Source organism: Streptomyces sp. MRC013 (assembly GCF_023614235.1).
Taxonomy (GTDB): Bacteria; Actinomycetota; Actinomycetes; order Streptomycetales; family Streptomycetaceae; genus Streptomyces.
Window position 1 is genome coordinate 1,258,780 of the sequence record NZ_CP094264.1, and the last position, 57,671, is coordinate 1,316,450.

36 protein-coding genes and 5 pseudogenes (2 of these 41 only partly in view) are annotated in these 57,671 nt (G+C 74.3%); 24 read left to right on the plus strand and 17 right to left on the minus strand.

Annotated features, from left to right (window positions below):
* Nucleotides 1-169, minus strand: the 5' portion of a protein-coding gene (locus tag LUW75_RS05550; protein WP_250334620.1) for a L,D-transpeptidase. The gene continues 1,088 nt to the left of window position 1, outside the view; only the first 169 of its 1,257 coding nucleotides appear in the window; its start codon is at nucleotides 167-169; the stop codon falls past the left edge of the window.
* A 462-nt stretch (nucleotides 170-631) separates the two neighbouring features.
* Between LUW75_RS05550 and glgX the strand changes: the two genes are divergently transcribed.
* The 4 genes from glgX (at nucleotide 632) to LUW75_RS05570 (ending at nucleotide 9,690) form a co-directional block, all read left to right on the plus strand.
* Complete coding sequence (gene glgX / locus LUW75_RS05555) at nucleotides 632-2,956, plus strand: glycogen debranching protein GlgX (protein ID WP_284453804.1); 2,325 nt, start codon at nucleotides 632-634, stop codon at nucleotides 2,954-2,956.
* A 141-nt stretch (nucleotides 2,957-3,097) separates the two neighbouring features.
* A complete protein-coding gene (locus LUW75_RS05560; RefSeq protein WP_250334621.1) occupies nucleotides 3,098-4,945 on the plus strand; it encodes an ABC transporter ATP-binding protein in 1,848 nt (615 codons plus the stop codon).
* Nucleotides 4,942-6,813 (plus strand): ABC transporter ATP-binding protein, encoded by a 1,872-nt coding sequence (locus LUW75_RS05565; RefSeq protein WP_250334622.1) that lies wholly within the window; start codon nucleotides 4,942-4,944, stop codon nucleotides 6,811-6,813. Before LUW75_RS05560 ends, LUW75_RS05565 begins: the two co-directional genes overlap by 4 nt.
* Before the next feature lie 837 nt (nucleotides 6,814-7,650).
* Nucleotides 7,651-9,690: a M4 family metallopeptidase gene (locus LUW75_RS05570; protein WP_250334623.1), complete on the plus strand. Its 2,040-nt coding sequence runs from the start codon at nucleotides 7,651-7,653 to the stop codon at nucleotides 9,688-9,690.
* A 250-nt stretch (nucleotides 9,691-9,940) separates the two neighbouring features.
* Here the strand turns inward: LUW75_RS05570 and glgP are convergent, their stop codons facing one another.
* Nucleotides 9,941-12,586: an alpha-glucan family phosphorylase gene (gene glgP, locus LUW75_RS05575; RefSeq protein WP_250334624.1), complete on the minus strand. Its 2,646-nt coding sequence runs from the start codon at nucleotides 12,584-12,586 to the stop codon at nucleotides 9,941-9,943.
* 785 nt (nucleotides 12,587-13,371) lie between these two features.
* Here glgP and LUW75_RS05580 point away from each other — a divergent pair.
* The 4 genes and pseudogenes from LUW75_RS05580 (at nucleotide 13,372) to glgB (ending at nucleotide 21,256) form a co-directional block, all read left to right on the plus strand.
* On the plus strand, nucleotides 13,372-15,408 hold the full coding sequence (locus LUW75_RS05580; protein WP_250337560.1) for an alpha-1,4-glucan--maltose-1-phosphate maltosyltransferase: 2,037 nt from the start codon (nucleotides 13,372-13,374) through the stop codon (nucleotides 15,406-15,408).
* A complete protein-coding gene (gene treS, locus LUW75_RS05585; protein WP_250334625.1) occupies nucleotides 15,405-17,198 on the plus strand; it encodes a maltose alpha-D-glucosyltransferase in 1,794 nt (597 codons plus the stop codon). The genes LUW75_RS05580 and treS overlap by 4 nt, the downstream gene beginning before the upstream one ends.
* A gap of 207 nt (nucleotides 17,199-17,405) precedes the next feature.
* On the plus strand, nucleotides 17,406-18,854 hold the full coding sequence (locus LUW75_RS05590) for a maltokinase N-terminal cap-like domain-containing protein (protein ID WP_250334626.1): 1,449 nt from the start codon (nucleotides 17,406-17,408) through the stop codon (nucleotides 18,852-18,854).
* 69 nt (nucleotides 18,855-18,923) lie between these two features.
* A pseudogene (gene glgB / locus LUW75_RS05595) lies at nucleotides 18,924-21,256 on the plus strand (1,4-alpha-glucan branching enzyme).
* On the opposite strand, the pseudogene LUW75_RS05600 reads toward glgB, so the two are convergent.
* Together LUW75_RS05600 and LUW75_RS05605 are read right to left on the minus strand one after the other, a co-directional pair.
* Nucleotides 21,243-23,457, minus strand: a pseudogene (locus LUW75_RS05600) (HelD family protein). The pseudogenes glgB and LUW75_RS05600 overlap by 14 nt on opposite strands.
* Nucleotides 23,458-23,729: 272 nt before the next feature.
* Nucleotides 23,730-25,109, minus strand: coding sequence for a cation:dicarboxylate symporter family transporter (locus tag LUW75_RS05605; protein WP_250334627.1), 1,380 nt, complete (start codon nucleotides 25,107-25,109; stop codon nucleotides 23,730-23,732).
* A gap of 140 nt (nucleotides 25,110-25,249) precedes the next feature.
* Between LUW75_RS05605 and LUW75_RS05610 the strand changes: the two genes are divergently transcribed.
* Both LUW75_RS05610 and LUW75_RS05615 read left to right on the plus strand, forming a co-directional pair.
* Entirely contained in the window at nucleotides 25,250-26,911 is a 1,662-nt protein-coding gene (locus tag LUW75_RS05610) for a sensor histidine kinase (protein ID WP_250334628.1), read from the plus strand.
* A 59-nt stretch (nucleotides 26,912-26,970) separates the two neighbouring features.
* Nucleotides 26,971-27,687, plus strand: coding sequence for a response regulator (locus tag LUW75_RS05615; RefSeq protein WP_250337561.1), 717 nt, complete (start codon nucleotides 26,971-26,973; stop codon nucleotides 27,685-27,687).
* Between the two features lie 129 nt (nucleotides 27,688-27,816).
* Here the strand turns inward: LUW75_RS05615 and LUW75_RS05620 are convergent, their stop codons facing one another.
* Nucleotides 27,817-28,842: an ATP-dependent 6-phosphofructokinase gene (locus tag LUW75_RS05620; protein WP_250334629.1), complete on the minus strand. Its 1,026-nt coding sequence runs from the start codon at nucleotides 28,840-28,842 to the stop codon at nucleotides 27,817-27,819.
* A 291-nt stretch (nucleotides 28,843-29,133) separates the two neighbouring features.
* Here LUW75_RS05620 and pta point away from each other — a divergent pair, with 291 nt between their 5' ends.
* The 3 genes from pta to pyk all read left to right on the plus strand — a co-directional run bounded on the left by pta (nucleotide 29,134) and on the right by pyk (nucleotide 34,019).
* On the plus strand, nucleotides 29,134-31,218 hold the full coding sequence (pta, locus tag LUW75_RS05625; protein WP_250334630.1) for a phosphate acetyltransferase: 2,085 nt from the start codon (nucleotides 29,134-29,136) through the stop codon (nucleotides 31,216-31,218).
* Between the two features lie 56 nt (nucleotides 31,219-31,274).
* Nucleotides 31,275-32,477, plus strand: coding sequence for an acetate kinase (locus LUW75_RS05630; RefSeq protein ID WP_250334631.1), 1,203 nt, complete (start codon nucleotides 31,275-31,277; stop codon nucleotides 32,475-32,477).
* A 111-nt stretch (nucleotides 32,478-32,588) separates the two neighbouring features.
* A complete protein-coding gene (pyk, locus tag LUW75_RS05635; protein WP_250334632.1) occupies nucleotides 32,589-34,019 on the plus strand; it encodes a pyruvate kinase in 1,431 nt (476 codons plus the stop codon).
* 66 nt (nucleotides 34,020-34,085) lie between these two features.
* On the opposite strand, the gene LUW75_RS05640 is transcribed toward pyk, so the two are convergent.
* The 3 genes from LUW75_RS05640 to LUW75_RS05655 form a co-directional block, all read right to left on the minus strand.
* Nucleotides 34,086-35,879, minus strand: coding sequence for a DUF6114 domain-containing protein (locus tag LUW75_RS05640; protein ID WP_462933694.1), 1,794 nt, complete (start codon nucleotides 35,877-35,879; stop codon nucleotides 34,086-34,088).
* 94 nt (nucleotides 35,880-35,973) lie between these two features.
* Nucleotides 35,974-36,648 carry a DUF6230 family protein gene (locus tag LUW75_RS05650; RefSeq protein WP_250334633.1) on the minus strand — a complete coding sequence of 225 codons (675 nt, stop codon included), beginning with the start codon at nucleotides 36,646-36,648 and terminating at the stop codon, nucleotides 35,974-35,976.
* A gap of 600 nt (nucleotides 36,649-37,248) precedes the next feature.
* A complete protein-coding gene (locus LUW75_RS05655) occupies nucleotides 37,249-38,220 on the minus strand; it encodes a tetratricopeptide repeat protein (protein ID WP_250334634.1) in 972 nt (323 codons plus the stop codon).
* A gap of 229 nt (nucleotides 38,221-38,449) precedes the next feature.
* Between LUW75_RS05655 and LUW75_RS05660 the strand changes: the two genes are divergently transcribed.
* Entirely contained in the window at nucleotides 38,450-39,091 is a 642-nt protein-coding gene (locus tag LUW75_RS05660) for a TetR/AcrR family transcriptional regulator (protein ID WP_250334635.1), read from the plus strand.
* Nucleotides 39,092-39,324: 233 nt separating this feature from the next.
* On the opposite strand, the gene LUW75_RS05665 is transcribed toward LUW75_RS05660, so the two are convergent.
* From LUW75_RS05665 to LUW75_RS05695, 7 genes and pseudogenes are all read right to left on the minus strand, one after another.
* Nucleotides 39,325-39,819 (minus strand): GNAT family N-acetyltransferase, encoded by a 495-nt coding sequence (locus LUW75_RS05665; protein ID WP_250334636.1) that lies wholly within the window; start codon nucleotides 39,817-39,819, stop codon nucleotides 39,325-39,327.
* Between the two features lie 58 nt (nucleotides 39,820-39,877).
* Entirely contained in the window at nucleotides 39,878-41,578 is a 1,701-nt protein-coding gene (locus tag LUW75_RS05670; RefSeq protein ID WP_250334637.1) for an acyl-CoA mutase large subunit family protein, read from the minus strand.
* A 105-nt stretch (nucleotides 41,579-41,683) separates the two neighbouring features.
* Complete coding sequence (locus tag LUW75_RS05675) at nucleotides 41,684-42,016, minus strand: DUF3817 domain-containing protein (RefSeq protein WP_250334638.1); 333 nt, start codon at nucleotides 42,014-42,016, stop codon at nucleotides 41,684-41,686.
* Nucleotides 42,017-42,048: 32 nt separating this feature from the next.
* On the minus strand, nucleotides 42,049-42,570 hold the full coding sequence (locus tag LUW75_RS05680; RefSeq protein ID WP_250334639.1) for a MarR family winged helix-turn-helix transcriptional regulator: 522 nt from the start codon (nucleotides 42,568-42,570) through the stop codon (nucleotides 42,049-42,051).
* A gap of 527 nt (nucleotides 42,571-43,097) precedes the next feature.
* A pseudogene (locus LUW75_RS05685) lies at nucleotides 43,098-43,334 on the minus strand (glycosyl transferase); the annotation flags it as partial.
* Nucleotides 43,335-43,479: 145 nt separating this feature from the next.
* On the minus strand, nucleotides 43,480-43,770 hold the full coding sequence (locus LUW75_RS05690) for an MTH1187 family thiamine-binding protein (RefSeq protein WP_250334640.1): 291 nt from the start codon (nucleotides 43,768-43,770) through the stop codon (nucleotides 43,480-43,482).
* Nucleotides 43,767-44,111, minus strand: coding sequence for a DUF3817 domain-containing protein (locus LUW75_RS05695; protein WP_250334641.1), 345 nt, complete (start codon nucleotides 44,109-44,111; stop codon nucleotides 43,767-43,769). Before LUW75_RS05695 ends, LUW75_RS05690 begins: the two co-directional genes overlap by 4 nt.
* A gap of 152 nt (nucleotides 44,112-44,263) precedes the next feature.
* Between LUW75_RS05695 and LUW75_RS05700 the strand changes: the two are divergent.
* The 4 genes and pseudogenes from LUW75_RS05700 (at nucleotide 44,264) to LUW75_RS05715 (ending at nucleotide 46,954) form a co-directional block, all read left to right on the plus strand.
* A pseudogene (locus LUW75_RS05700) lies at nucleotides 44,264-44,903 on the plus strand (AIM24 family protein).
* Nucleotides 44,904-45,553: pseudogene (locus tag LUW75_RS05705) on the plus strand (AIM24 family protein).
* Nucleotides 45,550-46,344, plus strand: a complete 795-nt coding sequence (locus LUW75_RS05710; RefSeq protein ID WP_250334642.1) for an AIM24 family protein — start codon at nucleotides 45,550-45,552, stop codon at nucleotides 46,342-46,344. The pseudogene LUW75_RS05705 and the gene LUW75_RS05710 overlap by 4 nt, the downstream one beginning before the upstream one ends.
* Nucleotides 46,345-46,477: 133 nt before the next feature.
* On the plus strand, nucleotides 46,478-46,954 hold the full coding sequence (locus tag LUW75_RS05715) for a MarR family winged helix-turn-helix transcriptional regulator (RefSeq protein WP_250334643.1): 477 nt from the start codon (nucleotides 46,478-46,480) through the stop codon (nucleotides 46,952-46,954).
* Nucleotides 46,955-47,089: 135 nt separating this feature from the next.
* Here LUW75_RS05715 and meaB read toward each other — a convergent pair whose 3' ends face one another.
* Nucleotides 47,090-48,046 carry a methylmalonyl Co-A mutase-associated GTPase MeaB gene (gene meaB / locus LUW75_RS05720; protein WP_250337563.1) on the minus strand — a complete coding sequence of 319 codons (957 nt, stop codon included), beginning with the start codon at nucleotides 48,044-48,046 and terminating at the stop codon, nucleotides 47,090-47,092.
* Nucleotides 48,047-48,061: 15 nt separating this feature from the next.
* Nucleotides 48,062-49,273 carry an acetyl-CoA C-acetyltransferase gene (locus tag LUW75_RS05725; RefSeq protein ID WP_250334644.1) on the minus strand — a complete coding sequence of 404 codons (1,212 nt, stop codon included), beginning with the start codon at nucleotides 49,271-49,273 and terminating at the stop codon, nucleotides 48,062-48,064.
* 149 nt (nucleotides 49,274-49,422) lie between these two features.
* Here LUW75_RS05725 and mce point away from each other — a divergent pair, with 149 nt between their 5' ends.
* The 6 genes from mce to LUW75_RS05755 form a co-directional block, all read left to right on the plus strand.
* The gene (mce, locus tag LUW75_RS05730) at nucleotides 49,423-49,863 is read left to right on the plus strand and encodes a methylmalonyl-CoA epimerase (RefSeq protein WP_250334645.1); all 441 of its coding nucleotides are present in this window, start codon (nucleotides 49,423-49,425) and stop codon (nucleotides 49,861-49,863) included.
* Nucleotides 49,864-50,039: 176 nt separating this feature from the next.
* Nucleotides 50,040-54,005, plus strand: a complete 3,966-nt coding sequence (gene scy / locus LUW75_RS05735; RefSeq protein ID WP_250334646.1) for a polarized growth protein Scy — start codon at nucleotides 50,040-50,042, stop codon at nucleotides 54,003-54,005.
* A gap of 115 nt (nucleotides 54,006-54,120) precedes the next feature.
* Entirely contained in the window at nucleotides 54,121-55,056 is a 936-nt protein-coding gene (locus LUW75_RS05740; protein ID WP_250334647.1) for a coiled-coil domain-containing protein, read from the plus strand.
* 146 nt (nucleotides 55,057-55,202) lie between these two features.
* Nucleotides 55,203-56,147, plus strand: coding sequence for an ATP-binding cassette domain-containing protein (locus LUW75_RS05745; protein WP_250334648.1), 945 nt, complete (start codon nucleotides 55,203-55,205; stop codon nucleotides 56,145-56,147).
* 3 nt (nucleotides 56,148-56,150) lie between these two features.
* A complete protein-coding gene (locus LUW75_RS05750) occupies nucleotides 56,151-56,930 on the plus strand; it encodes an ABC transporter permease (RefSeq protein ID WP_250334649.1) in 780 nt (259 codons plus the stop codon).
* Nucleotides 56,931-57,048: 118 nt separating this feature from the next.
* Nucleotides 57,049-57,671, plus strand: the 5' portion of a protein-coding gene (locus tag LUW75_RS05755; protein WP_250334650.1) for an ABC transporter ATP-binding protein. The gene runs 583 nt beyond the window's last position; only the first 623 of its 1,206 coding nucleotides appear in the window; the start codon lies at nucleotides 57,049-57,051; its stop codon lies off the right edge, out of view.

A 57,671-nucleotide genomic window follows, 5' to 3' on the forward strand; every position in this document is an offset into this window, starting at 1 on the left:
CGTTCCCGCCCGGCGCGCCGCCCTTCCCCCCGTCGGCGGATCCCCCGCCGCACGCGGTGGCGAGCAGCAACAGCGTTCCGGCGACGGCGGCCAGCGGCCCCCTGCCCCGACCGCTGCGGCCCCGCGGCGCGACTCCCGCCGACGCCCCCGATATCGGCTGCCCCTTCACGATGACTCTCCCCTCGCACGGCCCGGCACCGCCGCGACCTGCACCCCCGCGTGCTGTATGCGCACGCACCGCGTTAGATAATCACACCGCTCATATGGGCGAGCACATCGGATTGTCACCGTTCGGTTCCAAGTCCTTCGTGCGGCGGTCCCTCCGGTCGAGGCGGTCCCGGCGCGGCGCGGGGCCGGCGCGGGTCTCGCCGGGGGCGGTGCGGGACCCCCACGGCCCGCTCCCCCGCCCTCCCTCTTCGCGGACTCCCCCGCCTCCTCCACCTCCTTCGCCTCCCCCGCCGCGCGCCCCCGGCGCCCGGCCGCCCGGAGTGCCCCCGGAGTGCCCCCGTGCGGGGCGTGCCCGGGACGGCCGATGTTGGGACCGGGGCGGTACGGGCAGAACACCGGGAGGACCGAGCGGGGCCGTCGGGAGCCCCGGCCCGGTCGCCGGACGAGCCGCGGGAGGCCGGCAGTGTCGAGCGCAGCCGAACAGGGTCCAGTCCAGGACGCGGTCCCGCGGGCGCCGGACGCGTCCCCCGGGCCGCGCCGCGCGGGATCGGGCGGGTCGCGCCGCGGCACGCGGGCGGTCACCCACACCGGACCCGGGGCCGGCGCGGTCCCCGCCGCACCGGCCCCGCCACCGCCCGTCTGGCCGGGCTCACCGACACCGCTGGGCGCCCGCTTCCGGGTCGGCCCCGACGGGGTGGCCGGCACCAACTTCGCCCTGTGGGCGGGCGGTGCCGAGGCCGTCGAGGTGTGCCTGTTCGCGCCGGACGGCACGGAGACGCGGGTGCCGCTCACGGAGCTGACGCACGAGATCTGGCACGGCTTCGTGCCGGACGTGCGGCCGGGCCGGCGGTACGGGTACCGGGTGCACGGCCGGTGGGACCCGTGGACCGGCGCCCGCTGGAATCCGGCGAAGCTGCTCCTCGACCCGTACGCGCGGGCGGTGGACGGCGACTTCGGCGCGCTGCCGCCGGAGGTGTACGGGCACGTGCGGGACTGGCCGGACCAGCACGTCGCGGACACCGTGCGCGACGACCGCGACTCGGCGCCGTACGTGCCGAAGGGCGTCGTGGTCCACGACGACGCGCCCGGCGACGAGTGGGCCGAGGACCGCAGGCCCAAGACGCCGTGGGCGGACTCCGTCATCTACGAGCTCCACGTGCGGGGTTTCACCATGCGCCACCCCGGCGTCCCCGAGGAGCTGCGCGGCACCTACGCGGGGCTGGCCCACCCGGCGGCGGTCGAGCACCTCGTGCGCCTCGGGGTGACGGCGGTGGAGCTGCTGCCGGTGCACCAGTTCGCGCACGAGGACCACCTGCTGCGGCGCGGGCTGCGCAACCACTGGGGCTACAACTCCATCGGCTACTTCGCGCCGCACGCCGCCTACGCCGCGACGGGCACGGGCGGGCAGCAGGTCGGGGAGTTCCGGCGGATGGTGCGCGCGCTGCACGAGGCGGGCATCGAGGTGATCCTCGACGTGGTCTACAACCACACGGCGGAGGCCGGCGAGCTGGGCCCCATGCTGTCGCTGCGCGGGATCGACAACCGGGGCTACTACCGGCTCCAGGCGGACCCCCGCCGGTACGCGGACTACACGGGCTGCGGCAACACGCTGCACGTCGTCCGGCCGCAGGTGCTGCGCCTGATCACCGACTCGCTGCGCTACTGGGTCACCGAGATGGGCGTGGACGGCTTCCGCTTCGACCTGGCGGCGGCGCTGGCCCGGTCGATGCACGACGTGGACATGCTGTCGCCGTTCCTGGCGGTGATCGCGCAGGACCCGGTGCTGCGGCGGGTGAAGCTGATCGCCGAGCCGTGGGACGTGGGCAGCGGCGGCTACCAGGTGGGCGCCTTCCCGCCGCTGTGGACGGAGTGGAACGACCGGTACCGGGACGCGGTGCGGGACTTCTGGCGCGGCGCCCTGCCCGACGTGCGGGACCTGGGCTACCGGCTGTCGGGGTCGAGCGACCTGTACGCCTGGGGTGGCCGCCGCCCGTACGCGTCGGTCAACTTCGTCACCGCGCACGACGGGTTCACCCTGCGCGACCTCGTGTCGTACGAGCGGAAGCACAACGGGGCCAACGGCGAGGACGACCGGGACGGCGCCGACGACAACCGGTCGTGGAACTGCGGCGCGGAGGGTGAGACCGGCGACGAGACCGTGAACGCGCTGCGCCGCCGCCAGATCCGCAACCTGCTCACCACGCTGCTGCTGTCCACGGGCGTGCCGATGCTCGTCGCCGGCGACGAGATGGGGCGCACGCAGGGCGGCAACAACAACGCGTACTGCCAGGACAACGCGACCGGCTGGGTGGACTGGTCGCTGCTGGACGAGGGGTGGGCGCGGGAGCTGCTCGCGCTGGCCCGCCGGCTGCTGGCGCTGCGCCACGCGCACCCGGTGCTGCGTCGCCGGGCGTTCTTCTCGGGCCGCCCTCAGGGCGCCGACGGGCTGCGGGACCTGGCGTGGTTCACGGCGGCGGCGACGGAGATGACGGAGGGCGACTGGTACGCGCCGGCCCGGACGATCGCCTTCTACCTGTCGGGGCGGGACATCCCGGGGCGCGACGAGCGCGGCCGGGCGGTCGTGGACGACGGCTTCCTGGTGGTCCTCCACGCGGATGACGGGCCGATCGAGCACCGGCTGCCGGGGCCGCCGTGGGCGGAGGAGTACGAGCTGGTCGTCGACACCTCGCGGGAGGAGCAGTCGGAGGCGCCCGGGACGGTGTGCCGGGGCGGGGAGGCGGTGACGGTGCCGGCGAGGTCCGCGCTGCTGTGGCGGGTGACCGCGTGAGCGGCGCCCGGTCCGGGGACGGGACGGGCGCCGCCGGGGGCGCACGACCGGCGCGGAGCGGGCGTCCGGAGGGTGAACGGAGGGGCGTTCGGCGGAAAACCCGGTGAGGGATGTCAGCGGTGAACCCTACGCTCGGTCCTGATGTCTCCCTCCACCGCCGCCCCGCGTCCCACCGTCCCCAAGCGCTCCGCCGTGCGCTCGCTCCTCCGGCTGTGGCCGTATCTGCGGCCGGTGCGGGGACGGTTCCTCACGGCGGCGTTCGTCGCGGTCGTGGCGTCCTGCCTGGGCCTGGTCATCCCGCTGGTGCTGAAGTGGATCGTGGACGGCCCCGTGGCCGGGCGCGACCCGGACGGCGTGTGGCTGGGGGCGCTCGCCGTGCTGGGGCTCGGAGTGGCCGAGGCGCTGCTGTTCGGTCTGCGGCGCTGGCTGGTGGCGCGGCCGTCGACGAGGGTGGAGGCGGCCCTGCGCGCCGACCTGTACCGGCGGTTGCAGCGGCTTCCGGTGGCGTTCCACGACCGGTGGGCGTCGGGCCAGCTGCTGTCGCGCGGGACGACGGACCTGTCGCTGCTGCGGATGTTCCTGGTCTTCCCGCTGACGTTCCTGTTCGTCAACGCGGTGACGGTGCTCGCCGGCTTCGTGGTGCTGCTGGGGCAGGACTGGTCGCTGGGGCTGGTGCTGCTGCTGCCGGTGGTGCCGCTGGTGGTGGGCTGCTCCCTGTTCGAGACGCGGTACTCCAAGGCGGCGCGGCGGGCGCAGGACCAGGTGGGCGACCTGACGACGCTGGTCGAGGAGAGCGTGCTCGGCATCCGCGTCGTGAAGGGCTTCGGGCGGCACCGCAGCCAGGCGCGCGCGTTCCGGGAGCTGGCCGGGCGGCTGCGCGGCACCGAGTTGCGCAAGGCGCGGCTGCTGGCGGGGATCTGGGCGTTCATCACGACCGTCCCGGAGCTGGCGATCGGCGCCGCGCTGGTGCTGGGCACGGTGCAGGTGGCGGACGGGGAGCTGTCGGCGGGGACGCTGGTGGCGTTCCTGACCACGGCGCTGGCGCTGCGGTGGCCGGTGGAGTCGATCGGCTTCCTGCTGGCGATGAGCCAGGAGGCGGCGACGGCGACGGAGCGGTACTTCGAGGTGATGGACCAGGCGGAGGAGACCGCGGACCGGGCCCCGGCCGCGGCGGCCCCCGCGCCGGGGCCGGGCGGCCGGAAGCCGGGGCCGGGCGGGGCGCCCGGTGCGGGGGACGGGGCGCCGGGCGGGGTGGTGTTCGAGGACGTGGTGTTCCGCTACCCGGACGCGCCCGGGAGCTCCCCTCCGGTGCTGCGCGGGGTGGACCTGCGGATCCGGCCTGGCGAGACGCTGGCGCTGGTGGGACAGACGGGTTCCGGCAAGACGACGCTGACGGCGCTGGTGCCCCGGCTGTACGAGCTGACCGGGGGACGCATCCTGCTCGACGGCGAGGACGTCGCGGCGATGCCCCGCGAGAGGCTGCGGTCGCTGGTGGCCGTGGCGTTCGAGGAGCCGACGCTCTTCTCGGCGAGCGTCCGGGACAACGTGCTGATGGGCGCCGGCCCGGGGGCGGGCGACGCGGAGCTGCGGCGGGCGCTGGACGTGGCGCAGGCCGGGTTCGTGGCGGACCTGCCGCGGGGCGCGGGGACCGAGGTGGGCGAGCAGGGCCTGAGCCTGTCCGGCGGCCAGCGCCAGCGCCTGGCGCTGGCGCGCGCGGTCGTCGGCAGTCCCCGGTTCCTCGTCCTGGACGACCCGCTGTCCGCGCTGGACGTGCACACCGAGGCGCTGGTGGAGGCCGCTCTGCGGGAGGTGCTGCGGGACACGACGGCGCTCGTGGTGGCGCACCGCCCGTCGACGGTGCTGCTGGCCGACCGGGTGGCGCTGCTGTCGGAGGGCAGGATCGCGGCGGTCGGGACGCACCAGGAGCTGCTGCGGACCAGCGCCGAGTACGCGTGGCTGATGTCGGGTGCGGAGGACGGGGAGCGATGACGGTTCAGGACCGGGAACGGCGGGAGCGCGAGGACGCCGGGCGGGGGCCGGAGGGGGAACCGGAGCCGGGCGGGCGGGACCCGTTCGACCGGGACGCGCTGCCCGTGCCGAAGGGCGCGACGGTCGCGCTGCTGCGGTCGCTGCTGGCGCCGCGGCGGGCACGGGTGGCGCTGGCGGCGCTGCTGCTGCTCCTGCAGCAGGCGGCCGTGCAGGCGGGGCCGCTGCTCGTCGCGTACGCCATCGACCGCGCCGTGCCGGCGCTGCGCCAGGGCGACCACGGGCCGGTGGTCGCGGTGGCCGCCGGGTACGGGCTGTGCGCGCTGGGCGCGGGGCTGCTCCAGTACGGCTTCGTGGAGGCGTCGGCACGGGTCAGCCAGGACGTCCTGCTCGATCTGCGGGGCCGGATCTTCCGGCACGCGCAGGCGCTGAGCGTGGACTTCCACGAGCGGTACACCTCGGGGCGGCTCATCTCCCGGTCGACGACCGACGTGGAGTCGCTGCGGGAGCTGCTGGAGGAAGGGCTCCAGGAACTGGTCAACGTGGTGCTGTCGTTCGCCAGCATCTCGCTGATCCTGCTGTGGCTGGACCGGGGCATCGGCGCGGTCGCGGTCGCGTCGTTCGTGCCGCTGTACCTGCTGGTGCGGATGTACCGGCGGCGGGCGTCGGTGGCGTTCGGCGCCCGGTCCACGGCGATCGCCGCGGTCGTCGTGAAGTTCGCGGAGACGATGAACGGCATCCGGCCGGTGCGGGCGTTCCGCCGGGAGCGGGCCAACGACGAGGTGTTCGCCGCCCTGAACCGCCGCCACGAGCGGCGCAACGGCGACGCGATCCTGGAGATGGCCCGCTACGTGGTGGGCTCCCGGCTGGTGGCGAACACCGCCGTCGCCGGGATGGTGCTGTGGGGCGCCTACCGGGTGGCGGACGGCACGCTGGCGCTGGGCGTGCTGGCGGCGGCCGTGCTCTACGTGCGGCGGCTGTACGACCCGATCGACCGGCTGGGGATGTTCCTCAACGCCTACGAGTCGGCCGCCGCGTCCCTGGAGAAGATCGCCGGCCTGCTGGCGCAGCGGCCGACCGTGCCGGAGCCCGCCGTCTCGCGGGAGCTGCCGCCGCGGCCGGCCGGGGCGCCGGGCCGGGAGGTCGTCTTCGAGGGGGTGCGCTTCGCGTACCGGACCGGCGGCGAGGTGCTGCCGCGGTTCGACCTGGCGATCCCGGCGGGGCAGACGGTGGCGGTGGTCGGTTCGACGGGTGCGGGCAAGTCGACGCTGGCGAAGCTGCTGGCCCGCTTCTACGACCCGTCCGGGGGGCGGGTCCTCCTCGACGGCGTGGACCTGCGGGAGCTGTCCACCGCGGAGCTGCGGCGCGGGGTGGTGATGGTGACGCAGGAGGCCTTCCTGTTCTCGGGGACGGTCGCGCAGAACATCGCGATCGGCCGCCCGGACGCGACGCGTGAGGAGGTCGAGCACGCCGCGAAGGCGATCGGCGCGCACGACTTCATCGCGGCGCTCCCGGACGGGTACGACACGGACGTGCGCAAGCGCGGCGGGCGCATCTCGGCGGGCCAGCGGCAGCTGGTGGCCTTCGCCCGGGCGCTCCTCGCGGACCCCGGGGTGCTGATCCTGGACGAGGCGACCAGTTCGCTGGACGTCCCCGGGGAACGGGCGGTGCAGCGGGCGATGGACACGGTGCTGCACGGCCGTACGGCGGTGGTGATCGCCCACCGGCTGTCCACGGTGGAGATCGCGGACCGGGTGCTGGTGATGGAGCGCGGCCGGATCGTGGAGGACGGGCCGCCCGGGCGGCTCGTCGCCGGGGACGGCCGCTTCGCCGGCCTGCACCGCGCCTGGCGGGAGAGCCTGGCGGGGTGAGCCGGCGCCGGGCGTTCCGGCACACGGGGCGGTACCGGGGGCTCGCGGGGCGGCGCGGCCGGGGAGGCCCGCGGGGGTGCGGACCCGTCCTCCCCACCGGTACCGCGATCCCCGGGGCCCCGCCCGGCGAGGGGACGGCCGAGGGCCCGTGTTCCCTCCACGCGCGGGGTCCCCGAGGTCCCACCCGTCACAGCGGCGACCGGAACACGGGTGATTTTCGGCCACGCACGGGTGTCGTACCGACGGAAGGGCACCGGTCCGGCCCCGTCGGCGAGGCGCGTCCCGCGGGCGCCCGGCCCCGGCGAGCGCCCGCGGTTCGGGTGCCGGCTCCGCACTCCCCACCCCGTCGCCCCCGCCTCCCGCCGCGCGCGGCGGGAGGCGGGGGCGACGTCCACGGGCACGGCCGTGACGACCACCGGCTCGACCTGCTCGGCGGGGTGCGGACCGAGGCGACGGCACGGGAGGGGCGGGCCCGCGCGGCCCCGCCCGGCGGCGGACCGGCCGGAAGGCTTCGCGCGGCCGGCCGCGGTGCTCCCTCGCGGCCGCTTCCGGGCGACCGCGGGGCACGGAGGAGGGCGAGGGCCGGGTGCGGAACGCCTACGGCCCCGTCCCCTCCCGACGCGGCCGGTCTCACAGCGGGTTGACGCTCGGTCAACGCGTCCGGGACTTCGGGTAACGGGAAGTTTTCAGCCATTTTCTTGACGCGCCCCTGACACGTACACCCGTGCGATGCCAGTCTTCCCCCGTTCTCCCCACGTCCCCACGTCCCCACCCGTTCTACCCGAACCGCCCGAGGGCCCACCCCGCCCCGGTACCCCCCTCGCAAAGGAGTCCCGCGTGAGATCCACGCCATCCCGTCGAGCGACCGCCACCGGCGCCCTGATCGCCGCCGCCGCCATGCTCGCCGTGGGAGTCCAGACCGGCTCCGCCACCGCCGACGACGGACGGAACGTCCCGGCCCCCAAGCGCCAGACCACCGCCCAGGCCGACCCGGGTGCCCTGCCCGCCGACCTCTCCCCCGCCCAGCGCACCGCGCTCATCCGCGCGGCCGACGCGGGCAAGGCCGCCAAGGCGAAGGAGCTCGGTCTCGGCGCCCAGGAGAAGCTCGTCGTCCGCGACGTGGTCCAGGACCGCGACGGCACGACCCACACCCGTTACGAGCGGACCTTCGCCGGGCTGCCGGTCCTCGGTGGCGACCTCCTGGTCACCGAGGACGAGGCCGGCCGCACCGAGAGCGTCGCCAAGGCGTCCCGCGCGGAGCTGAAGAACGTCGACACGACCGCCGACGTGGCCCCGGCCGCCGCCGAGCGGCAGGCGCTCACCGCCGCCCGCGCGGAGGGCTCGAAGGCGTCGGAGGCGGAGCGCGCGCCCCGCAAGGTCGTCTGGCTCGCGGAGGGCAGGCCCGTCCTCGCGTACGAGACCGTCGTCGGCGGCCTCCAGCACGACGGCACGCCCAACGAGCTGCACGTCGTCACCGACGCCACCACCGGCGAGAAGCTCTACGAGTGGCAGGCCGTCCACAACGGCACCGGCAACACGCAGTACAGCGGCCAGGTCACCCTCGGCACCGCCCAGTCGGGCAGCTCCTACACGCTGACCGACACCGCGCGCGGCGGCCACAAGACGTACAACCTCAACCGCGGCACCTCCGGCACCGGCACGCTGTTCTCCGGCGCCGACGACACCTGGGGCAACGGCACCCCGTCCAACCTGGAGACCGCCGGCGCCGACGCCCACTACGGGGCCGCGCTGACCTGGGACTACTACAAGAACGTCCACGGCCGCGCCGGCATCCGGGGCGACGGCAGGGCCGCGTACTCGCGCGTCCACTACGGCAACAACTACGCCAACGCGTTCTGGCAGGACAGCTGCTTCTGCATGACGTACGGCGACGGCGACAACAACGCCAAGCCGCTCACGTCGATCGACGTGGCCGCCCACGAGATGACCCACGGCCTGACCTCCGCCACCGCCGGCCTGGTCTACAGCGGCGAGTCCGGCGGCCTGAACGAGGCGACGTCCGACATCTTCGCCGCCGCCGTCGAGTTCTACGCCAACAACAGCAAGGACGTCGGCGACTACCTCGTCGGCGAGAAGATCGACATCCGGGGCAACGGCACGCCGCTGCGCTACATGGACAAGCCCAGCAAGGACGGCTCGTCCAAGGACTACTGGTACTCGGGCATCGGCAGCATCGACGTGCACCACTCGTCGGGCCCGGCGAACCACTGGTTCTACCTGCTGTCCGAGGGCAGCGGCACCAAGACCGTCAACGGCGTCGCCTACGACTCGCCGACCTCGGACGGGCTGCCCGTCACCGGCATAGGCCGCGACAAGGCCGCGCTCATCTGGTTCAAGGCGCTCACCACCAAGTTCACCAGCACCACCAACTACGCGGCCGCCCGCACCGGCACGATCGCGGTCGCCACCGAGCTCTACGGCGCCGGCAGCCCCGAGGTGGCCGCCGTCCAGAACGCGTGGGCCGGCGTCAACGTCGGCGCCCGCGCCGGCGGCGGCACGCCCGGCGGCAAGGTCTTCGAGAACACCGCCGACGTGAACATCCCCGACGCCGGATCGGCCGTCACCTCGTCCGTCTCCGTGACCGGCATCACCGGCAACGCGCCGAGCGCGCTGCAGGTCGGCGTGGACATCGTCCACACCTGGCGCGGTGACCTGGTCGTCGACCTGGTCGCCCCGGACGGCACCGCGTACCGGCTCAAGAACGCGAGCGGCAGCGACTCCGCGGACAACGTCAAGGAGACGTACACCGTCAACGCGTCCAGCGAGGTCGCCAACGGCACCTGGAGGCTCCGCGTCCAGGACACGGCCCGCTACGACACCGGCTACATCAACGGCTTCAAGCTGACCTTCCCGTAGTCCCGGGGGCCGCACCGGCCCGCAGGGAGGCCGCCGCCCGCGAGACGGGCGGCGGCCTTCCGCGTGCCCGGGCCGGCCCGCGCGGCGCGGGCGCCGCGGCGGGGCCGGCTCGTCCTCCGGTACCGGGCCGGTCCCCCGTACGGCCGAGGGGAACGGGACCCGAGGGTGACGCCCGGCCCCGTACGGGACGGCAGGCTGGACACCGGGCCGCCGCCCCCCACGGGGAAGGGGGCGGCGGCCCGGGCGCGGATCAGCGCAGCAGGACGCCCGCTCCCTCCGCCGCCGACTCGGCCGGCAGCGCCACCAGCCCCAGGTCGGCACCGGCCGCGAGGAGCCGGTGCGCCGGCAGGACGCGGACCGTGTAGCCGAACGGCCCCGTGCGGTCCAGGGTCAGCGGGCCCTCGTACGCCCAGCGGCCCTGCTGGTCCGGGCCGCTGCCGCCGCCCGCCGGCTTCAGCGGGAACGTCCGGGCACAGGCCAGCGCGTCACGGGTGTCCACCCGGCCGGCGACCGCCTGGACCTCCACGTCCTCCGGGGTCAGGTCGCCGAGGGCGACCCGGACCCGCAGGATCAGCGTGGAGCCCAGTTCGGCGATCTCGCTGGCCTCGTCCGCCTCCACGTGGTCGACGGCCACCCCCGGCCAGGCCGCCCGCACCCGGGCCTTCCACCCGGCCAGCTCCCGCGCCGAGTCCGGGTCCAGGGAGCGGTGGGCCCGCGCCGCCGGGGTGTACAGCAGCTCCACGTACTCCCGCACCATGCGCCCCGCCAGCACCTTCGGGCCCAGGGACGTGAGGGTGCGCCGGACCATCGCGATCCACCGTTCGGGCAGCCCGTTCGCGCCCCGGTCGTAGAAGCGCGGCGCGACCCGCTGCTCGATCAGCTCGTACAGGGCGTGCGCCTCCAGGTCGTCGCGCCGCTCCTCGTCGGTGGTGGGACCGTCCGCGGTGGGGATGGACCAGCCGAAGTCCGGGTGGTACCACTCGTCCCACCAGCCGTCCCGGACCGACAGGTTGAGGCAGCCGTTGAGGGCGGCCTTCATCCCGCTCGTCCCGCACGCCTCCAGGGGGCGGAGCGGGTTGTTCAGCCAGACGTCGCAGCCCGGGTACAGCTTCTGCGCCATCGCCATGCCGTAGTCGGGCAGGAAGACGATGCGGTGGCGCACGCGCGGGTCGTCGGCGAACCGGACCATCTCCCGCACCAGCCGCTTCCCGCCGTCGTCCGCCGGATGGGCCTTGCCCGCGACGACGATCTGCACGGGCCGCTCCGGGTGCAGCAGCATCTCGCGCAGCCGGTCGCGGTCGCGGAGCATCAGCGTCAGCCGCTTGTAGGAGGGGACGCGGCGGGCGAAGCCGACGGTGAGGACGTCCGGGTCGAGGACCCCGTCGATCCAGCCCAGTTCGGCGGCGCCGGCGCCGCGTTCCCGCCAGGAGGCGTACAGCCGGGCGCGCACCTCGTGGACCAGCTGCTCCCGCAGGGAGCGGCGGAGCTCCCAGAGCGCGGCGTCGCCGACGTCCGCGACGGCGTCCCAGCGCTGCGAACCGCCCACGCTGAGGGCGTCCTCGGCCCGCTGGACGCCGATCTGCCGGGCCCCGAGCCGGAGCACCTCGGGCGCCACCCACGTGGGGGCGTGGACGCCGTTGGTGACGGAGGTGATCGGCACCTCCTCCGGCTCGAAGCCGGGCCACAGGCCGGCGAACATCGAGCGGCTGACGGCGCCGTGCAGGGTGGAGACGCCGTTGGCCCGCTGGGCCAGGCGCAGTCCCATGACGGCCATGTTGAAGACGTCCGGGTCGCCGCCCGGGTAGGTCTCCCGGCCCAGTTGGAGGACGCGGCCGACGTCCACGTCGGGCAGTTCGGCCCCGGGCCCGAAGTGGCGGGCCACGAGGTCGCGGTCGAAGCGGTCGATGCCGGCGGGGACGGGCGTGTGGGTCGTGAACACGGTCCCCGCCCGTACGGCCTCCAGGGCGGCGTCGAAGTCGGTGCCCCGGTCGGTCAGCTCCCGGATGCGCTCCAGGCCCAGGAAGCCGGCGTGGCCCTCGTTGGTGTGGAACACCTCGGGGGCGGGGTGGCCGGTGAGGGCGCAGTACGCCCGCACGGCCCGGACACCCCCCATCCCCAGGAGCATCTCCTGCAGCAGCCGGTGCTCGCTGCCGCCGCCGTACAACCGGTCGGTGACGTTCCGTTCGCCCGGCCCGTTCTCCTCGACGTCGGAGTCGAGCATGAGCAGCGGGACGCGGCCGACCTGCGCCACCCACACGTGCGCGTGGAGGGAGCGGCCGCCGGGCAGGGCGAGGGAGACCCGGAGGGGGCCGCCGTCGGGGCGGCGCAGCAGGGTCAGGGGCATCTCGCCCGGGTCGAGGAGCGGGTAGTGCTCCTGCTGCCAGCCGTCGCGGGAGAGCGACTGGCGGAAGTAGCCGTGCCGGTAGAGCAGACCGACGCCGACGAGGGGGACGCCGAGGTCGCTGGCGGCCTTGAGGTGGTCGCCGGCGAGGATCCCGAGGCCGCCGGAGTACTGCGGCAGGGCGGCGGTGACGCCGAACTCGGGCGAGAAGTACGCGACGGCGGCGGGCAGGTCGGCGCCGTCGCCCTCCTCGGCGGCCCGGTTCTGGTACCAGCGGCGGCCGCGCAGGTAGTCGTCGAGGTCGTCGGCGGCGGCGGTCAGGCGACGCAGGAACCTCCGGTCCCCGGCCAGTTCGGCGAGGCGCGCGGCGGACACGGCGCCGAGGAGCCGCACGGGGTCGCCGCCGGCCGCGCGCCACCCCTCGGGGTCGACGGCCTGGAACAGCTCGCGGGTCTCGGCGTGCCAGGACCAGCGCAGGTTGCGCGCGAGGTCGCTGAGGGGTCGCAGGGGGTCGGGCAGGACGGGGCGGACGGTGAATCGACGGATGGCCTTCACGTGTTCCACCTTCGCGGGGGAGATACGTACAGTGGCGGACACACCACGCTACGCGCCCGCCGTGCTGCCCAGACGGTAGTGCCCCGCCGCCGGTCGCGACCACGGCGCACGGCGCGCGCGGCACCGGGGGCGCGCGCGGAGGGCGCGCACACAGCGCACCCACCCCTGCACAGCACCCGCCCCGCGCGGACCCGGCGGCGGTGCGGCGATCCGCGGTGCCCCCGGCGGCGGGCCCCGCCCGGCCCACCGGAACCCGACGGCGGGGCCGTGCGGCGCGTCGGCCTCCCCGGCCCGTTCCGGCCGCCGCCCGCCGCGGGGCCGTCCGATCACCCGCCCGCCGCGGGGCCGTACGCCGCCTTCCGCGGGGCCGTACGCCGCCTTCCGCGGGCCCGCCGAGGGCGGTGGACCGCCCCCGGGCCCCCCGCGCGCCTCCCCGGCACGGCACGCCTCCCCGACCCCGGTACGCCTCCCGGCCCGGCGCGCCTCCCCGGCGCGGCGCGGGCCCGGACCGGGGTGGGGAGGGACCGACACTCCCGGCCGGGGCGCGGCCCGGCTTTTCCTCCGAACGGGGCCGGCCCTGGGCTGTCTGGCCTGACGTCCCGCGGGCGAACCGGCGGAAAACCCCCGGATTGCCCACCCGAGAGGTGTGGGAAGGCTCCTCCGGTAGCCGCCCACCCGAGTGAACCCGGAGAGGAGCGGTGATGCCCGCGCCGCGCCATGCTGCAACGGAGCAGTTACAAAGAGCGATATCTCGTACACAATCCTCAGGTGATGCTGTGAACGCGCTGATCGGTCGTATCCCCGTCCTGGACGTCTCCCCCCTCGTCGACTGCGGCAGAAGGCCCGCGAAGGCGGTGGTCGGCGAGACCTTCCAGGTGTCGGCCACGGTCTTCCGCGAGGGACACGACGCGGTCGCCGCCGACGTGGTCCTCACCGACCCGTCGGGGCGGCCGGGCCCGTTCACCCCGATGCGGGAGCTCGCGCCGGGCACCGACCGCTGGGGCGCCGACGTGACCCCGACCTGCGAGGGCCTGTGGACGTACCACGTGGAGGCGTGGAGCGACCCGGTCGCCACCTGGCGCCACGAGGCCGGCGTCAAGGTCCCCGCGGGCATCGACACGGAGCTGGTCCTGGCCGAGGGCGCCGCGCTGCACGAGCGGGCCGCGGACGGAGTCCCGAAGGACGAGGGCCGGGAGGCCGTCCTGACGGCGGTGGACGCGCTGCGGGACGTGCGCCGCTCCCCCGCCGAGCGGCTCGCCGCCGCGCTGTCCGGACAGGTGCGGGAGGTCCTTGACCGCCACCCGCTGCGCGAACTGGTCACCGCGTCGAAGCCGCTGCCGCTGCTGGTGGAGCGGGAGCGGGCGCTGTACGGGTCGTGGTACGAGATGTTCCCGCGCTCGGAGGGCGCCCACCGCGACGGGGACGGCCGGTTGGTGTCGGGGACGTTCCGCACGGCGGCCGAGCGGCTGCCGGCGATCGCCGCGATGGGCTTCGACGTGGTCTACCTGCCGCCGATCCACCCGATCGGCGGAACGCACCGCAAGGGACCGAACAACACGCTGACGGCCGGCCCCGACGACCCCGGGGTGCCGTGGGCGATCGGTTCGGCCGCCGGCGGGCACGACGCGGTCCACCCCGACCTGGGGACCCTGGAGGACTTCGACGCGTTCGTGGCGCGGGCGCGGGAGCTGCGCCTGGAGGTGGCGCTGGACTTCGCGCTCCAGTGCTCCCCGGACCACCCGTGGGTGCGCAGGCGGCCCGCGTGGTTCCGGCACCGGGCGGACGGCTCCATCGCGTACGCCGAGAACCCGCCGAAGAAGTACCAGGACATCTACCCCCTCGCGTTCGACGAGGACATGCGGGGCATCGTCCGCGAGACGGTGCGGGTGCTGCGGCACTGGATGGCGCACGGCGTGCGGATCTTCCGCGTCGACAACCCGCACACGAAGCCGGTGGTGTTCTGGCAGAAGGTCATCGCCGCCGTCAACCGCACCGATCCGGACGTGATCTTCCTGGCGGAGGCGTTCACCCGGCCGGCGATGATGAGGACGCTCGGCGCGATCGGCTTCCAGCAGTCGTACACGTACTTCACCTGGCGCAACACCAAGCAGGAGCTGACCGAGTACCTGACGGAGCTGTCCGGGGAGACGGCCGCCTGCATGCGGCCGAACCTGTTCGTGAACACCCCCGACATCCTGCACGCCTACCTCCAGCACGGAGGGCGGCCGGCGTTCGAGGTGCGGGCGGTGCTCGCGGCGACGCTGTCGCCGACGTGGGGGATGTACGCCGGGTACGAGCTGTGCGAGAACACCCCGCTGCGGGAGGGCAGCGAGGAGTACCTCGACTCGGAGAAGTACCAGTTGCGGCCCCGCGACTGGGCGGCGGCCGAGCGGGAGGGCCGCAGCATCGTCCCGCTCGTCACCGCGCTCAACCGGCTGCGGCGCCGCCATCCGGCGCTTCGGCGGCTCCGGAACCTCCGCTTCCACCACGCCGACAACGACGCGGTCATCGCGTACAGCAAGCGGCAGGGGTCGGACGTGGTGCTGGTGGTCGTGAACCTCGACCCCCATCACGCCCAGGAGGCGACGGTTTCGCTGGACATGCCGGATCTCGGCCTCGACTGGCACGAGACCGTGCCGGTGCGCGACGAGCTCACCGGCGAGACCTATCACTGGGGCAGGACGAACTACGTGCGCCTGGAACCGGGTGTCAGACCCGCGCACGTACTGGTGGTGTGCCGGGGACCGGGGGGCCTCTCCCCCGACCGGCGCGGTTCCGTCCTGCGACCGTCTCCCCCGATCGGAGGGTCACCCACATCATGACCGTGAACGAGCCCGTCCACGACACGTTCGAGGACACCCCCGCCAAGGACCGGGACCCCGACTGGTTCAAGCGGGCCGTGTTCTACGAGGTGCTGGTCCGCTCCTTCCAGGACAGCAACGGCGACGGCATCGGCGATCTGAGGGGCCTCACGGCCAAGCTGGACTACCTGCAGTGGCTGGGGGTCGACTGCCTCTGGCTGCCGCCCTTCTTCGACTCCCCGCTGCGCGACGGCGGTTACGACGTGTCCGACTACACGGCCGTGCTGCCGGAGTTCGGCGACCTGGCGGACTTCGTCGAGTTCGTGGACGCCGCGCACCAGCGGGGCATGCGGGTGATCATCGACTTCGTGATGAACCACACCAGCGACCAGCACCCGTGGTTCCAGGAGTCCCGCGCCCATCCGGACGGTCCCTACGGCGACTACTACGTCTGGGCCGACGACGACAAGCAGTTCGAGGACGCCCGGATCATCTTCGTCGACACCGAGACGTCGAACTGGACCTTCGACCCGGTGCGCAGGCAGTACTACTGGCACCGGTTCTTCTCCCACCAGCCGGACCTCAACTACGAGAACCCGGCCGTCCAGCAGGAGATCCTCTCCGCGCTGCGGTTCTGGCTGGACCTGGGCATCGACGGCTTCCGCCTCGACGCCGTCCCCTACCTCTACCAGGAGGAGGGCACCAACTGCGAGAACCTCCCGGCGACCCACGCCTTCCTCAAGCGGGTCCGCAAGGAGATCGACGCCGCCTACCCGGACACGGTGCTGCTCGCCGAGGCGAACCAGTGGCCGGAGGACGTCGTCGACTACTTCGGCGACTTCGCCGCCGGCGGCGACGAGTGCCACATGGCGTTCCACTTCCCGGTGATGCCGCGGATCTTCATGGCGGTCCGCCGCGAGTCCCGCTACCCCGTCTCCGAGGTGCTGGCCAAGACCCCGGCGATCCCGGCGGGCTGCCAGTGGGGCATCTTCCTGCGCAACCACGACGAGCTGACCCTGGAGATGGTCACCGACGAGGAGCGCGACTACATGTACGCGGAGTACGCCAAGGACCCGCGGATGCGCGCCAACATCGGCATCCGCCGGCGCCTCGCCCCGCTGCTGGACAACGACCGCAACCAGATCGAGCTGTTCACCGCGCTGCTGCTGTCGCTGCCGGGATCCCCGATCCTCTACTACGGCGACGAGATCGGGATGGGCGACAACATCTGGCTGGGCGACCGCGACGGCGTCCGCACCCCCATGCAGTGGACGCCCGACCGCAACGCGGGCTTCTCCTCCTGCGACCCGGGGCGGCTGTACCTGCCGACCATCATGGACCCGGTCTACGGCTACCAGGTGACGAACGTGGAGGCGTCGATGGCGTCCCCGTCGTCGCTGCTGCACTGGACGCGCCGGATGATCGAGATCCGCAAGCAGAACCCGGCCTTCGGGCTCGGCTCGTACACCGAGCTGCCGTCGTCGAACCCGGCCGTCCTCGCCTTCCTCCGCGAGTACGGCGACGACCTGGTGATGTGCGTGCACAACTTCTCGCGCTTCCCGCAGCCGACCGAGCTGGACCTGCGGCAGTTCAACGAGTACCACCCGGTGGAGCTCATCGGCGGGGTCCGCTTCCCCGCCGTCGGCGAGTGGCCCTACCTGCTGACCCTCGCCGGGCACGGCTTCTACTGGTTCCGGCTGCGCAGGGACGCGGTGCTCCCCGCGAGGGCCGCCGCGTCCGCCGGGCGCCCCGCCGGGGGCGCGGCCGGACGCGCCGCCGAACCGGCGGGCGCGGCCGCGGCACACCGCTGACGGCGCGTTCCCGCCCCCGCGCCCCCGCACGACGGGGCGGGGCGTTTCCCCCGCTCCGCCCTGGGCACTGTCCCCCGTACGTCGATTCGGGTCTATAAGGACCATCCCCGCCCGACACGTCCCGCACAGCCGGACAGCTCATGCCGATTCCGGGACACTCTGCACATTCCGTGCATTCTGTAGTACCCGGGGAAAGGACGCGCTGCCATGTCGGAGACCGCATCCACCGCCCGGGCACCCGCCGCCCTGCTGCCGTCGCTGGCGCCGCTGCTCCACGAATGGCTGCCGCGCAGACGGTGGTTCGCCGGGAAGGGGGAACCCGTCACCGGCTTCACCCTCGTGTCGGCCACCGAACTGCTCCCGCCCGGCGCCGCCGGACCCGGGCTGCTGCACCTGCTCGTCCGCGTGCGGCAGCCCGGCGCCGACGTCCCGCCCGCCCCGCCCGGCGACTGCTACCAGCTGCTGCTGGGCGTGTGCGACACCCTCCCTCCCCGGCTCGCCCCCGCCCTGGTCGGGCGTGCCACCCGGGGGCCGCTGGCGGGGCGCACCGTGTACGAGGCGCTCCAGGACCCGAGGCTCGCCTCGCTGCTCCTGGAACGCCTCCGGTCGCCCGGCGCGGCCGGCCCGCTGTCCTTCCACCGGGCGGCGGCCGTCCCCGGCGGGCTGCCCCTGCGCGTGCTGGACGCCGAGCAGTCGAACACGTCGCTCGTCTACGGCGACGCGTACATCCTGAAGGTCTTCCGGCGGATCCACCCGGGCGCCAACCCGGACCTGGAGCTGCCGCTCGCCCTCGCCCGCTCCGGCTGCCCCCGGGTGCCCGCGCCCGTCGCCTGGTACGAGGCGGGGTCCGGCCCGGACGGCTCGACGCTGGGCGTGCTCCAGCCGTACCTGCGCGGCTCGCGGGACGGCTGGCGGCTCGCCCTCGACGCGCTGGCCGCCGGCCGCGACTTCGCCCCGGAGGCGCACGCCCTGGGCCGGGCCACCGCCGAAGTGCACACCGCCCTGGCCCGGGCGCTGCCCACGGCGGCGCTCACCCGGCGCCGGGCACGGGAGCTGGCCGTCGCGATGAGCCGCCGCCTGGACGCCGCCGCCCGGGCGGTGCCCGCGCTCGTGCCATACGTCCCCGGGCTGCGCGCCGCCTTCGAGGCCGTCGCCGCGCTCGCCGGGGACGGCGCCCGGCACGTCCAGCGGGTCCACGGCGACCTGCACCTGGGGCAGGTGCTGCGCACCCCGGACGGCGAGTGGTCGGTGATCGACTTCGAGGGGGAGCCCGCCAAGCCGCTCGCCGAACGCCGCCGCCCGCAGCCGCCGGTGCGGGACGTCGCCGGGATGCTGCGCTCCTTCGACTACGCCGCCCACTCGCACCACCCGCGGCGGCCGGGGTGGGCGGAGCGCTGCCGTGAGGCGTACTGCTCCGGCTACGCCGACGCGTCCGGCCGCGACCCGCGTGCCGACGGGGCGCTGCTGCGCGCGTACGAGACGGACAAGGCGGTGTACGAGGTCGTCTACGAGGCCCGGCACCGCCCCGACTGGCTGCGCGTGCCGATGGCGGCCGTCCGCCGCCTGGCCTCGCCACCGGACGCGGATCCGGTCCCTCCGTCCTCCGGGCGGGCGCTCTCCGGGTCTCCGCGGTCCTCCCCCGACCGGCTCGACTGACCCGGCGCCCGCCCCGGGCCCGTCCGTCCCGCCCCACTCCACCCCACTCCATCGAGGAGGACCTCTCCCGTGACCCCCCGCCGTCCGACCCGCAAACCGCCCACGACGAGGACCGCGCAGCCGGTCGTCACCCCCATGGAGGCCCCCGCGCCGGAGGCGCCCGCGCAGGGCTCCCCCGGGCCGGCCGCCCCCGCGGCGCCCGCCGCGGCCCGCCGGCCGCCCCGCCCGCGGGAGGAGGGCGACGGGGTGCCGGCGCAGCCCCTGGAGGGCGCCGACCGGGCGCGGCTGCTCGCCGGCGAGCACCACGACCCGCACGGGCTGCTGGGCGCCCACGCGGTGCCGGAGGGGGTGGTGTTCCGGGCGCTGCGCCCGCACGCCCGGAGGGTCGCCGTCGTCCTGCCCGGCGGGGAGCGGCACGCGCTGCACGACGACGGCGACGGCCTGTTCTCGGGCGTCCTGCCGCTGCCCGGGGTGCCGGCCGGCCACCGGCTGCTCGTCTCGTACGACGAGGCCGACCTGGAGGTCCACGACCCGTACCGGTTCCTGCCCGCGCTGGGCGAGCTGGACCTGCACCTGATCCGGGAGGGCCGCCACGAGGAGCTGTGGACGGCGCTCGGCGCCCACGTGATGACCCACCAGGGCGTGGCGGGGACGCGCTTCACGGTGTGGGCGCCGAACGCGCGCGGGGTGCGGCTGGCCGGGGACTGGACGTTCTGGGACGGCACCGGCCTGCCGATGCGCTCGCTGGGCGCCAGCGGGGTGTGGGAGCTGTTCGTGCCCGGCGTCGGCGAGGGCACGCTGTACAAGTTCGAGGTGGTCGGCCCGGACGGGCACCACTCGCTGCGCGCCGACCCGATGGCCCGCCGCACCCAGTGCCCGCCGGAGACCGCCTCCGTCGTCACCGCCTCGCACCACGAGTGGCGGGACGGGGAGTGGATGGCCCGCCGGGGGAGCGCCCGGTGCACGAGGCGCCGTTCTCCGTGTACGAGGTGCACCTGCCGTCCTGGCGGCCGGGGCTGTCGTACCGCGAACTGGCCGAGGTGCTGCCGGCGTACGTGAAGGACCTCGGCTTCACCCACGTGGAGCTGATGCCGGTCGCCGAGCACCCCTACAGCCCGTCGTGGGGCTACCAGGTCACCTCGTACTACGCGCCGACGGCCCGGCTGGGCACGCCGGACGACTTCAGGTACCTGGTGGACCGGCTGCACCGGGAGGGCATCGGGGTCCTGGTGGACTGGGTGCCGGCGCACTTCCCCAAGGACGACTGGGCACTGGCCCGCTTCGACGGGACCCCGCTGTACGAGCACCCCGACCCGCGCCGCGCCGAGCACCCCGACTGGGGGACGCTGGAGTTCGACTACGGCCGCACGGAGGTGCGCAACTTCCTCGTGGCGAACGCCGTGTACTGGTGCCAGGAGTTCCACATCGACGGCCTGCGCGTCGACGCGGTCGCCTCGATGCTGTACCTGGACTACTCGCGCGAGTACGGCGAGTGGGCGCCCAACGAGTACGGCGGCAGGGAGAACTTCGACGCGGTCCGCTTCCTGCAGGAGATGAACGCGACCGTCTACCGCCGCTGCCCCGGCGTGGTGACGGTCGCGGAGGAGTCCACGGCCTGGGAGGGCGTGACCCGCCCCACCGACCGGGGCGGCCTCGGCTTCGGGCTGAAGTGGAACATGGGCTGGATGCACGACTCGCTGGTGTACGTCTCCAAGGAGCCGGTGCACCGCAAGTACCACCACGACGAGATGACGTTCTCGATGGTGTACGCGTACAGCGAGAACTACGTGCTGCCGATCTCCCACGACGAGGTGGTGCACGGCAAGCAGGCACTCGTGTCGAAGATGCCGGGCGACTGGTGGCAGCGGCGCGCCAACCACCGCGCGTACCTGGGCTTCATGTGGGCCCACCCCGGCAAGCAACTGCTGTTCATGGGGCAGGAGTTCGCGCAGGGCGCGGAGTGGTCGGAGGCGCACGGCCCGGAGTGGTGGCTGCTGGCCGACGACTACCACTCGGCGGGCGACCACCGGGGCGTGCGGGACCTGGTGCGCGACCTGAACGCGGTGTACGGGGCGACGCCCGCGCTGTGGGAGCGGGACACCGTCCCCGAGGGCTTCCGGTGGGCGCTGGGCGACGCCGCCGACGACAACGTCTTCGCGTTCGTGCGGTACGACGCGCAGGGCTCCCCGCTGCTGGCGGTGAGCAACTTCTCGCCGGTGGTGCGCGACGGGTACCGGCTGTGGGCCCCGGAGTCCGTGCCCGTCTGGGAGGAGGTCCTCAACACGGACGCCGTGCGGTACGGCGGCAGCGGCGTGCGGAACGCCGGCCCGCTGAAGCGCGAGGCGGACGGCGTCCGCCTGACGCTGCCGCCGCTGGCCACGGTCTGGTTCAGGCCGGCCTGAGCCGTACGGTGCCCAGGCGCCGGGTCGCGCGGGTCAACGCCACGTACAGGTCGTTGACGCCGTGCGGCCCGGCGGCGCGGATCGCGTCCGGATCGGCGACGACCACCGTGTCGAACTCCAGGCCCTTGGCCTGCCGCGGGTCGAGGAGGACGACGGGCCGGGTCAGGTCCGGGTCGGGGCCGTGCGACGCGCCGGGGAGCGCGGCGGCGAGGGCGGGGTGGTGGGCGGCGGGCGCGATGACGGCCAGCCGCCCCTCGTCGCGGGTCTCGCGGGCGACCGCCTCCGCGACGGCGGCGGGCAGGTCGTCCGTCATCGTCTCCCAGGGCCGCACGCCGGTGGAGCGCACGGAACGCGGCGGCCGGAAGTCCGGCTCCTCGGCGCGCCGCACCTCCGCGGCGACCTCCATGACCTCGGCGGGCGTGCGGTAGTTCACGCCGAGCGTGACGTGCTCGTAGCGGTCCCCCACGTACGGGGCGAGGATCTCCCGCCAGGAGCCGCAGCCCGCCGCGTCACCGGTCTGGGCGGGGTCGCCGACGAGGGTCATGGAGCGGGTGGGGACGCGGCGCATCAGCAGCCGCCAGGCCATAGCGGACAGCTCCTGCGCCTCGTCGACGACGACGTGCCCGAACGCCCAGGTGCGGTCGGCGGCCGCCCGCTCGGCGGCGGTGCGGCGGTCCTCCTCCTCGTGGCGCTCCGCGAACCGCTCGGCGTCGACGACGTCGTGCGCGGCGAGCACCTCGGACTCCTCGTCCTCGAACTCGTACGTCCGCGAGCCGTACGACACGTCGAGGACGCCCTGCGCGTAGGCGACGCGCCGGGCGCGCTCGCGGGCGGCGGCGGCCCGGGCGGCCGAGTCGTCCTCGCCGAGCAGTTCCGCCGCCTCGTCGAGGAGCGGCACGTCGGCCGGGGTCCAGGGGGAGCCGGGCTCGCGGCGCACGAACTCCGCCTCGCCGTCGGGCAGGTAGCCGTACGGGGCCTCCAGGAACCGCTCGACCAGCCGCTGCGGGGTGAGGACCGGCCACAGCCGGTCGACGGCGGCGTGCACCTCGGCGCTGGCGGCGACCTCCTTGCCGAGCTGGGCGACGTCGGAGGCGTCGAGGAGGTTCGGCCCGCCGTGTGGGGTCGGCGCCGAGCCGGTCCACGAGCCGCGCGGTGAGCGCGTCGACGATCCGGGCGGCGAAGCGGGGCCGGGCCAGGTTGTGCGGGAGGCCCGTGGAGCGGGCGTCCCGGCGGGCGTCCTCGGCCGTGTCGCGGTCGAGGAGGAGGGTGCCGTGGTCCTCGTGGTCGATCTCCAGGGGCTCCCGGGTGGGCGGCACGGTCTGCTGGTCGCGGACGAACCGGGCGAGGACGTCCGCCATGGCGGCGCGGCCCTTGATCTCGGCGGCCTCCGGGGTGTCGGCGCCGGTCGCGCGGACGCCGGGGAACAGCTCGCCCACGGTGGCGAGCAGTACGCCGGTCTCGCCGAGGCCGGGCAGCACGTCGCCGACGTACCGCAGGAACGCGGCGTTGGGCCCGACCACGAGCACGGCCCGGCGGGTCAGCAGTTCCCGCTGCGCGTACAGCAGGTAGGCGGCGCGGTGCAGGGCGACGGCGGTCTTGCCCGTGCCGGGGCCGCCCTCGACGACGAGGACGCCCTGGTGCGGGGCGCGGATCACGCGGTCCTGCTCGGCCTGGACGGTCCGCACGATGTCGGTCATCCGGCCGGTGCGGGCGGCGTCGAGGGCGGCGAGCAGCACGGCGTCGGCGTCGCGGCCCTCGTGTCCGCTGCGCGTGGTGTCGCGCAGGTCGAGGATCTCGTCGTGCAGGGCGGTGACCTCGCGGCCCCGGGTGGTGAGGTGGCGGCGCCGGACGAGGCCCATGGGGGTGTGGCCGGTCGCCAGGTAGAAGGGGCGGGCCACCTCGGCGCGCCAGTCGACGACGAGCGGGGTGCGCTCGGCGTCGTCCCCGCGGATGCCGATGCGCCCGATGTGGTGGTCCCCTCCGTCCCGGAACACCAGCCGTCCGAAGCACAGCCCCTGGTCGCCCGCGTGGTATGCGGCGAGCAGCCCGGACTGCTCGGCGACGGCCACGTCCCGCTCGATCCGCGCCTGCCGCCCGCCGGCGTCGCTCCCCAGCGCGTCCCGCACGGCGGCCTCGGTCCGCTCGCGCAGCACGTCGAGCCGGTCGTAGAGCCCGCTGACGAACCGCTGCTCCCCGCGCAGCGCCTCCGTCTCCCCGATTGACAATTCCACTCCCGACGCGATAGGATTTGCTTGTTGATTCCGCACGCCTATTCGCCATGCCCGCGCACGGAATCATCCACTCTACGCGTCTTCCGCCCCGCCCACCATCGGCGCGGGGCTTCTTCATGCCGCGGGCCGGGCGGCGCCGGTCCCGCCGCGCCACCGCCGGTACGCGCCGGGGCCCCGCCGAAGCGGCGTGGGAACGGACCCGTCCCGCTCCCACGCCCCACCCGTCGACCGGCCGCCGGCCGTCAGTGCCCGGTGGGCTCCTCCGCCCCGGTCGGCCGCCCGGCCGTCCGGGCGGGCGCGTCCGCCGCCGCCGCGTCCTCGCCGGCCGGGCCGTGCCCGTCGTCCAGCAGCGTCGTCTCGTCGAACGGCGCCCGTCCGGCGAGCACCTCCGCGGCCCGCTCCTTGTCGATCTCCCTCGTCCAGGTACCGATCAGCACCGTCGCGACCGCGTTGCCCGCGAAGTTCGTCAGGGCCCGCGCCTCGCTCATGAACCGGTCGATGCCGACGATCAGGCCCACGCCGTCGACCAGCGCCGGCTTGTGCGACTGGAGTCCGCCCGCGAGGGTCGCGAGCCCGGCGCCCGTGACGCCCGCCGCGCCCTTCGACGCGATGACCATGAAGACCAGGAGCGAGATCTGATCGCCGAGCGCCAGCGGCTGCCCCATCGCCTCGGCGACGAACAGCGCCGCCATGGTCAGGTAGATCGCGGTGCCGTCCAGGTTGAAGGAGTAGCCGGTCGGCACGGTGATGCCGACGACCGGCTTGCTGACGCCCAGGTGCTCCATCTTCGCGATGAGCCGCGGCAGCGCCGACTCGGACGACGACGTGGACAGGATCAGCAGGAACTCCCGCGCCAGGTACCTGAACAGCGCGAACACGCTGACCCCGGCCACCAGCCGCAGCAGCCCGCCCAGCACGGCGAAGACGAAGACGACGCAGGTGGCGTAGAAGCCGAGCATGATGACGGCCAGCGACTTCAGCGCGTCCACGCCGGTCGAGCCGACCACCGCGGCGATGGCGCCGAACGCGCCGACCGGCGCCGCCCACATGATCATGGCCAGGATGCGGAAGACCAGCCGCTGGACGTGCCCGACGCCGCGCAGCACCGGCTCCCCCGCCCGGCCCATCGCCTGGAGCGCGAAGCCCGCGAGCAGCGCGACCAGCAGCGTCTGGAGGACCTCGCCCTCCGTGAACGCCGACACCAGGGTCTTGGGGATGATCCCCAGGAGGAAGTCGGCGGTGCCCTCGCTCGCCCCCTCGGTCTGCTGCTCGCCCGCCGCGCGGGTCTCGGCGGTGATGTGCAGCCCGGCGCCGGGCTGCAGCAGGTTGCCGACGACCAGGCCGATGGCGAGCGCGACGGTCGACATGACCATGAAGTAGCCGAGGGCCAGGCCGCCGACGGCGCCCACCTTCGCGGCCTTGCGGACCGAGCCCACGCCCAGCACGATCGTGCAGAAGATCACCGGCGAGATCATCATCTTGATGAGGTTGACGAAGCCGGTGCCGAGCGGCTTGAGGCCCTTCGCGACGTCCGGCGCGGCGAAGCCGACCGCGATGCCGAGCACGACCGCCGCGATGACGGCCAGGTAGAGATAGTGGGTGCGTTCCCGCCGTGCGGCCACGGGGTCCTCCTTCGAAGCGGTCGGTCCACGTCCCGGTGGATCCCCGCGACTATCCACCACCCCTGTGAACCGGGTCACCCTTGCGTTCGTTTTGTTCTCACGCTTCGTTCACCCGTTTCCGGCCGGGCAGACTGGACCGCATGCGTTTTCCCCGCCCCCGGAGCCTCGCCGGCCAGCTGTTCGCCATGCAGGCCGTGCTGGTGGCGGTCGTCGTGGCCGGGTGCGCGGTCTTCGCGTACGTCACCGACCGCGCCGAGGCCGAGGAGACGGCGCGCCGGCAGGCCACGGCCACCGCGACGGCCGTGGCCGGCTCCCCCTCGGTCGTCGCCGCCGCCCGCTCGGACGACCCGACGGCCGCCCTCCAGCCGTACGCCGACGCCCTCACGGGCGGGCGCGGGGTGACGTTCGTCGTGGTGATGGCCCCGGACGGGACGCGCTGGACGCACCCCGAGCCGGACCGGATAGGCGGGACGTACCTGGGCCACATCGACGCGGCGCAGCGCGGCGGGACGCTGACGGAGACGTACGAGGGGACGCTGGGCCGGTCCGTGCGGACGGTCACGCCGGTGTGGCACCGGGACCGGGTCGTCGCCCTGGTCAGCGCGGGCATCACCGTCGACCGCATCAGCGAGCAGCTGCGGCGGCAGGTGACCGCGCTGCTCGGCTTCGCGGGCGCGGCGCTGGCGCTGGGCGCGGTCGGCACGTACGTGGTCAACGCGCGGCTGCGGCGGCACACCCACGGCATGAACGCCACCGAGCTGGGCCGGATGCACGACTACCACCAGGCCGCCCTGCACGCGGTGCGCGAGGGGCTGCTGATGCTGGACGGGCGGCGGCGGATCGCGCTGGTCAACGACGGGGCACGGGAGCTGCTGGGCCTGCCCGGGGACGCCGTGGGCACCCCGGTCGCCGACCTGGGGCTGCCGCCGTCGCTGACGGGAGCCCTGCTGGCGGCCGAGCCGCGCCAGGACGAGCCGCACCTGACGGCGGACCGGGTGCTGGTCGTGTCGACCCGGCCCGTGGTGGGCGGGCAGCGGCGCGGCACGGTGGTGACGCTGCGGGACCGCACCGAGCTGCAGGCGCTGGCCGGGGAGCTGGACTCCGAGCGGGGCTTCAGCCGGGCGCTGCGCGCGCAGGCGCACGAGGCGGCGAACCGGCTGCACACGGTCGTGTCGCTGATCGAGCTGGGCCAGGTGGAGGAGGCGGTCGGGTTCGCGACGGCGGAGCTGGAGCTGGCGCAGGCGCTGACGGACCGGGTGGTCGACGCGGTCGGCGAGCCGGTGCTGGCGGCGCTGCTGCTCGGCAAGTCGGCCCAGGCCAGCGAGCGGGGCGTCGAGCTGGTCCTGGCGGACGACAGCCGGATCGACGACGGGGTGCTGCCGCCGGGCCTCGCGGCGCGGGACCTCGTCACCCTCCTGGGCAACCTGGTCGACAACGCCGTGGACGCCGCGCAGGGCTCGGCGGGCTCGCGGGTGACGGTGACCCTCGCCGCGGCCGACGGCGAGCTGCTGCTGCGGGTCGCGGACACCGGGCCGGGCGTGCCGCCCGCCGAGGCGGAGGCGGTGTTCGCGCGCGGCTGGTCCACGCGCGGCCCCGGGCGGGGCCTCGGCCTGCCCCTGGTGCGCCAGGCGGCCCACCGCGCGGGCGGCCGCGTGGAGCTGGGCACCGGCCCGGAGGGCGGCGCCGAATTCACGGTACGGCTGCCGCTGGCGGACGCACCGCACCGGGCGGGCGCGGACGGGGCGGAGTCGGGCCGGGCGGGGGCGGGGACGACCGGGGCGGGGACGGAGGCGGCGGGGTGAGCGCGGACACGGGCGGCGGGGCCGGGGCGGACGGCGGCGCGGACGGGGGCCCGCCCGGCATCCGGGTGCTGGTCGTCGAGGACGACCCGGTCGCCGCCGACGCGCACGCCCTGTACGCGGGGCGCGTGCCGGGCTTCCGGGTCGTCGGCGTCGTCCACTCGCGCGCCGCCGCCGTACGGCTGCTGGAACGGACGCCCGTCGACCTGATCCTCCTCGACCTGTACCTGCCGGACGGCCACGGGTTGCAGCTCCTGCGCGGGCTGCGGGCCGCCGGGCACACGGCCGACGTCATCGCCGTGACCTCCGCGCGGGACCTGGCGGTCGTACGGGAGGGCGTGTCGCTGGGGGTCGTGCAGTACGTGCTGAAGCCGTTCACGTTCGCCACGCTGCGGGACCGGCTCACCCGGTACGCCGAGTTCCGCGCGGCCGTCGGCGAGGCGTCCGGGCAGGACGAGGTGGACCGGGCGCTCGCCGCGCTGCGCACCCCGCGGCCCGCCGCGCCGCCCAAGGGCCTGAGCGGCCCGACCCTCGCCGCCGTGGCCGGCGCCCTGCGCGCGGCGCCCGACGGGCTGACCGCCGCCGAGGCGGGCGCCGCCGTGGGCGTCTCCCGGATCACCGCGCGCCGGTACCTGGAGCACCTGGTGACCGCCGGGCGGGCGGAGCGCAGCCCGCGGTACGGCCAGGTCGGACGCCCGGAGTTCCAGTACCGGTGGCGCCCGGAGGCGGACGGCCGCCGACCGGGCGGACCGGGTACGGCACCCGGTCCCGCCGCGTAGGGAGCCGCGCGCCCGGCACGGGCCGGGCGTCCCGCCCCGGCGGGCTCGGAGGCCGGCGGGGCGGGAAGGCGAACGGCCGCCCTGCGCCGTCCGGCGCCCGGGTTCGGGGGCGCGGTGGCCGCAGGACGGTCAGAAGACGGACTCCGCCTCCAGCATCCGGTCCTCCGGCACCGTCTTCAGCCGCGTCGTCGCGTCCGCGAGCGGTGCCGTCGTGATGGCCGTGCCGCGCAGCGCCGTCATCCCGCCGAAGTCGCCCCGGTGCGCGGCCTCCACCGCGTGCCAGCCGAAGCGGGTCGCGAGCACCCGGTCGTACGCGGTCGGCGTGCCTCCCCGCTGGACGTGGCCGAGGATCACGGGCCGGGCCTCCTTGCCGAGGCGCCTCTCCAGCTCCTTGGCGAGCCGGGTGCCGATGCCCGTGAACCGCTCGTGCCCGTACTGGTCGATCTCGCCCTTGCGGTACTCCATGGAGCCCTCCGCCGGGCGCGCGCCCTCCGCGACGCAGACCACCGCGAACTTCTTGCCGCGCGCGAACCGCTCCTCGACCATCTTGACCAGGTCGTCCACCTGGAAGGGCCGCTCCGGCAGGCAGATGCCGTGGGCGCCGCCGGCCATGCCGGACTCCAGGGCGATCCAGCCCGCGTGACGCCCCATCACCTCGACGACCATCACGCGCTGGTGCGACTCGGCGGTGGTCTTCAGGCGGTCTATGGCCTCGGTGGCGACCATCACCGCCGTGTCGAAGCCGAAGGTGCGGTCGGTCGACGAGATGTCGTTGTCGATGGTCTTGGGGACGCCGACCACCGGCATGCCCGCGTCGGACAGCATGCGGGCCGCCGTCAGCGTCCCCTCGCCGCCGATCGGGATGAGGACGTCGATGCCGTACCGGCGCTGCAGCTCGCCGCAGTTCTCGGCGGCCTCCCGCAGCCGGGAGCGCTCCAGCCGGGCCGAGCCGAGGATCGTGCCGCCGCGGGCGAGGATGCCGCTGACGGCGTTCAGGTCGAGGGGCCGGTAGTGGCCGTCGAGGAGGCCCTTGAACCCGTCCTCGAAGCCGATGACCTCGTCCCCGTGGCCCGTGATCGCGCGGTGCACGACCGAGCGGATCACGGCGTTCAGGCCGGGGCAGTCGCCGCCTGCGGTGAGAACTCCGATGCGCATCGTGCTGTCTCTCCTGCTCGGTAGTGGATCGCCGTGCCGTGGGGGATGACCCGAATTGTTCCACGGGGCGCGCGCCCCCCGCCCCGCCGACCGCTCGACCGGGGTCCCCGGGCGGGGCCGCCGGGGCCGCCCGGAACGGGGCCGCGACCTTCGCGTTCCCCCTCCCGCCCAGCGGGCGCTTTACTCACTCGCACGGGTATTGTCAAGAGGGTGTGAATTCCTCTCCTGAGGTGTTCTTTCGCCGATACGGAGCACTGGTCGCACACTCCCTTGACGGACAGGAGACACGGCGTGGCGCGCAGCGTGTATGTGACCGGGATCGAGCGCGGGGACGGCCGCCAGGTCGTCGAGCTGGGGGTGATGGAGCTCCTCACCCGCCAGGTGGACCGGGTGGGGGTGTTCCGCCCGCTGGTGCACGACGGGCCGGACCGCCTGTTCGAGCTGTTGCGCGCCCGCTACCGGCTGCCGCAGGACCCGGCGACCGTGTACGGCACGGACTACGCGCACGCGGCCGCGCTCCAGGCCGAGCAGGGCACCGACGCGCTCGTGTCGCACCTGGTGGAGCGGTTCCACGCGGTGGCGCGCGCGTACGAGGTCGTCCTCGTCCTGGGCACGGACTTCGCCGCCACGCAGCTCCCCGACGAGCTGGCGCTCAACGCCCGCCTGGCCAACGAGTTCGGCGCCTCCGTCGTCCCCGTCGTCGGCGCCAAGGGCCGGTCCGCCGACGAGGCGCGGGCCGAGGCGCGCAACGCCTTCCGCGCGTACGACGGGCTCGGCTGCGACGTCCTGGCCATGGCCGTGAACCGGGTCGCCGCCGAGGACCGGGAGGCGATAGCCGAACGGCTCGCGGCCCGCCTCCCCGTCCCCTGCTACGTCCTGCCCGACCAGCCGGCGCTCTCCGCCCCGACGGTCGCGCAGATCGCCCACGCGCTGGGCGCCCGCGTCGTGCTCGGCGACGACTCGGGGCTGGCGCGCGACGCCCTGGACTTCGTCTTCGGCGGCGCGACGCTGCCCAACTTCCTCAACGCCCTGACCCCCGGCTGCCTGGTCGTGACCCCCGGCGACCGCGCCGACCTGGTGGTGGGCGCGCTGGCCGCGCACTCGGCCGGCACGCCCCCCGTCGCCGGCGTCCTGCTCACCCTGAACGAGCAGCCCGGCGAGGAGGTCCTCACCCTCGCCTCCCGCCTGGCCCCCGGCACCCCGGTGATCGCGGTCAGCGGCAACAGCTTCCCCACCGCGCAGGAGCTGTTCGCGCTGGAGGGCAGGATGACCGCGGCCACCCCGCGCAAGGCGGAGACCGCGCTGGGCCTGTTCGAGCGGCACGTCGACACGGCCGACCTGCTGAAGCGGATCTCCGTGGCGCGCAGCGGCCGCGTCACGCCGATGATGTTCGAGCACGAACTGCTGGAGCAGGCCCGCGCCGACCGCCGCCGGGTGGTCCTGCCGGAGGGCGCGGAGGAGCGGGTGCTGCGCGCCGCCGACGTGCTGATCCGCCGCGACGTGTGCGACCTGACGCTGCTCGGCGACCCGGACGCCATCCGCAGGAAGGCCGCCGACCTGGGCGTCGACCTGTCCGGCGCGCAGCTGGTCGACCCGGTCGCCTCCGAGCTGCGGCAGCGCTTCGCGGAGCGGTACGCGGAGCTGCGCGCCCACAAGGGCGTCTCGGTGGAGCTGGCGTACGACGTCGTGTCGGACGTCAACTACTTCGGCACGCTGATGGTGCGGGAGGGCCTCGCGGACGGCATGGTGTCGGGGTCGGTGCACTCGACGGCGGCGACGATCCGGCCCGCGTTCGAGATCATCAAGACGAAGCCGGACGCCTCCATCGTGTCGTCGGTGTTCTTCATGTGCCTGGCCGACGAGGTCCTCGTGTACGGCGACTGCGCGGTCAACCCGGACCCGGACGCCGAGCAGCTCGCCGACATCGCCGTCCAGTCGGCCGCCACGGCCGCCCGGTTCGGCGTGGAGCCGCGGATCGCGATGCTGTCGTACTCGACCGGCACCTCGGGGTCGGGTGCGGACGTGGACAAGGTCCGGGAGGCGACGAAGCTGGTCCGCGCCGGGCACCCGGAGCTGAGGGTCGAGGGGCCGATCCAGTACGACGCCGCCGTGGAACCGTCCGTCGCGGCGACGAAGCTGCCGGGGTCGGAGGTGGCGGGCCGGGCCACCGTGCTGGTCTTCCCGGACCTGAACACGGGCAACAACACCTACAAGGCCGTGCAGCGCTCGGCGGGCGCCGTGGCCGTGGGCCCGGTGCTGCAGGGCCTGCGCAAGCCGGTCAACGACCTGTCGCGCGGCGCGCTCGTCAGCGACATCGTGAACACGGTGGCCATCACCGCCATCCAGGCGCAGGCCGTGCCGCGCGGCTCCGCGTGACCCGCCCGCTCCCCCGCCCCTCCGGCACCCGTCCGACGACAGAAAGCACCGCACCCGTGACCAGCGCGACCCGCGTCCTCGTCCTCAACTCCGGCTCCTCCTCGGTGAAGTACCAGCTGCTCGACATGCGGGACGGCTCCCGCCTCGCCGTCGGCCTCGTGGAGCGGATCGGCGAGGGCGCCTCGCGCCTGGCGCACACGCCGGCCGGGGGCGCGCCGCGCGAGCGCACCGCCCCGGTGGCCGGCCACGAGGCGGCCCTGGGGGCGGTCGCCGAGGAGCTGGCCGCCGACGGCCTCGGCCTGGACTCCCCCGAGCTGGCGGCGATCGGCCACCGGGTCGTCCACGGCGGGCTGCGGTTCACCGAGCCGACGGTGGTCACGGACGAGGTGCTGGCGGAGGTGGAGCGGCTGGTACCGGTGGCCCCGCTGCACAACCCGGCGAACATCGTCGGCATCCGCACGGCGCGGGCGCTGCGCCCGGACCTGCCGCAGGTGGCGGTCTTCGACACGGCGTTCCACACGACGATGCCGGAGTACGCCGCCCGGTACGCGATCGACGTGGAGACCGCCGACGCGCACCGCATCCGCCGCTACGGCTTCCACGGCACCTCCCACGCCTACGTCTCCCGCGAGACGGCCCGGCTGCTGGGCCGGGACCCGTCGGAGGTGAACGTGATCGTGCTGCACCTGGGCAACGGCGCGTCCGCCTCGGCGGTGGCCGGCGGGCGCTGCGTGGACACCTCGATGGGCCTGACCCCGCTGGAGGGCCTGGTGATGGGTACGCGCTCCGGTGACGTCGACCCGGCGGTCACGTTCCACCTGCGGCGGGTGGCCGGGATGTCGGTCGACGAGATCGACGAACTGCTGAACAGGAGGAGCGGCCTGGTGGGGCTGTGCGGGGACAACGACATGCGGGAGATCCGCCGCCGGATCGACGGGGGCGACGAGCGGGCCCGGCTCGCGTTCGACGTCTACGTCCACCGCCTCAAGAAGTACATCGGGGCGTACTGCGCGGTGCTCGGCCGGGTGGACGCGCTGGCGTTCACGGCGGGTGTCGGCGAGAACGCGGCCCCGGTGCGGGAGGCCGCCGTGGAGGGCCTGGAGGGGCTGGGCCTGGCGGTGGACGCCGAACTCAACGCCGTACGGTCCGGGGGGCCGCGCCTGATCTCGCCCGCGGGCGCGCGGGTGGCGGTGGCGGTGGTGCCGACCGACGAGGAACTGGAGATCGCGCGGCAGGCCTACTCGCTGGTGAACCGTTGAAACCGGGATCCGGCGAATTCCCGGAGAACTCCACCGGACGGTATTCCGCCCTTTTGCACGTTCCGCCGCCGGGAACATTCCGTACAGAAACAAACGGATAGGATCCGCCTCATGCGCCGTTCCAAGATCGTCTGCACGCTGGGCCCCGCCGTCGACTCCTACGAGCAGCTGAGAGCGCTCATCGAGGCCGGCATGAACGTGGCCCGCTTCAACATGAGTCACGGAACCCACGCCGAGCACGAGGAGCGGTACCGCCGCCTCCGCGAGGCGGCCCGGGACACGGGCCAGGCCGTCGGCGTGCTCGCCGACCTCCAGGGGCCGAAGATCCGTCTGGAGACCTTCGCCGAGGGCCCGGTGGAGCTGGTCCGCGGGGACGAGTTCACCATCACGACCGAGGACGTGCCCGGCGACAGGACGATCTGCGGCACCACGTACAAGGGCCTGCCCGGCGACGTCGCCAAGGGCGACCAGATCCTGATCAACGACGGCAACGTCGAGCTGAAGGTGCTGGAGGTGGACGGCTGCCGGGTGCGCTCGATCGTCATCGAGGGCGGCGTCGTCTCGGACCACAAGGGGATCAACCTCCCGGGCGCGGCGGTGAACGTGCCGGCGCTCTCCGGGAAGGACGTGGAGGACCTGCGCTTCGCGCTGCGGATGGGCTGCGACATGGTCGCGCTGTCCTTCGTCCGGGACGCCGACGACGTCAAGGACGTCCACCGGGTGATGGACGAGGCCGGCCGCCGGGTCCCGGTCATCGCGAAGGTGGAGAAGCCGCAGGCCGTCGCCAACATGCAGGACGTCGTGATGGCGTTCGACGGCGTGATGGTGGCGCGCGGCGACCTGGCCGTGGAGTACCCGCTCGAGAAGGTCCCGATGGTGCAGAAGCGGCTGGTCGAGCTGTGCCGCCGCAACGCCAAGCCGGTGATCGTCGCGACCCAGATGATGGAGTCGATGATCACCAACTCGCGCCCGACGCGCGCCGAGGCCTCCGACGTGGCGAACGCGATCCTGGACGGCGCCGACGCGGTCATGCTGTCCGCGGAGTCGTCCGTGGGCGCGTACCCGATCGAGACGGTCAGGACGATGTCGAAGATCGTCGTGGCGGCGGAGGAGGAGCTGCTCTCCAAGGGCCTCCAGCCCCTGGTCCCCGGCAAGAAGCCGCGCACCCAGGGCGGTTCGGTGGCCCGCGCGGCAGCGGAGATCGCGGACTTCCTGCACGGCAAGGCGCTGGTCGCCTTCACCAAGTCCGGCGACACGGCCCGGCGCCTCTCCCGCTACCGCGCGGCGCAGCCGATCCTGGCGTTCACCACGGACGTGGCGACCTGCAACCAGCTGACGCTGAGCTGGGGCATCGAGTCCTTCGTCGTCCCGCACGTCGACAACACCGACGCGATGGTCGACCTGGTCGACGCGGAGCTGCTGAAGCTCCAGCGCTACAGCCCGGGCGACCTCATGGTCATCACGGCGGGCTCCCCGCCCGGCGTCCCCGGCACCACCAACATGGTCCGCGTCCACCACCTGGGCAGCGGCGCGAACGACTGACGCCGGCCCGTACGCGGCGAGGGCGGCGCCCCGGTGGCCCGGGGTGCCGCCCTCGTGCTCGCGGTGTCAGCCCTCGATGAAGTTGCGGAGGCCCGGCACCGTGAGGGTGCCGCCGAACTGGGCCGCCTGGGTGACCTCCACGTCGGTGAAGAAGGCGAAGGGGACGTCCAGCGGGGGCGGGGTCCTGGGGCTGAACGTGATGGGGGCGAAGCCGAAGAGGTTGCCCTTCAGCTCCTCCGTGTACATCGTCACCGTGCCGCCGCGGATCGTGGACGTCGAACCGGGCCGGGAGGTGACGTGGCCCGTGCGGCCGTCGCCGTGGACGGTGAGCTGGTGCAGGTCCTTGATGTCCACCTCGGACGCGGTGAACTTCAGGGCCTTCTTCACCGTGCCGCTGCCCGTCCGCACCTCGACGACGCCGTGGTACTTCAGCCCGCGCAGCGTGAGCCTGGTGCTCTCCAGCCGCCACGGTTCGTCCGCCACGTGCGGGATGCCGGGCTCCGGTTCGGCCTCCGCGAGGGCCCGCGGGTCCGGGGTCGGGCACGGGAAGCGGGGCTTGGCGTCGTCCGGGACGTCCCCGTCCTTCCTCGGCTCCAGGCCCTTGGCCTCCTCCGGCAGTTCCTCGACCCGGGCGCCGGCCCTGTCGGCGGCCTCCTTGACGGCCCGCTCGGTCCCGTCCGCCGCCCCACCGGCCGGTTCCGCCGGGGGCGCGGGCTTCCCGGAGGGCTCCTCCCCCGGGCCCTCCGCCGGCCCGGCCGCCTCCGGGGCCTCGGGGGCCGGCGGCACGGGGGTCGGGGCCGCCGGGGTCGGCGTCGCGGCTCCGGTCGGCTCCCGCCGTCCGGTGAGGCCGTCGAAGAGGTCCTCGACGGCCCTGCCCACGCCCAGCGGGTCCAGCGGGTCGCGCGACGCGGTGGGGGTCGGGGCCGGGGACGGGAGGGTGCCCGCCTGCGGTTCCCCGGTCGGCTTCGCCGACGGCCCGCCCGCCGTCGGCTTCCCCGACGGCTTCCCCGCCTCCGCCCCGCCGCCCGGCGACGGCGTGACCGACGGCGACGCCGGGGCGGAGGGGGACGGGCTCGGCTTCGGCTCGTCCGGCTCCTGCGGCTGGTCCGACCGCGTCACGCACGGGCCCGGCGCGAAGGGGACGTCCTTCTCGTCCGCCAGCGCCGGCCGCGGCGTGAGGCTCATGCCCACGAAGACGGCCGTGGGCATCGCCGCCAGGGCCAGCGCCTTCCCCGCCGGTGCCTGGATCCTGTTCAGCAGCGATCTGCGGGGGGCCGCGTGGCGCGGTCCGCCCCTCCCGCGCGCGGCCCCGTCGTCGGCCGCCTCCGGCTGCGTCCCGTCACCCCGCACGGTTCCCCCCGCGGTCGGCGTCGACAGTCGTCTCGGTGTGGTACGCGGGCGCGGCGACCGGCTCCAGCAGGTCCTCCGCGCGGGGTGCCGGTTCTCCGGCCGGCTCGCTCTCCGGGCGCCCCGGCGCCCATGAGATGGAGAGCGCCCCCCGACCAGGGCCATCAGGAAGCCGATGGCGAAGCCGCCCAGGTTGGCCACGGGGATGGACACCAGGGCGAGCAGGATGGCGGCGACTCCGGCGAAGACGCGTACGGCCTGTTGGAACCACATGGTCAGTCCGAGGGTGACCAGCAGGACTCCGATGATCAGCGCCCCGGATCCCGCGGTCGTCGCCATCGAGAGGGTCATCTGGCCGAGCTTGAGGCTCGCGTACGGGAAGTAGGCGATCGGGATTCCGCCCAGCAGGGTGAACAGGCCCGCCCAGAACGGGCGGGTGCCCCGCCAGTCACGGAACCGCCGCCTGAGGACGCGGATGTGGTGCTCGTTTCGCTCCGGCGACTCGGCGCTCATGGAAGCTCCCTGGAACTGGTCTCGCTGTCTGAGGAGGGAGGCGGGCGGGCACGATCGCCTCGCGGTCCCCGCGCCCGCCCGCACGGATCACCGGTCAGTAGCACTCGACGCCGGGACCGTCACCCTGGTGCAGGCCCATGTGCAGCCCGGTCAGTTTGAAGGTGCCGGCCGTGGTCGCCCACGCCCTCTGCTTCACGTTGGTCAGGGTCGCGAACTCCGCCTGCTGGGCGAAGCCGTTCTGGTTGATCTTCGCCGTGTCCTTGACCGCCGGGCCCTTGCCGACGCCCGGCTTGTCGGTGTCCTTGGCCGCCATGCCGATGTCGATGTTGGTGAACTCGGCGTCGGCGTTGAGGTCGGTGACGTCGATGTACAGGTTGGTCGCCTTGACCTTCTGCTCGTCCCTCGGGCCGGGGCCGGCCGTCAGCCTCAGCGTGATCTTGCCGAAGACCGGGACGTCCGGCGTGACCACCGACTGGCACATCTTGGTGATCGTGGCCTTCTTGAAGGACGAGATCGCCACCGGCCGCGGGACGAGCTGCTCGCCTTCCTTGACCTTGGCGTAGCCCATGTCGACGCCGCCGTACTGGGCGAAGCCCTCGCCGTGCAGGTAGGCGGCGGTGACCTTGAACTCCTGGCCGGAGACGGCGAACGACGCCGCGAGGGCGCCCTGTGACAGGCCGACGCCGATCGCGGCCGTCGCGGCCACGCTGGGCACCATGACGACGGCGAACCGCTTCCATCTGGTCCCACCGCGGATCTGGGACTCCATAGATTCCTCCTTCTCGGACGTGCATCCCCGGGTCGGACCCCTCGGGTCCGACCCGGAATGGAGAAGCGCTACGTCCTCGGGAAGGGCAACGCCCGCGGATCGGGCGCGAACCGCGCCCGGATCACCGGCGACCACCCCCGAGCGACAACCACGGCCGCTCGGCACAGGCGTCCGCGCGGCCCGTTCGGACAGGCCCCGCCGGATGGGCGGGGACCCCCCTGTCCACGGCCGGTGCGAATGCCCCGGCCCGCCCGGTGGGGACCCGACCACGCGGCGCGGCTGTTCACCGGGCTGCCTCGGTGTCGGACCGGGCGTGGCCGATCGTGGACCATCCGGGCCCAGGGCACAAGAGGGTTCGTTACCCACTGGTAACGGCTTGGCGAACCGGCCGCGACGGGATGCCGCCGTACGGACACTCACGGTGCTACCGGCCGGTTCGACGAAAGGTGAATTCGGCGCAGATGGCCGGACATGCGCCCGGGGCCGACTTACTGGAAGTAACAGCGACCGCGTTTGCCAAGATTTGGCAAAGCGCGGTCGCGCGGGGTCCCGGCTCCGGCCGCCCCGCCCCACCGGCGGGACGGCCGCCCGGAGCCCGGATCAGAACAGCACGCGCGCCAGGTCGCCGCGGGCCTTGATCACCCGCGGATCGTCCGGGCCGACGACCTCGAACAGCTCCAGCAGCCGCACCCGCGCCGCGTCCCGGTCGTCGCCGACCGTGCGCCGCACGGTGTCGACGAGCCGCCCGAAGGCGTCCTCCACGTGGCCGCCGACCAGGTCGAGGTCGGCGGCGGCCAGCTGCGCCGCCACGTCCGCCGGATCGTCGGCGGCGTTCTTGCGGACCTGCTGCGGGTCCGCCCCCTGCACCCGTCCGAGCAGTTCGGCCTGGGCGAGACCCAGCTTGGCCTCGGTGTTGCCGGGGTCGTCGACCAGGACGTTCCGGTACGCCCGGACGGCGCCCGCGACGTCACCGGAGTCCAGTGCCCGGACCGCCGCCTCCAGCAGCGCGTCGTACGGGCCGGCCGGCACCGCCCCGGCGCCCGCGGCGGGGGCCTCGCCGTCCGCGTCCACGGTCAGCCCGGTCAGGCCGAAGCGCTGCTCGGCCACCTGGACCAGCTGATCGAGGGTCTCGCGGATCTGCGGCTCCGGCGCCGCACCCTGGAAGAGCGGCAGGGCCTGGCCGGCCACCACCGCGAACACCGCCGGGATGCCCTGGATCCCGAACTGCTGCATCAGCATCTGGTTGGCGTCGACGTCGATCTTGGCCAGGACGAAGCGGCCGTCGTACTCGACGGCCAGCCGCTCCAGCAACGGGCCGAGTTGCTTGCACGGCTGGCACCACTCGGCCCAGAAGTCGATGACGACCGGCACCTCGGCGGAGCGCTGGAGGACGTCGCGCTCGAAGCCGGCCTCATCGACGTCGATCACCAGCGCGGACGGGGGGACGGCCGCGGCGCCGCCCTGCCGGGCCGCCTGCGCGCGCGCCTGCTCCGCCTTCGCCTTGGCCTCTCCGGCCGCCTTCACCGCGGCGAGGTCGACGACGCCGCTCATGGACATGTTCCTAGGCTGCATGGGTACATCCTCCCCCGTCCGCGCGCGTGGCCCGTACGCGACGGCACGGAACGCGGTGGCACCGGGTCCCCACCCGGTGCCCGTGGTTGTCGCCGCAGGCCTCCACGGCCTTCCGCTACGGGTCGTAGCGTAACCGTAACGCCGGAGGCGTGGACCACCCGGGCGAGTGAACTGGCTCACACGTGCGGCGACGGGGGCACTTCTGCTACCCGCCGGTATGGTCGCCGTCATGCCCCGCCGCACCCCTCCTCCCGGCGCCGCCGGACGCCCCGGGCGTCCGCGCAGCGCCGCGGCGGACACCGCGATCCTGGAGGCGGCCCGCGCCGCCCTGGCCGAGCTGGGCTGGTCCGGGCTGTCGATGGGCGACGTGGCGGCCCGCGCGGGCGTCGCCAAGACCACCCTGTACCGGCGCTGGGCCGGCAAGAACGAGCTGGTCGTGGATGCCGTCGCGGTCCTCTTCGACGGGCTGGAGCTGCCCGACCGCGGTAGCCTCGCCGCGGACGTGGAGGGGGTGGTGCGCCAGTTCGCCGCGCTGCTCGCACGCCCCGAGGCCAGGACGGCGCTGATGGCCGTCGTCTCCGAGGCCACCCGCGACGAACCGCTGCGCGAGCGGATCCGCGTCTCCATCGTCGAGCGCCAGAAGCGGCTGGTCCTGGAGGGCCGGGTCCGCGCCCAGGCCCGCGGGGAGCTGCCCGCGACGCCGGCCGGCCGCGACGGTGAGGCGGACGCGGCCGACGACCTGATCTTCGACGTCATCGCGGGCACCGTGGTCCACCGGGCCCTGGTCAGCGGGCAGCCCGTCGACGAGGAGTGGATCGGGCGGCTCACGACGCTGCTGCTCGGCGGTCTCGGCGCCGCCGTGGGCGGCTGAACGCGCCGGACGGGGACGGCACGCGGGAGACCGCGGGCCGGGCCGGAGCGGAGGGGCCGGGGGGGTGACGGCCGTGCCGGGCCCGGAGGCCGGCGGCCCTCTCGCAGGACCGCGAAAAGGACAACGGGGCGGAAGGGGGCGGGGTCGGGCCCGGAACGGCGGCGCCGGCGGGACGGGCGGACCGACGGCCGACCGTCGGGCGGGGCCTGCGGGACGCAGGGGGCGGACCGGGCTCAGAGGGGCCGGTACATCACGTGCAGCCCCGTGTAGCCCCGCTCCGGGTGGCGGAAGGCCTCCGGCACGGTGCCGACGATCCGGAAGCCCAGGTCCTCGTAGAGCCGCACCGCGTGGGTGTTGGTCTGGACGACCGCGTTGAACTGCATCCCCCGGAAGCCCGCCTCCTTCGCCCACCGGAGGCTGTCCTCCACGAGCGCCCGGCCGACGCCGCGCCCGCCGTACGCCGGGTCGACCATGTAGCTGGCGCTGGCGACGTGGGAGCCGTTGCCCGCCTGGTTGCGGTTCGTCTTGGCCGTGCCGACGACCGTGCCGGCCGCGTCGACGGCGACGACCGTGCGGTCGGGCGGCTCCAGCAGCCACCAGCCGCGCGCCTCCTCGGCGTCGAGGTCGACCGGGTAGGTGAAGGTGTCGCCGGCGGCGACGATCCGGTGGAAGAAGGGCCAGAGGGCCGGCCAGTCGGCGACGGTGGCCTCTCGGATCACGGTGTGCATGCCCTCAGCATGCACACCGTGGTCCTCCGGAGACGAAGGGTTTTCGGCGGCGGGCCGCTCAGAACCCGGCGGGCTCGGTGTAGGTGCCCCACTCGTCGCGCAGGGCGTCGCAGATCTCCCCGAGCGTGGCCTCGGCCCGTACGGCGTCGAGCATGGGCCCGATCATGTTGGAGCCGTCGCGGGCGGCGGCCAGCATCGCGTCGAGCGCGGAACGCACCTTCGCGTCGTCGCGGCGGGCCTTGCGGTCGGCGAGGACCCGGACCTGCTCGCGCTCCACCTCGTGGCTGACCCGGAGGATCTCCAGGTCGCCGGTGACGGAACCGGTGTGGCAGTTGACGCCGACGACCCTCTTGTCGCCCTTCTCCAGGGACTGCTGGTAGCGGAAGGCGGACTCGGCGATCTCCCCGGTGAACCAGCCGTCCTCGATCCCGCGCAGGATGCCGGAGGTGATCGGGCCGATGGGGTGCTTCCCGTCCGGGTGGGCGCGCAGGCCGCGCTCCTTGATCTGGTCGAAGATCTTCTCGGCGTCGGCCTCGATGCGGTCGGTGAGCTGCTCCACGTACCAGGAGCCGCCCAGCGGGTCCGCGACGTTGGCCACGCCGGTCTCCTCCATCAGCACCTGCTGCGTGCGCAGGGCGATCTCGGCGGCCTGCTCGGAGGGGAGGGCGAGGGTCTCGTCGAGGGCGTTGGTGTGCAGCGAGTTGGTGCCGCCGAGCACCGCGGCGAGCGCCTCGACTGCGGTGCGCACGACGTTGTTGTACGGCTGCTGCGCGGTCAGGGAGACGCCGGCGGTCTGGGTGTGGAAGCGGAGCCATTGCGCCTTGTCGGTCGTGGCGCCGTAGACCTCCTTCATCCAGCGGGCCCAGATGCGGCGGGCGGCGCGGAACTTGGCGATCTCCTCGAAGAAGTCGACGTGCGCGTCGAAGAAGAAGGAGAGGCCGGGGGCGAAGACGTCCACGTCCAGGCCGCGGGAGAGGCCGAGCTCGACGTAGCCGAAGCCGTCGGCGAGGGTGTACGCCAGCTCCTGCGCGGCCGTCGCGCCGGCCTCGCGGATGTGGTAGCCGGAGACGGAGAGCGGCTTGTACGCGGGGATGTCCCGGGCGCAGTGCTCCATCAGGTCGCCGATGAGGCGCAGGTGGGGCTCCGGCTCGAACAGCCACTCCTTCTGGGCGATGTACTCCTTGAAGATGTCCGTCTGGAGCGTGCCGTTGAGGACGGACGGGTCGACGCCCTGGCGCTCGGCGGCGACGAGGTACATGCAGAAGACCGGGACGGCGGGGCCGCTGATGGTCATCGAGGTGGTGACGTCGCCGAGCGGGATGTCCTTGAAGAGGACCTCCATGTCGGCGGCGGAGTCGATGGCGACGCCGCAGTGGCCGACCTCGCCGAGCGAGCGGGGGTCGTCGGAGTCGCGGCCCATGAGCGTGGGCATGTCGAAGGCGACGGAGAGGCCGCCGCCGCCCGCGGCCAGGATCATCTTGTACCGCTCGTTCGTCTGCTCGGCGTTGCCGAAGCCGGCGAACTGGCGGATGGTCCAGGTGCGGCCGCGGTAGCCGGTCGGGTACAGGCCCCGGGTGAAGGGGTACTCACCGGGCCAGCCGATCCGCTCGAAGCCGTCGTAGGTGTCGCCGGGCCGCGGCCCGTACACGGGCTCCACGGGGTCCCCGGAGAGCGTGGTGAAGTCGGCGTCGCGCTTCCTGGCGGCGTCGTAACGGGCCTGCCAGCGTCGGCGGCCTTCCTCGATGGCGTCAGCGTCCATACCCTCGAATTTACTAGGACGTCCAAGTAAATGTCGATGGCCGACCACCGGGGGAGCGTCACACCCGACGGCCGGGGCCTCGGCGGGCCCCCGCGGGCCCGGGGCTCAGGCCTCGGCGACGGCCGGGGCGGAGCCGGCGATCAGCGGCCCGACCTCGCGGACGACCTTGCGCTCGACGAAGAACGCGGCGAGGGGGATGGTGCCGCTGAGCAGGATCCACAGCAGCTTGCCGAGCGGCCAGCGCGCCTTGGACCCCAGGTCGAAGGCGAAGACGAGGTAGACGATGTAGAGGATGCCGTGGGTCTGGGACACCACGAAGGTCACGTCCTCGCCCATGTCGAACCCGTACTTGAAGACCATGCAGGTCGACAGGATCAACAGCATGACGGCGGTGACGTAGGCCATCACCCGGTAGCGGGTCAGCACGCTGGATTTCATGCCATCGAGCGTAACCACCCGGCCAGGGCGGTCTACGCGCGCCCCTGCCCCTCCTCGAAGTCCCCCGCGGCCACCCGCAGCGGCCGGAGCATCGCGAAGATCTCCGCGCACCCCTCCGCGTCGTACGCGCCCAGGCCGAAGTCCACGGCCATCAGGTCCGCCGTGGCCGCCTCGACCACCTCGCGGCCCTTGTCCGTGACGGAGGCGAGCGTGCCCCGCCCGTCCCGGGGGTTGGGACGCTTGGCGACGAGACCGGAGCGGACCAGCCGGTCGACGGTGTTCGTCACGGACGTGGGGTGGACCATCAGCCGCTCGCCGATCTTCGACATGGGCAACTCCCCGGACTTGGAGAAGGTGAGCAGCACCAGCGCCTCGTACCGCGCGAACGTCAGCCCGTACGGCTTGACCACCGCGTCGACCTCGGCCAGCAGGATCTGGTGGGCGCGCATGATCGAGGTGATCGCCGCCATCGAGGGGACCGGCCCCCAGCGCCGCCGCCAGAGCTCGTCGGCGCGGGCGATGGGGTCGAAGGGGAGGCTGAGCGGCTTCGGCACGCCCCGACCTTACCGAGCGGCCACATCGCGGTCGCCCGGGTCTCACACTCCGGTCGCCGCGGGACGCTCCCGGCGGCCGACCGGGCGGGAGCCGCCCCGCTTCTCCGCGGCCCTCGGGGCACCCTCGTACGCAGTGGACGGCTCCCGCTCAGGGCCGCCCCGTGCGGCCGTCCACGGCCGGGAGGGGCCGGTGCCGTCGGGGTCCCGGGGCCGGGCCCGTACTCCGCCCGCACGCCCTTGCCGGGCACCCCGCCGGGCCGGGGACGCCGGCCCCACCGGGTCGCGGGACGGCCGCCGGGAGCAGGCCGCGCCCGTCGGTGCGGTCCGCGCCGGGGCGGCGTTCGCCCCGGGTGTCGGCGCCCCCGACGCGTACGGTCGTGGTGAGGGCCGTGACCGGCGCGATCGACCGGACAGGGGACCCGTCACGCTCCGCGGCCGCCGCGCGGTGGGGTTCGAGGCGACCGGCCCCCACGCGGTCGCACGGCCCCCACGCGGTCGCACGGCGCCCGCGAGGCGGTCGGCTGGCCGGGCCGGACCAGGTAGGCGAGGAGGACCGCGGAGAGCACCGGGGCGGGCGTCATGAGCAGTACGGCCCGCGCTCGGTGCGGCTCGCGTCCGAGCGGGCTGCGGTACCCGACGGTGTACGCCGCCGTGCCCGGGTCCGTCAGGGGGCCGGCGAGGCGGCTGTACGCGTCGTAGTCGTAGCCGCCGCCGGGAGCCGTCCCGTCGCCGTCGCCGGCACCGCCGCCCTCCGACCTGGGCACCGGTGTCTCCAGCCTGTCGAGCGGGATCGCTTACCCCCACGAAAGGGGACGGGCCGGTACGTGTCGATCCGGAGGCCCCCGACCGGGCGTACGGCTCGGCGGGTCGGGGGCCGGAGGGAGCGGGCCGCAGCGGGCGGCGCCGGGGTCAGGCCAGGCGGCGCTCCACCGCGTCGACCTTGGCGGTGAGGCCGTCCGTCACGCCGGGGCGGATGTCGGCCTTCAGGACGAGGGAGACGCGCGGGGCGCGGGCCTCGACGGCCGCCACCGCGCGGCGGACGACGTCCATGACCTCGTCCCACTCCCCCTCCACGGAGGTGAACATCGCGTCGGTGCGGTTCGGCAGGCCCGACTCGCGGACGACGCGCACGGCCTCGGCGACGTACTCGCCGACCTCCTCGCCGACGCCCAGCGGGGTGACGGAGAACGCGACGATCACGCGTCCACCGTCCCCTCGCGCCGGGCGCGGGAGGCGATCACGGCGGCGTCGGCGGCGCGCCTGAGCCTGCGGTCGGCGTAGAAGCCTCCGAAGGGCACCACGGCGAGGACGAAGTACAGCGCGCCGGTCTTCACATCCCACTTCGCGTTCTTCCAGGCGTCCAGCCAGAAGACCAGGTACAGCACGAAGAGGAAGCCGTGGACGGCGCCCATGAAGGGGACGGCGTTGAACTCCGTGGTGCGCTTGAGGACCGAGCAGACGAGCAGCACGAGGAAGGAGACCGCCTCGGGGCCCGAGACGAGGCGGAGGCGGTGGAGGGCGGATGCGGTCTTGATGTCCACGGGAACAGGCACCTTCTGCGCGGGGGTCGGTCTTGTGAAAGGGTGCACAAGCTTGCCCGCATTCTGCCAGGCGGACCCGGCGGGGGGCCCGCCGGGTCCGGATCGCCCCGCCGGTGCTGTCCCCGCCGCCCCGGGCCGGTTACCGTCTGCCCGTGACAACCTTCCGACTCCACGGCAGCAGGGTCCTGGCCGTCGACATGACCGGCGACGCGGTCAGGGCGAAGAACGGCTCGATGGTCGCGTACGAGGGCGAGATGGCCTTCAGGAGGACGAGCGGCGGCGGCGAGGGACTGCGCGGCGCGGTCACCCGGCGGCTCACCGGCGAGCGGATGGAGGTCATGGAGGTGACGGGGCGGGGGACCTGCTACTTCGCGGACCGGGCCTCCGACGTCACCGTCCTGGCTCTCCACGGCGAGAGGCTGTGCGTGGAGGCGGGCAACCTGCTGTGCGCCGACGCCGGGCTGCGCACCGGGACGACCTTCACCGGGCTGCGCGGCGGCGCTTCCGGCACCGGGCTGTTCACCACGACGGTCGAGGGCTCCGGCCGGGTGGCGATCGTGTCGGACGGGCCGGCCGTGGTGCTGCGCGTGACGCCGCGGCACCCGCTGGCGGTGGACCCCGGGGCGTACGTGGCGCACCAGGGGGACCTGCGGCAGGACCTCCGGTCCGGCGCCACGTTCCGCACGCTCCTGGGCGAGGGGGGGCGGCGAGGCGTTCCAGATCCGGTTCGAGGGCGAGGGGCTGGTGTACGTGCAGCCGAGCGAGCGCGAGACCGCGGGGGGCGATCTCTAGATGCCGTTCCGGGAGGTCAACTCCAAGATGGTCGAGGCCGTGGTCGCGCCGGGGCAGCGGGTGTTCAGCCAGCGCGGGGCGATGCTCGCGTACCGGGGGAGGTCGTTTTCACGCCGAACACGGCCGGCGGCCGGGGCGGCGTCGCGGCGATGCTGGGCCGGCGCGCGGCCGGCGAGGCGGTGCCGCTGATGACGGTCGAGGGGGACGGCACGGTGCTGTTCGGGCACGGCGGCCACCATGTGCAGGTGGTCCGGCTCTCCGGGGACACGCTGTACGTGGAGGCGGACCGGCTGCTGGCGTTCGACGGCACCCTGGAGCAGGGGACGGTGTTCCTGGGCGCGCAGGGCGGCGTGATGGGCGTGGTGCGCGGCCAGGTGACGGGCCAGGGCCTGTTCACCACGACCCTGAGGGGGCACGGCTCCGTCGCGGTGATGGCGCACGGCGGGGTGATCGAGCTGCCGATCGCGCCGGGGCGGCCGGTCCACGTGGACCCGCAGGCGTACGTCGCGCACCACGGCGACGTGCGGAGCGCGCTGTCCACCGCGCTCGGCTGGCGCGACATGGTGGGGCGGGGCTCGGGCGAGGCGTTCCAACTGGAGCTGAGCGGCAGCGGTGCGGTGTACGTCCAGGCGTCGGAGGAGAAGCTGTGAGCACGTCCGCGGTGTTCGACCCGTCGACCCTGCCGAGCGGCGGCAACGTCAACCCGTACGCCTTCTGCGTGCACCTGGAGGGGTCCCGGTGGTTCCTGCAGAAGGGGAAGATGATCGCGTACTACGGGGACGTCTCCTTCGACGGCGTCGGGCACGGCGCGCTGGACCGGCTGGTGCGCACGAGCTTCCACTCCCCGATGCACGCCGGCGACTGGGTGGTGGCGGAGGGCAGCGGCAAGATGCTCCTCGCGGACCGGGCGTTCGACGTGAACTCCTACGACCTCGAGGAGGGCAACCTGACGGTCCGCGCGGGGAACCTGCTCGCCTTCGAGCCGTCGCTGTCGCTCAAGCAGTCGATCGTGCCGGGTTTCCTGACGCTGCTCGGGACGGGCACGTTCGTGGCGGCGTCCAACGGGCCGGTGGTGTTCATGGAGCCGCCGATCCGGGTGGACCCGCAGGCGCTGGTGGGCTGGGCGGACTGCCCGTCGCCGTGCCACCACTACGACCACGCGTACCTGAGCGGGGTGCTGGGCGGCCTGCGGGCGCTGACGGGGATCGGCGGGGCGTCGGGCGAGGAGCACCAGCTGGAGTTCGTCGGGGCCGGGACGGTCCTGCTGCAGTCGTCGGAGGCGCTGGTGCCGGAGCGGGGCGCGGGAACCGTTCCGCACGGTCCGGGCGTCCCCGGAGGCGGGGCTCCGCAACCGGGGTACGGTTCCGGCCAGGACCCGCGCGGTCCGGTACCGGGCCTTCCCGGCCAGCTGGGGGACCTCCGGCGTCGCTTCGGGCTGTGAACGGTAGTCTGCGGAATGTGACGCGCTCGAACGCCTGCGCCCCTGCGGGGGCGTTCGAGAACGGGGGACGGGGGGAGCGAAGCGGCGTCACCTCACTTCGTCCAATATTCAACTTCTTAGGTAGAGTCCATACATGGAGACCGAAGCGGCCACCCGGTGGCTCACCGACGCCGAACAGTGCGCCTGGCGCACGTACCTGGACGTCACCCGACTCCTGACGTACCAGTTGGAGAGGGACCTCCAGCCGTTCGGCCTGACCTACAACGACTACGAGATCCTGGTGAACCTCTCGGAGTCCCCCGAGCTGCGCATGCGGATGAGCGACCTCGCCACCGCCACCCTCCAGTCCAAGAGCCGGCTGTCGCACCAGATCACCCGCATGGAGAACGCCGGACTGGTCCGCCGTGAGAACTGCGAGTCGGACCGGCGCGGACTGTACGCCGTGCTCACCGACCACGGTATGGAGACCATGCGGAAAGTGGCGCCGCACCACGTGGATTCGGTGCGCAGGCACTTCATCGACCGGCTCTCCCCCGAGGCGCTGACCGGCCTCCACTCCTCCCTGCGGCCCATCGGGGAGCACCTGCGCGGGCTGCGCGGCAAGCCCTAGCACGGGCGGTCCCCGGCACGGCCGCGCGCCCCCGCGCCGCCCCGGCGGGCCCTGCGCCCAGGACCGCGGCCCCGCACGGGCGGCGGCCCCGCCCCGGCCGGGGACGGGACCGCCCGCCGTGTTCGCCTGTTCGCCTCAGCGGCCCGTGAGGCCCGCCACCAGTTCGTCGGCGGCCGCGTACGGATCGAGCTCGCCCGCCGTGATCCGCTCGGCGAGCGCCCCGAGGCGCCGGTCGCCGCGCAGGTCGCCGATCCGCTCGCGCAGCGCGGTGACCGCGATGGTCTCCACCTCGTGGGCGGCGCGGGACCGGCGGCGCTCGGCGAGGACGCCGTGCTCCTCCATCCACGCGCGGTGCTTCTCCAGGGCCTCCACGACCTCGTCGACGCCCTCCCCGCGCGCGGCGACCGTCTTGACGATCGGCGGCCGCCAGTCGCCCGGAGCCCGGGCCTCGCCGAGCCCCAGCATGTGGTTGAGCTCCCGGGCCGTGGCGTCCGCGCCGTCCCGGTCCGCCTTGTTCACCACGTACACGTCGCCGATCTCCAGGATCCCGGCCTTCGCCGCCTGGATCCCGTCGCCCATGCCGGGCGCCAGCAGCACCACGGAGGTGTCGGCCTGCGAGGCGATCTCCACCTCGGACTGGCCGACGCCGACCGTCTCCACCAGCACCACGTCGCAACCCGCCGCGTCCAGCACGCGGATCGCCTGCGGCGCCGCCCACGCCAGACCGCCCAGGTGCCCGCGGGTGGCCATGGAGCGGATGTAGACGCCCGGGTCCGAGGCGTGCTCGGACATCCGGACCCGGTCGCCCAGCAGGGCGCCCCCGGAGAACGGCGACGACGGGTCCACCGCCAGGACGCCGACCCGCTTGCCCGCCCTGCGGTACGCGGAGACCAGCGCCGAGGTCGACGTGGACTTGCCGACGCCGGGCGAGCCCGTCAGACCCACCACGTACGCCCCGCCCGAGAGCGGGGCCAGCGCCGCCATCACCTCACGGAGCTGCGGGGACGCCCCCTCCACGAGCGAGATCAGCCGGGCCACGGCCCGCGGCCGGCCCTCCCGTGCCTGGGCGACCAGTGCGGGGACGTCCACCATCACGTACAGAGCTCCTTACTTCGCCGAAGCGCTCGGGACGCGCAGGATCAGCGCGTCGCCCTGACCGCCGCCGCCGCACAGGCTCGCCGCGCCGATGCCGCCGCCGCGCCGCCCGAGCTCCAGCGCCAGGTGCAGCACGATACGGGCGCCGGACATGCCGATGGGGTGGCCCAGGGCGATGGCACCGCCGTTGACGTTCACCTTTTCGTGGGATACCCCGAGGTCCTCGGCCGACTGCACCACGACGGCCCCGAACGCCTCGTTGATCTCGATCAGGTCGAGGTCGTCGACGCCGACGCCCTCCTTCTCCAGGGCGTTGCGGATGGCGTTGGAGGGCTGGGACTGCAGGCTGTTGTCCGGGCCCGCGACGTTGCCGTGCGCGCCGATCTCGGCGATCCACTCCAGGCCCAGCTCCTCGGCCTTGGCCCTGCTCATCACCACGACGGCCGCGGCGCCGTCGGAGATCTGCGAGGACGAGCCGGCCGTGATCGTGCCGTCCTCGTCGAAGGCCGGGCGGAGCCGGGCCAGCGTCTCGACCGTCGTGTCCGGGCGGACGCCCTCGTCCTTGGCGAAGACCACCGGGTCGCCCTTGCGCTGCGGGACCTCGACCGGGGTGATCTCGGCGTCGAACAGGCCGTTCTTCTGGGCGGCCGCCGCGCGCTGGTGCGACCGGGCGGAGACCTCGTCCTGCTCGGCGCGGCCGATGCCGAGACGGGTGTTGTGCCGCTCGGTGGACGCGCCCATGGCGATCTGCTCGAACGGGTCGGTGAGGCCGTCGTACGCCATCGCGTCGAGCATCTCGATCGCGCCGTACTTGTAGCCCTCGCGGGACTTCGGCAGCAGGTGCGGCGCGTTGGTCATGGACTCCTGGCCGCCGGCGACGACCACGTCGAACTCGCCGGCGCGGATCAGCTGGTCGGCGAGGGCGATGGCGTCGAGGCCGGAGAGGCAGACCTTGTTGATCGTCAGCGCCGGGACGTTCATCGGGATGCCTGCCTTGACGGCGGCCTGCCGGGCCGGGATCTGCCCGGCGCCCGCCTGGAGCACCTGCCCCATGATCACGTACTGCACCTGCTCGCCGCCGATGCCCGCCCGCTCCAGCGCGGCCTTGATGGCGAAGCCGCCGAGGTCGGAGGCGGAGAAGGACTTCAGCGAGCCGAGCAGCCGGCCCATGGGGGTGCGGGCACCCGCGACGATGACGGAGGTGGTACCGGTCGTTCCAGACATGAGGACGATCCCCTTCCAGCCCGGAGGGGCTGCGGAGTGAACGAGGGTTTACCGCCAATGTACTGAGCGGTACCAGCCCCGGTCACCCGGCGGTCGGTGTGACGGCGCGCACGTTGCGTAACCGGCTGGTGGGGCGCTGCACTGTTCGCATGCTCACGAGAATCGACCACATCGGGATCGCCTGCTTCGACCTGGACGAAACCGTCGAGTTCTACCGCTCGACGTACGGCTTCGAGGTCTTCCACACGGAGGTCAACGAGGAGCAGGGGGTCCGCGAGGCCATGCTCAAGATCAACGGCACCTCCGACGGAGGCGCCTCCTACATCCAGTTGCTGGAGCCCGTCCGCGAGGACTCCACCGTCGCCAAGTGGCTGGCGAAGAACGGCGAGGGCGTCCACCACATCGCCTTCGGCACCGCCGACGTGGACGGCGACGCCGCCGCCGTCCGGGACAAGGGCGTCCGGGTCCTCTACGACGAGCCCCGCCGCGGCTCCATGGGATCCCGGATCACGTTCCTGCACCCCAAGGACTGCCACGGCGTGCTCACCGAACTGGTCACCTCGGCTGAACCCTCCTCAGCCGAGCACTGAACCGACGCATCCCGGCCCGGTAGAGTGGGCGGCGCCGGGCCGGGGCCGGGTCGGGGCCGCCCCGCGGCGTCGTCGTCGGAAGCGTCGATCTGACACCATTCCCCGGGGGGCCGTTCGCCGGCGGACGGTGCCCGTACGAAGAGAGTTCGCGACCAGGGGACGGATGGGACCGCGCAGTGCGGGGCTACGAACGCCAGGAGAGCCACCGGGCTGACGACGACCACCTTTCGCGGTTCGAAGCCGAGATGGACCGGCTGAAGACCGAACGGGAGAAGGCCGTCCAGCACGCCGAGGACCTCGGTTACCAGGTCGAGGTCTTGCGTGCCAAGCTCCACGAGGCGCGGCGCGCCATCGCGTCCCGGCCCGCCTACGACAGCGCCGACATCGGCTACCAGGCCGAGCAGATGCTGCGCAGCGCGCAGGTGCAGGCCGAGCAGATGCGCTCCGACGCGGAGCGCGAACTGCGCGAGGCCCGTGCCCAGACCCAGCGCATCCTCCAGGAGCACGCCGAGCACCAGGCCCGTCTCCAGGCGGAGTTGCACGACGAGGCGGTGCAGCGGCGCCAGCAGCTCGACCAGGAGCTCGCCGAGCGCCGCAGGACCGTCGAGGCGCACGTCAACGAGAACGTCGCCTGGGCGGAGCAGTTGCGCGCCCGTACGGAGGCCCAGGCGCGGCGCCTGATGGAGGAGTCCCGCGCCGAGGCCGAGCAGGCCCTGGCCGCCGCCCGCGCCGAGGCCGCCCGGGTCGCGCAGGAGACCCGCCAGCGGCTGGCCGCCGAGTCGGAGGCCGCCCGCGTCGAGGCCGAGTCCCTCCTGCTGCGCGCCCGGAAGGACGCCGAGCGGCTCCTGAACGCCGCCTCCGCCCAGGCCCAGGAGGCCGCCAGCCACGCCGAGCAGCTCCGCACGGCCACCACCGCCGAGGCCGAGCAGGCCCGCCAGCAGGCCGCGGAGCTGAGCCGGACCGCCGAGCAGCGGATGCAGGAGGCGGAGGAGCGGCTGCGGCTGGCCCGCGCCGAGGCCGACAGGGTCGTCGCCGCCGCCACCGAGGACGCCGCGAAGCGCGTAGCCGCCGCCGAGTCGGCCAACGAGCAGCGCAGCCGTACCGCGAAGAGCGAGATCGCCCGCCTGGTCGGCGAGGCCACCAAGGAGGCCGAGTCCCTCCGGGCGGACGCCGAGCAGGCGCTCGCGGACGCCCGCGCCGAGGCGGAGAAGCTGGTCGCGGAGGCCGCCGAGAGGGCCCGTGCGAAGGCCGCCGAGGACTCCGCCGCCCAGCTCGCCAACGCCGCCCGCGCCGCCGAGGAGATGCTCGGCAAGGCGTCCGAGGACGCCCAGGCGACCACCCGCAAGGCGGCCGAGGAGGCCGAGCGGATCCGACGCGAGGCCGAGACCGAGGCCGACCGGCTCGTCGGCGAGGCCGCCGACACGGCGGAGCAGCTGCGCGGCGCCGCGAAGGACGACACCAAGGAGTACCGCGCCAAGACGGTCGAGCTGCAGGAGGAGGCGCGGCGGCTGCGCGGGGAGGCCGAGCAGCTGCGGTCCGAGGCGGTGGCCGAGGGCGAGCGGATCCGCGCCGAGGCCCGGCGCGAGTCCGTCCAGCAGATCGAGGAGGCGGCCGGGACCGCCGAGGAGCTGCTGACCAAGGCGAAGGCGGACGCGGACGAGCTGCGCACGGCGGCCGCCGCCGAGAGCGAGCGGGTCCGCACCGAGGCGGCCGAGCGGGCGACCGCCCTGCGCACCCAGGCCGAGGAGGTCCTGGAGCGCACGCGCGCGGAGGCCGAGCGGCTGCGCGCGGACGCCGACGAGCAGGCCGAGTCGGTGAGGGCGGCCGCCGAGGCCGCCGCCCAGGCCCTGCGCGAGGAGGCCGAACGGGGCGTCGCGGCCCGGCGGGCGGAGGCCGCCGAGGAGCTGGCGCGGCTCCACGAGGAGGTCGAGGCCCGGCTCACCGCCGCCGAGCAGACCCTCTCCGACGCCCGTGCCGAGTCGGAGCGGCTGCGCCGGGAGGCCGCCGAGGAGACCGAGCGGCTGCGCACCGAGGCCACCGAGCGGCGGCGCACGCTCCAGGAGCAGGCGGAGCGGGAGGCCGAGCGGCTGCGGACCGAGGCCGCCGCGGACGCGTCGAGCTCGCGCGCCGAGGCGGAGAACACCGCCGTACGGCTCCGCGCCGAGGCCGCCGCGGAGGCGGAGCGGCTCAAGACCGAGGCGCACGAGACCGCCGACCGGGTGCGCGCCGAGGCGCAGGCCGCGGCGGAGCGGCTCACGACCGAGGCCGCCGAGGAGCTGGCGGCCGCGCAGGAGGAGGCCAACCGGCGCCGCCGGGAGGCCGAGGAGACGCTGGGCGCCGCGCGCGCCGAGGCGGACCAGGAGCGCGCCCGCGCCCGCGAGCAGAGCGAGGAGCTGCTGGCGTCGGCCCGCAGGCGGGTCGAGGAGGCGCAGGCGGAGGCGCAGCGGCTGGTCGAGGAGGCCGACCAGCGGGCCGTGGAGCTGGTCTCCGCGGCCGAGCAGACGGCGCAGCAGGTGCGGGACTCGGTCGCCGGGCTCCAGGAGGCGGTCGAGGAGGAGGTCGCCGGACTGCGCTCGGCGGCCGAGCACGCCGCGGAGCGTACGCGCACCGAGGCCCAGGAGGAGGCGGACCGGGTCCGGTCCGACGCCTACCAGGAGCGGGAGCGGGCGGCCGAGGACGCGGCGCGGGTCCGGAGCCGCGCGCAGGAGGAGACCGAGGCGGCGAAGGCGCTGGCCGAGCGCGCCGTCAAGGAGGCGCTGGCGGAGGCCGAGCGGCTCAAGGCGGACAGCGCCGAGTACGCGCAGCGGGTGCGGACAGAGGCGTCGGACTCGCTGGCCTCGGCCGAACAGGACGCGGCGCGCACCCGCGCGGAGGCCCGCGGCGACGCCAACCGCATCCGCTCCGAGGCCGCCGCGCAGGCGGACCGGCTCGTCACGGAGGCGGCGGCCGAGGCGGAGAAGCTGGTCGACGACGCCGCGGCGAGGGCGGAGCGGATCGTCGGCGACGCGACCGACGAGGCGGAGCGCGTCACGGCCCGGGCTGCCGAGGAGGCCGACCGGCTCGCGACCGAGGCCGTCGAGGTCCTCGACGAGGCGCAGGCCGAGGCCGCCCGGCTGCGGGACGAGGCGCGCAAGGAGGCCGACAAGCGGCGCTCCGGCGCGGCGGAGCAGGCCGACAAGCTCGTCGCGGAGGCCGCCGGCGAGGCGGAGCGGCTGCGCGCCGAGGCCGCCGAGACGGTCGGTTCGGCGCAGCAGGCGGCCGAGCGGATCCGCAAGGAGGCCGAGCAGCACCTCGGGGAGACCGAGGAGGCGGCGGAGCGGCTGCGCACCGAGGCCCGTGCGGAGGCGGACCGGGTCCTCGACGAGGCGAGGGACGCCGCGGCCAAGCGCCGGGCGGACGCCGCCGAGCAGGCCGACCAGCTGATGGCGAAGGCGCAGGAGGAGGCGCTGCGCACCACGACGGAGGCCGAGGCGCGGGCGGACACGATGGTCGGCGCGGCCCGCGAGGAGGCCGAGCGGATCGTCTCCGAGGCGACCGTCGAGGGGAACACCCTGGTGGAGAAGGCCCGTACGGACGCGGACGAGCTGCTGGTCGGCGCCCGCAGCGACGCCAACGCCATAAGGGAGCGCACGGAGGAGCTGCGCGTGCGGACCGAGACGGAGATCGAGGAGCTGCACGAGCGGGCCCGCCGGGAGAGCGCCGAGCAGGTGCGGGTCGCCGGGGAGCGGGCCGACAAGCTGGTGCGGACGGCGGAGCAGCAGCTGGCCGAGGCGCGGGCCAAGGCCGAGGAGGTGCTGTCGGAGGCCGACTCGGAGGCGAGCAGGGTCCGCATCGCCGCGGTGAAGAAGGCCGAGGGCCTGCTCAAGGAGGCCAACCAGAGGAAGGCCGACACGGCCCGCGAGGCGCAGAGGACCAGGCAGGAGGCGGAGGCGGAGGCCGCGCGCCTGGTGGAGGAGGGCCGGCGGGAGCTGGAGGTCCTGGTGCGCCGCCAGAAGGACATCAAGGACGAGATCTCCCGCGTCCAGGCCGTCCTGGAGGCGCTGGAGTCCTTCGAGGCCCCGTCCGGGGGCGCCAAGGACGGCGGGGCGAAAGCGGGAGCGGCGGCCGGCACCCGCTCCGGCGGCAAGTCAAGCGCCGGCTGAGGCGCTCGAAAGGCTGGACATTCTCCCAACCAAACGGGCATCCGCTCGATGACACGCCGCCCGGGCGCCTAGGATTCCCTCTAACACCTCACCGGTCTCATTCGACAGGAACCCCATGAGCGACACTTCCTCCCCCTTCGGCTTCGAGCTCGTGCGGCGTGGTTACGACCGCGGTCAGGTGGATGACCGCATTACCAAGCTCGTCGCCGACCGTGACAGCGCTCTGGCCCGGATCACCGCCCTGGAAAAGCGCATCGAGGAACTCCACCTCGAGACCCAGAACGCCCAGACCCAGGTGGGCGACGCCGAACCGTCCTACGCCGGCCTGGGCGCCCGCGTCGAGAAGATCCTCCGCCTCGCCGAGGAGGAGGCCAAGGAACTGCGCGAGGAGGCCCGCCGCGCCGCCGAGCAGCACCGCGAGCTGGCCGATTCGGCGGCCCAGCAGGTGCGCGACGACGCGGAGGCGTACGCGGCGGACCGCAAGGCGAAGGCCGAGGACGAGGGCACCCGCATCGTCGAGAAGGCGCAGTCCGAGGCGAGCACGCTGCGGGCCGAGGCGCAGAAGGACGCGCAGGCGAAGCGCGAGGAGGCCGACGCGCTCTTCGAGGAGACCCGCGCCAAGGCCGCCCAGGCCGCCGCCGACTTCGAGACGAACCTCGCCAAGCGGCGCGAGCAGTCGGAGCGGGACCTGGCCTCGCGCCAGGCGAAGGCGGAGAAGCGGCTCGCGGAGATCGAGCACCGCGCGGAGCAGCTCCGCCTGGAGGCGGAGAAGCTGCGTACGGACGCGGAGCGCCGGGCCCGTCAGACGGTGGAGACGGCGCAGCGCCAGGCCGAGGACATCGTGGCCGACGCCAACGCGAAGGCGGACCGCATTCGCAGCGAATCGGAGCGCGAGCTGGCGGCGCTGACCAACCGCCGGGACTCGATCAACGCCCAGCTGACCAACGTCCGCGAGATGCTGGCCACGCTGACCGGTGCCGCGGTCGCGGCGGCGAACGTGCCGGACGACGAGCCGACCGGCCGCAGCCTCCCGGCGCAGCAGTCCCGCTGACGCGTCGGCGTACGATCCGCCGGGCCGGCCCGGACGGCGGACCCGCACCCCGGTCCCACCTCCCCGTGGGCACCGGACCCGTGCACCCGTACGGCCCCCCGCCATCCCGGTGGCGGGGGGGCCGTGCGTTTCCGTAGCGTGGGCGCATGATCCAGCTAGAGGGCCTGACCAAACGCTTCGGCACGAAGACGGCCGTCGACGGCCTCTCCTTCACCGTCCGCCCGGGGATGGTGACGGGGTTCCTGGGGCCGAACGGCGCGGGCAAGTCGACGACCATGCGCATGATGCTGGATCTGGACGCCCCGACGAGCGGCACGGTCCGGATCGACGGCCGGCACTATCGCGAACTGGACGAACCGCTGAAGTACATCGGCGCCCTGCTGGACGCCAAGGCGCTGCACGGCGGCCGCACCGCTTACCACAACCTGCTGTGCCTGGCGCAGTCGAACCGCATTCCCGAGCAGCGGGTCGGGGAGGTCCTCGACCTGGTGGGCCTGACGGCCGTGGCGCGCAAGAAATCGAAGAATTTTTCGATGGGGATGGGGCAGCGGTTGGGAATCGCCGCCGCGCTCCTGGGCGATCCGCGGATTCTCATGTTCGACGAGCCCGTCAACGGGCTCGATCCCGAAGGAATTCACTGGATTCGAAATCTGATGAAACATCTCGCGTCGGAGGGGCGAACGGTCTTCGTTTCGAGCCACCTGATGAGCGAAATGGCGCTGACCGCCGACCACTTGATCGTCATCGGGCAGGGGAAGCTGCTCGCCGACACGTCGATGGCGGATTTCATCCGGGAGAACTCGCGCAGCTACGTGCGTCTGCGCACCCCGCAGCGCGAGCTCGCCAAGGACGCCCTGGGCGCGGCCGGTCTGACGGCGGTGGACGCCGAGGACGGCGCCCTGGAGGTCGACGGGGAGTCGACGGAGCGGGTCGGCGAGCTCCTCGCGGAGCACGGCGTCGTCCTGCACGAGCTGAGCGCCCAACGGGCCTCGCTGGAGGAGGCGTTCATGGGGATGACCGCGGGCGCGGTCGAGTACCACGCACACGACGGCGGCGCGCGCCCGTGGGGCGCGGGCGTGAGGAGGGCCTGAACGATGGCATCGGTACCCGCGGTCCTCCGGTCGGAGTGGACCAAGGTCCGTACGGTCGCGTCGACGGTCTGGACGCTGGCCAGCGCCCTGGTCGTGACGGTCGCGATGGGGGCGGGGCTCAGCGCCCTGATGCGCGCGCGGTTCGAGGACCTGCCCGAGTTCGAACGCGCCACCTTCGACCCGACCATGATCAGTTTCTCCGGCATGATGCTGGGACAGCTGGCGATGGTCGTCTTCGGCGTCCTCGTCGTCGGCACGGAGTACGGCTCCGGCATGATCCGCACCTCCCTGGCGGCGGTCCCGCAGCGGGCGACGTTCCTCTTCGGCAAGATCGCCGTGGCGGGGCTGCTGGCGCTGGCCGTCGGCCTCGCCACCGGCTTCCTGTCGTTCTTCGTCGGCCAGGCGCTGCTCGGGGAGCACCGGACGTCGATCGGCGAGGAGAACGTGCTGCGCGCGGTGATCGGGGGCGGCCTGTACATGGGGCTCATCGCGGTCTTCTCGATGGGCGTGGCGGCGATGCTGCGCTCCTCGACCCTGTCGCTGGGCATCCTCGTGCCGTTTTTCTTCCTCGTCTCGCAGATCCTGTCGGCCGTCCCCGGGGCCAAGGAGGTGGCCCGGTACTTCCCCGACCAGGCCGGCTCCAAGATCATGCAGGTGGTGCCGAACGCGATGGGCCAGGACCCGGCCCCGTACGGGCCGTGGGGCGGGCTCGGCATCATGCTCCTGTGGGTGGCGGCGGCCCTGGCCGGGGGCTGCGTGGTGCTCCGGCGCCGCGACGCGTAGGTTTCCGGCAGGGGGGCGGAACCGCCACGGGCCTCGTTCTCCTCTTACCTCCTACGGGCGGCCCTCGGCGCGGGTGCGCGGCGCCGCCCGCCGTCGGACCGAGCTGTGGGGCTGGAGAATGATCGAGGCAGTCCGCCTGACCAAGCGCTACGGCGCCAAGACCGCCGTGGACGACCTGTCGTTCCAGGTGCGGCCCGGCGTCGTCACCGGCTTCCTGGGGCCGAACGGCTCCGGCAAGTCGACCACGATGCGCATGATCCTCGGGCTGGACCGGCCCACCTCCGGACAGGTCACGATCGGCGGCCACCCCTTCCGGGAGCTGCCGAACGCCCCGCGCCAGGTCGGCGCCCTCCTCGACGCGCGGGCGGTGCACGGCGGCCGCACCGCCCGCACCCACCTCCTGGCCCTCGCCCGGCTCGCCGGCATACCCGCGGGGCGCGTGGACGAGGTCCTGGACGTCGTCGGCCTGCGCGACGTGGCGCGCAGGCGGTTCAGCGGGTTCTCCCTCGGCATGGGACAGCGCCTCGGCATCGCGGCGGCGCTCCTCGGCGACCCGCAGGTGCTCCTCTTCGACGAGCCGGTCAACGGCCTGGACCCGGAGGGCATCCGCTGGGTGCGGAACCTCATGAAGTCGCTGGCCGCCGAGGGCCGTACGGTCTTCGTCTCCTCGCACCTGATGAGCGAGATGGCCCTCACCGCCGACCACCTCGTCGTCATCGGCCGGGGACGGCTGCTCGCCGA

Excerpts from the sequence above, each read along its gene's own strand:
- LUW75_RS05665 (WP_250334636.1), bottom strand. The coding sequence starts at position 39,819 with ATGCACACCGTGATCCGAGAGGCCACCGTCGCCGACTGGCCGGCCCTC.
- LUW75_RS05565 (WP_250334622.1), top strand. The coding sequence starts at position 4,942 with ATGACGGTTCAGGACCGGGAACGGCGGGAGCGCGAGGACGCCGGGCGG.
- LUW75_RS05640 (WP_462933694.1), bottom strand. The coding sequence starts at position 35,879 with ATGAGCGCCGAGTCGCCGGAGCGAAACGAGCACCACATCCGCGTCCTC.
- LUW75_RS05650 (WP_250334633.1), bottom strand. The coding sequence starts at position 36,648 with ATGGAGTCCCAGATCCGCGGTGGGACCAGATGGAAGCGGTTCGCCGTC.
- LUW75_RS05675 (WP_250334638.1), bottom strand. The coding sequence starts at position 42,016 with ATGAAATCCAGCGTGCTGACCCGCTACCGGGTGATGGCCTACGTCACC.
- LUW75_RS05610 (WP_250334628.1), top strand. The coding sequence starts at position 25,250 with ATGCGTTTTCCCCGCCCCCGGAGCCTCGCCGGCCAGCTGTTCGCCATG.
- LUW75_RS05590 (WP_250334626.1), top strand. The coding sequence starts at position 17,406 with ATGTCGGAGACCGCATCCACCGCCCGGGCACCCGCCGCCCTGCTGCCG.
- LUW75_RS05725 (WP_250334644.1), bottom strand. The coding sequence starts at position 49,273 with ATGTCTGGAACGACCGGTACCACCTCCGTCATCGTCGCGGGTGCCCGC.
- meaB (WP_250337563.1), bottom strand. The coding sequence starts at position 48,046 with ATGGTGGACGTCCCCGCACTGGTCGCCCAGGCACGGGAGGGCCGGCCG.
- LUW75_RS05655 (WP_250334634.1), bottom strand. The coding sequence starts at position 38,220 with ATGCAGCCTAGGAACATGTCCATGAGCGGCGTCGTCGACCTCGCCGCG.
- LUW75_RS05745 (WP_250334648.1), top strand. The coding sequence starts at position 55,203 with ATGATCCAGCTAGAGGGCCTGACCAAACGCTTCGGCACGAAGACGGCC.
- LUW75_RS05740 (WP_250334647.1), top strand. The coding sequence starts at position 54,121 with ATGAGCGACACTTCCTCCCCCTTCGGCTTCGAGCTCGTGCGGCGTGGT.
- pyk (WP_250334632.1), top strand. The coding sequence starts at position 32,589 with ATGCGCCGTTCCAAGATCGTCTGCACGCTGGGCCCCGCCGTCGACTCC.
- LUW75_RS05660 (WP_250334635.1), top strand. The coding sequence starts at position 38,450 with ATGCCCCGCCGCACCCCTCCTCCCGGCGCCGCCGGACGCCCCGGGCGT.
- mce (WP_250334645.1), top strand. The coding sequence starts at position 49,423 with ATGCTCACGAGAATCGACCACATCGGGATCGCCTGCTTCGACCTGGAC.
- treS (WP_250334625.1), top strand. The coding sequence starts at position 15,405 with ATGACCGTGAACGAGCCCGTCCACGACACGTTCGAGGACACCCCCGCC.
- LUW75_RS05750 (WP_250334649.1), top strand. The coding sequence starts at position 56,151 with ATGGCATCGGTACCCGCGGTCCTCCGGTCGGAGTGGACCAAGGTCCGT.
- LUW75_RS05620 (WP_250334629.1), bottom strand. The coding sequence starts at position 28,842 with ATGCGCATCGGAGTTCTCACCGCAGGCGGCGACTGCCCCGGCCTGAAC.
- LUW75_RS05670 (WP_250334637.1), bottom strand. The coding sequence starts at position 41,578 with ATGGACGCTGACGCCATCGAGGAAGGCCGCCGACGCTGGCAGGCCCGT.
- LUW75_RS05715 (WP_250334643.1), top strand. The coding sequence starts at position 46,478 with ATGGAGACCGAAGCGGCCACCCGGTGGCTCACCGACGCCGAACAGTGC.
- LUW75_RS05560 (WP_250334621.1), top strand. The coding sequence starts at position 3,098 with ATGTCTCCCTCCACCGCCGCCCCGCGTCCCACCGTCCCCAAGCGCTCC.